Below are 57,671 nucleotides of genomic sequence, written 5' to 3' on the forward strand. Positions count from 1 at the left end.
AGAAAAATAACGTCTGTCCAGTCGTTTTGTAATGGACATAGTGAGCAACTCCGAACGTAAGTCCCGCAATAAAATTGACAATCCCTTTTAGTATATATCGAGCCGTTTGTGATACGACACTTCTATCGCTACCTAAAATTTCTTTGCAGTAATTATCTTTTGCCAAATTAAGGTTTGTTATTAAAGTTTTTTTACTATTTAAATCTTTTAAACTTGTATTATGAAATGTTTCTAAGGCAGTAAAGCATTGATGGAAATAGGATTTGGAATGTTTTATCGCATCTTCGTATTTATGAGGAGTATTTTTTAGCTGAGATAAAATGTCATTCACTGCTGTGTAAATTTTTTCCACGCTAGCACAAAATTTTTTATTTTCAATCATTAATTGTATTTGAGCTGGACTAAGTGGAGCGTCAGCCAAGTCTAATATTGCTAAAAGCGCATTACTTGATAACTGGTCATGATGATTAACTATTACCTTTCTAATCAAATCGTTGTTGGACAATAGAGTTAAATGTCTTGAAGTTAATTGTATATTTTTACTATATAAAAGCTTCGTTATTTCAAAAAATTCTTTAGCATTTTTAACCTCATAGGTATCAATAATTTTTTGACGAAAGCTAAAATAGGAGCTGGCAATGTTATTAGAATATTGTCTTCCTTTTAATGCCTCACATTGTTTCATTATGTGATTTAAAGTAAATAATAGTGGCAAATGATCTAATTCATTTAGGTTAGATAAGGAACTTAAGACATTATTTGCTAAGGCCGTGACGATAATCTGCTCCGATATTGAAAGTTTATCTGTATCCATAACATGAGTAACAAGCAATTTCAGAGCATTTTGGGGGTTAAAGTGATAGGCTAAATATATTTGTGCCGCCTGAACCAAACAATCCAAATTATCAGACGCATCCGGACTCAGTCTAATTTTGTCAATAATTTTTGCTAATGCTGAGCAAAAATGCCCAAAACTATCTCTGATTTAATAATGCCTCGTGAGGCACTTCCCAATTCTTTTTGTGTGGATGTAACAAAATAAAGCTCATTAAGGTTGGAAAGCATGTCCTCATGTTTTACAACCTCTCTAGAAGTAAGTGACGTTTGAATTAAAATATTCCTTAAAAGAGCACCGTTGTTAAAATGTTGTTCTTTAATTTCTTCTAAGGTGTCGCCACAGATTGAACTAATATAGGCACCCACGCGGAGATCCAGATGATTTGCATAATCTTCCTTTGAGTTTGATTGCATCCCATTGATTAGATTACTGTCAAATTGTTCTTTTGAACAAATGGCAAACATTCGTCCATATTGAGCTTGATCAGTATGAATCATCCCGAATTTTTGATGACTTTCATGAACAATAAGAGATAATTTCCCTTCATTAATCAATGTTCGTACTTCTGGATCGAGATGCATATTTTTATAAAGCGCTGTTGTAGCATCTACAATTAACGTGACCGGTTTTTGTCTTTGTTTAGCAATAATATTTCGTTTAATGAATTTATTAATATCGACACCAGGTGTTAAACCTTCTAGGTTAACTATTGGTCCAGCTGATAGCACAAAAATATCGGCATCAGAGTTATTTGTTGTTTTAGTAATGTAGTCAAATTCAAAATAACTCGGTTTAAATACTTTAACTAGGGGTGGTTTTCCTGAAGCTGTCTTCATTTGCAATGCCAGCTTCATAGCAAGCATGTACGCATTGGTACCAGACATTGAGGGACAGGCCATGAATGTAGCATTTTCCAGATTAGCGCTATCTAAAGCTAATGCTTTGTCAAGCGTGTGCTGGGACTCATTTAAAAATTTATTAAAGCCATGCTCTAAATCTTCTGTTTTCGTTTGCTCTAAAAGGGAAAGACTAATCTCGTGGATAGTTGCATATACGGAAAAAGCAAATTTGGGATAATCATATTCATAAAAGGTATTTGCCATGTCTACCATACAGGCAATACGTTGTATTGCTTTTGGCTTTATATGGTTAGGTAAATCTTTTAAAATTTTTTGTAAGCATATTGCTAATTTTTGTGTGGGGTGATGATTATTTTTAGCAATGGAAGATAACTTACGGTAGATGGTACTGTCAATTAATTCTTTGAATGTTCGAGGTAAGCTAGCATCCAGCTTGATTTCGCTGTCCACTACAACATTGTGTTTGTGTTTAATATTTATTGCTATCTCCCATGGAGATGCAATAAGACCTGCAGCCCTAAGTACACGAATTTGGCTATTATTAAAGTGGTTCTTTGGTAAAGCGACAAAACCGACTGAATGCTCTTTATCTTGAATGATTTTTACAGGGATGCCAGGGAAAAAAGTATGGTATATCTCCAGAATAGGTGTATTTTGTAACAGAGTGACCGGAATAAATGTAAACTTGTCTTTTTCTTCTGAGGAGATGTTAAATTCTTGTACCAATTGCTCGAGTAGGTCGCCGGCAAGATTATCATCACGATGATAAAATGCTTTTTTATGGATGTATGGATTATCTATTCGATGTTTAGAAGTTGGGTTAAGTTCTGCAACATGTCTGCCAAACATAACGTTTGAAAGTAGGCGTTGTTCATCACCAGGCTCAATTAGAGAAAGATAAGTAAAATAGGGATTTTTTACAAATGCTTCTTTTACTTTTCTTTTACGCCATACGCGTTGAATAATCGTTGCAGCACGTTCTTTTTCAGAGTCACCATGGTCTTTTCGTGATTTTTCACTGCTACCAGTATTAATTTGTCCGCTCTTTTTAGGCCGATTTAACTTGGCCACATATTCTTCCATGTAGCTATTTAAATCTTTTAAAGCATTATTGGCTTGAATTAACTTCATAGCTAATATAAAGCAGAGTGTTATAGATAGAGTTTAATCAATTAATATTAAGTGATTATTAAATGGGCAAATTGGGGATAATAATGCGAATTGCCTCAAATTATCTGTTGCCAAAGGAGAGGGACAGAATGGGGCAAGTGAACATGAATTTATATCTAAAATACAGCGTATACGGTACCAGCGAAATTATTATTTTAGATTGATGAATGTTCAGAATATAAACAAAGAAAGGCTCTGTAATGGCAGTGTTATTGGAGCTCTTAGGAATTAACAAGATAGTCTGTGGATATGATGGACGAGTCCTTCATGCCAGCCTGTGCCCTACGGAACGTGTGGGCAAAACCATGAATAACAAAAATGTTATTCTCAGTTATTGCCCACTCACAGGCTTCTCGCCCACATATCCACCAGGCTCAACAGCAATTATTTTTTAACTAAAGTAAATCCTCTAAAAGCAACACTTATTTTGAGACAACGACTCAGTTTATTTTTTACTCTTCGGCAACAGTTTCTATTGAGGCATCAGGGGAAGATCAACGTGCCCTTTAAAGAAGCATTGATTTAAATTATTTCACTTAATAGATACTGAAGCCTGCGAACCCACTGCCAAAATGACAAAAAAATCCCGGCAAACACCGGGACCCAAGTTGAGGAGAGGATTAATCGCGGCCTGAAAAAGCGCTTAATAAGTTAAGTAGACTAACGAATAAATTATAAATAGAGACGAATAAAGTCACGGTGGCTGAAATATAGTTAGTCTCACCTCCATGAATAATTTCACTGGTTTGGAATAAAATTAAGCCAGAAGAAATCAGCACAAAAGCTGCTGAAATAACCAGCTGCAGTGCCGGTATTTGAAAGAAAATACCTGCAATCATGGCCAGTAGAGCCACCATGACTCCGACAAAAAGGAAACCACCCAAATAACTAAAATCCTTTCTGGTGGTTAAAGCATATCCTGATAAACCAAAAAATATTATACCTGTTCCACCTAAGGCTGTACCAATGAGCTGGTGACCGTTTGAGAAATTGGCAATATAGAAATTAAGAATAGGACCTAAGGTATACCCAAGAAAACCAGTAAAGGCAAAAACGGCAACCAAACCTAATGCACTATTTCTTAACCCATGAGTCAAAAACATTAAGCCATAAACACCAACAATCATTAACAGGGGATTCATGGGCTTAGCATTAATGGCAAAGGCGGTATAAGCTGCCAAAGCGCTAAATAAAAAAGTCATTCCAAGTAATAGATAGGTATTGCGTAACACTTTATTCGTCGCAAGTACCGCTTCACTCCGTGGATTAAGTAAGGTAACGTCATTTCTGTTCATGCAAATAGCTCCAATGATTTATATTGCTAGTGTAGCATATATGCAGGCGAGTTGCTGCCTTTTCAAGTCTATAGTGATGTAAAGAAGCTGGCAAGATTTTCTATACAACTCAAGGTAAACGCACCTCTAAAAAACTCATCTATCGAGCTCATAAAAATTATCTATTATCTAGCCATTGAAACCTTATAACTTAATCACCGATAATGAGCTAACTTTTCTCTGGATTTGGAAATAAATATGCCAAAGGTTGCTGCTGTACAGATGACTTCATCGGCTTCAGTCGATAATAATTTAAAGCAAATAGAATCTTTTTTTATCAGATCGAGAGAAGAGCAGGTTGATTTATTGGTTTTACCTGAAAATTTTGCATTCATGGGACGAAACGAAACCGATAAACTGCAAAAGGCTGAAAGATATGGTTCGGGAGAGATTCAAGAGCGTATTAGTCATTGGGCTAGAGAATATAGTTTGTGGGTTATTGCAGGCACAGTACCGCTTAAAGGTATTAAAGACAGAGCCCGATCTAGCTGTTTAGTGTTTGATGACAAAGGCTTGTGTGCGGCTCGCTATGATAAAATTCATTTATTTGATGTTCGTGTCTCGGATCAAGAAGCACATCAAGAATCATCTACAATTGAAAGAGGAGATGAAGTTGTTGTTGTGGACACACCAGTGGGACGTGTGGGGTTGTCGGTTTGTTATGATTTGCGTTTTCCAGAATTATACCGACAATTAGTATTAAGGGGCGCTGAATTATTCAGTATTCCCTCGGCATTTACGGCAGTTACCGGAGCTGCCCATTGGGAAACGCTACTAAAGGCACGGGCTATCGAAAATTTATGTTATGTAATAGCCCCCAATCAGAGTGGTGAGCATGAAAATGGCCGTCATACCTACGGCCACAGTATGATTATTGAGCCTTGGGGAAAAACCTTGGCACAGAAGAAAACAGGTACAGGAATGATTACGGCAGAGATTGATTTACAACGACTACAACAGTTAAGACGCCAATTTCCCTGTAACGAGCATCATGTTCTTGGATGTTAATTGAACACATTTATGGTTTAATGAAAGGTAAATTATATGACTCAGGCATTAGCACTTGCTAAAGATTTATTATTAAAACCCGCATCTCTGGATGAATTCACACTGGAGAAACTGATTCACTCCATGATGAGCCATCACGTGGATGATGCCGATCTTTATTTTCAAAGTACCAGTTATGAATCATGGTACCTGGAGGATTCTGAAGTAAAAAGTGGCAGTTACTCCATTAATCGGGGTGTCGGTGTTCGTGCAGTGAGTGGAGATAAAACCGGATACGCTTATTGTGATGATATTTTGTTACCTGCAATGGAGCGAGCAGCTGATGCTGCCCGTTCTATTGCCTTCACCAGCTTAAAACCAACTCAGGCAGTTCATATAAGTGGTAAACCTGTTGCTCGCTATGCCCCACTTAACCCTATCGAAGGCATGTCAAAACAGGAAAAAATAGCCTTATTGGAAGCTATTGATAAGGAGGCAAGACAAATAGACCCACGAGTGATTCAGGTTAATGCCTCTTTAAGTGGTTGCTATGAAGTGGTTATGGTGGCTGGTCTTAATGGGCATATGACAGCTGATATACGACCTTTGGTAAGTATCCATGTGAGTGTAATTGTAGAAGATAAAAACGGCCGTAGAGAATCTGCGCGTTCTGGAGGGGGCGGACGTGTTGCTTACTCTTATTTTCTTGAAAAGGAGCGAGCTTTGGGATATGCCCGTGAAGCTGTCCGTGAAGCTTTAATTAATCTTGAAGCTGAAGAGGCTCCCGCTGGAACTATGCCGGTAGTATTAGGACCTGGTTGGCCTGGTGTTTTGTTGCATGAAGCCGTGGGACATGGATTGGAAGGTGATTTTAACCGCAAAGGTCTTTCAGCGTTTTCAGGACGTATAGGCCAACAAGTTGCTGCAAAGGGTGTCACGGTTGTTGATGATGGCACGTTAAAAGATAGGCGAGGCTCCCTTACCATTGATGATGAAGGAACTCCAGCGCAGTGTACCACACTGATAGAAGATGGTGTATTAATTAATTATATGCAAGATAAATTGAACGCCAAACTCATGAGAATGAAACCTACCGGTAATTGCCGTCGCGAATCTTACGCACATCTGCCCATGCCTAGAATGACAAATACTTATATGTTGGCGGGCAAGTACTCTCCTGAGGAAATTATACGCTCGGTAAAACGAGGGTTATATGCTGTCAATTTTGGCGGTGGGCAAGTAGATATTACTTCCGGGCAGTTTGTGTTCTCTGCTAGCGAAGCCTATTTAATCGAAGATGGCAAAGTCACCAAGCCTGTTAAAGGTGCAACGCTTATAGGAAATGGGCCTGAAGTGATGAAAAAAGTGAGCATGATAGGTAATGACTTGTCGTTAGATGCTGGTATTGGCGTGTGTGGTAAAGATGGCCAATCTGTACCCGTAGGTGTTGGTCAGCCTACATTGAAAATTGATGCACTCACTATTGGTGGAACCCGATAAAGCTAATTATTCAGGTTATTTCCATCGCTTTACTACATCGATATCTATATCGAACAAATCTAATGTGCGTCCAATGCTGTGAGTGACGATGTCCTCTATTGTCTGCGGGTGGTTATAAAAGGCAGGAACAGGTGGTGCTACAATAGCTCCCATTTCTGTTACTTTTTTCATGTTTTCGAGATGTCCTAAATGCAGAGGTGTTTCCCGTACTAATAGTACCAGTCGTCGACGCTCTTTTAGTACGACATCGGCTGCTCTAGTAAGTAGATTTGAGGTGGTACCACAAGCAATACTTGCCAAAGTGCGCATCGAACACGGAGCAATAATCATTCCCACAGTTTTAAAGGAACCGCTGGCAATGGGGGCGGCAATGTCATTAATGGAATAAGAGACATTGGCTAATGTGGATAATTGAGTGGCAGATAAAGCTGTTTCAAATGCACGGGTTTGTTGCGCTGCCTTGGAAACAACAAGATGAGTTTCGTAGTCCGTTTTTGCTAATAATTCTAATAGACGAACCCCATAAATTATACCGGATGCTCCTGAAATACCAATAATAATGCGTTTTTTATTCATGATGGAATGCCTTTTACTACGTTTATAGCTCTATCTGGCTATTATACGCGAGTCATTAAATAAATAGTTTAAACGAGTTAGAAAGTACGGTATACGCTAAAGCTATTTTCGTCTACTTGCCGTGTAGTATGTATGAGATCCGTGCGATTTAGCTATAGATAGAACTGGATTCACCTATAAGACCTGCAATGTAGACAGTTTGATTTTTAGAGGCAATAACTTATTAAAAAGCAAACTTGCTCGGGAATGTGCATAAGTCCCCCCTAGAGAGTGGCTATAATCAGCATAAAATAACGGCGCTATGATAGATAGAGATGAATGCATAAAGCGCAAGAGGAAGTATTTTTATTAGTGTTTTATTAAATTTCATGTTGATTGTCCTTCCTAGAGTGCTGTGATTTTCCTATTCATTCAAAAATTGTGCCTGTTTTTGAAAAAATGTAGGGCTGGGTCAGGGCAATATCATACCATTTTGAATTAATTTCATCCTATTGTCTTGTATAAATTACCGTCATCCTGAGCAAAGCGAAGGATCTTCTCCGATTTGCCCTGGGGCGGAGAATAATTTGCTCGAAATTAGGCATTTTGAATAAATTGGCATAACAAGTGCTAATAGAACTCTTAGAGTATTAACGTTTGGCAATACACATTCAGTTTTTTATTTAAGAAGTCGTTTGTTTAGTTATCATTAATCATTAATGAGGAATACTAGCTATGACCATGCAGCCAAAATCTCTCAATCAAACTCTGCTGGAGAATGAAAAACAATTCGCTGACAAAGTCTATTTAAAGCAGCCTCGCGATGGGAAATGGCATGAATTTACCTGGGAAATGGTGGTGCGCCAAGCAAAGCAAGTAGCGAAAATGCTCCAGGATCTTGGCCTTAAGAAAGGGGATCGTGTGGCAATTTTTTCAAAAAATTGTGCTGAGTGGTTTATTACTGATTTTGGTATTAGTTTAGCAGGTATGGTTAATGTGCCACTATTTGCCAATCAGCATGAGGATAGCATTCAATATGTACTTGAACATGCTGACATTAAATTAGTCTTTGTTGGTAAACTTGATGACCATCAGCGGGTTCGAAATTATATCCCTGATACGCTTTTGACAGTCAGTTTTGATTATCATGAAAACTTAGATTGTTCCTACCAGTGGAGTGATGTCTTAAAAAAACAGCCTGCAGAAGATCTTGTTACAGAGCCTTCACCGGAAGATTTCTATACAATTATTTATTCTTCAGGGACATCAGGACAACCAAAAGGTGCTGTTTATACCCACGGAATAATTGCTAATTATCTTGAATTATTCCCTCAGGATATTAAAAGAATTCGAGAAGTTGATCACTATCATCTAATGTCTTATTTACCCTTAGCCCATGTTTATGAGCGATCTGCAATTCAATTGGGTAGTGTAGTTATTCCTTGCGACGTTTCATTTGTAGAAAGTTTGGATAAATTCGTAGAAAATTTACAGGAAGCTAAGCCTACATTTTTTACCGCAGTACCACGCATTTGGGGTATTTTTCAGCAAAAAATAGAACAAAAACTTCCACCCAAAAAATTGAATCTGTTGCTTAAATTACCTTTGATTTCAAGCTTAATTAAAAAGAAAATTAGACATCATCTGGGATTAGAGCGCTGTACCAATTGTTTTTCAGGAGCTTCCCATTTACCTGTCTCCATTCTTGAGTTTTTTGATAAGCTTGAGATAAAAATTCAGGAAGGCTATGGACAAACGGAAAATTTGGCCTATGCGACTTTTTCTTTGCTCGGCAAACGACGTCCAGGTTATGTGGGAACGCCGAGACTTAAGGTTGATCTGAAACTTGGTGAGGAGAATGAGTTAATGATTAAGTCGCCTTGCTTGATGAAAGAATACTATAAAAATGAAGACGCAACGAATGCTGCATTAACTGATGATGGGTGGCTACACACTGGAGATATTGCTGAGCTGGATGAGGATAAAAATGTCAAAATAATAGGGCGTCTTTCCGAGAATTTTAAAAACCAAAAGGGAGAATTTATTGTACCAGGCCCTATTGAAAAACGATTTGCTGCAAATGCTGCAATTGACCAATTATGCTTGATTGGTCGAGAATTACCAAATAATGTTTTACTAGTTACCCTAAGTGAATCTGGCCGTAGTCAAACCAAAGAAAATATCAAACAAACGTTACAAGAAAATTTACGCAAGGTAAATAGCGAACTGGCAAGTTATGAAAAAATTAGTCACATAATAGTCGTAGACGATGCATGGACTCCTGAAAACGGCATTTTAACTCCTACATTAAAGGTTAAGCGACGTATTGTCGAAGCCAATTATCGGGATTTAATTAAAGAAGCTATTACACAATCCAATTCCGTTATTTGGGCATAAAAAAGACTGCGAGGTGGCAGTCTTTTTGGGGATAAAGAAGTATATTTATTGAACTTTATATTGTTCAGCGTATTTATTCGCCAAATCTCTAGCTTGTTGTAATTGTTCGGGAGTGAGCTTTTTTTCGAGTTCATCACGTGCTTTGCTTGAGTCTGTAAACCCATTAGTGACAGCCACGCTAAACCAGGCATAGGCTTCCACTGGGTTAGCGGTTACACCAATACCATCGCGGTAAAAAATTCCCATTTTATTCTGAGCACGTCCATAACCTTGCTCCGCGGATTTACGAATCCAGCTTACAGCCTGTTCCAAATTTTTGGTAACGCCATCGCCATATAAATACATATCACCTATATTAAATTGGGCATTGGCATTGCCCAGATCAGCACTCTTTTGATACCAATAGGCAGCTTTCTGTAAATCGGCGTTGCCTGCTTTACCAGTGTCGTAAAAATAACCTACTTCAAGCTGGGATTTTGCATGTCCTTTATCAGCTGCCTGTTGAAAATAATCAAAGGCCTTGGATTCATCTTTGGTAACACCTTCGCCATACTTGTGTAAAAGACCAAGATTATACAATGCGCCTGGATTACCCAGATCAGCAGCTTTTCTATACCATTTAATCGCTTCATCTAAATCTTTAGGCACTCCAGTTCCTGTGTCATACATAAAACCTATTGATAAGGCTGCTTCGGAATTTCCTTGCTCCGCTGCTTTTTTATACCAGGACATGGCTTTTTCATAATTTTGAGGTACGCCAGTAGCATGATCATACATATAACCTAAAGCATATTGTGCATCAGCATTGTTTTGAGCGGCAGCTTTTTCATACCATTGCAGGGCTTTGTTGTAGCCGTCTGGTGTTTCTTGATACCAATAAAAACCTGCTAATAATACTTGCGCATCAACATTGCCCTGGTTCGCAGCTGCTAGTAATAATTGCTCGGTCTTGTCAGGATTATAAGTGACTCCCTCACCATAATAATACATTCGACCAAGCAGGTATTGCGCTTTGGGATCCCCTTTTTCTGCTTCATCAGAGAGAAGAATAAACGCTTTTTCATAACGTTTTTCATTGTAGGCTGCTTCGCCTTCTTGAGTGCTGGCATAGACTGAGTTTAGTAGGAGGGTACTGATTGCAACGGATAAAATAGTTTTTTTCATGTCCATAGTAAAAACCTTATACTAATTGTCCTCGTTTATAGTATATATGCAACTTGCATTTGCGTGTGTGAAAGTGAGGCAGCATTTACCCACCTGAGCTAGAACCATTATAAATTCTTTTAATAAAATTATTCCCTATTTTTCATTAGGATAACAGAGTTTAATAAAATATTTCTAACTCCCTAGTATACGATTGGAAAAGAAACGTAAGGAATTCTTACAACATTGCCATCCTTCAGCGGCTATGCCGCTTCAGGATGAAACTCGTATTGCTATTAGTTGACTAGGGTTAGCGGCATTCTTGTCTATCTATACAATAAAAATTACCAATCGATTTCTTTATTGGCCAGGTTAATAAGCAAAGATTGAATTTCATGAACGCGTTCTGCAGCCACAATACTATCCAGAGTAAATTTTAATCGGGTAGGCCCATCCAGTTGATAGCGTTTTGCATGAACCTGTACAAGACTGATCAACACACCTGGATCAATTTGTGGCGTATCACCAAATTCAAGTTTTCCTTGTTGCTGAAAGGCATTGATCTTTTTGATTCCGAGTTTTGTTGCTAATAATTTAAGTTCGGTAACCAATAATAAATTTTTTGCAGGTGGTGGCAGTAAACCAAATCGGTCTATCATTTCTACCTGCAAATCACGTAATTGCTGTTTACTTTTAGCATTGGCAACCCGTTTATACATAATCAAACGCGTATGAATGTCGGCGATATACTCTTCAGGGAGAATGGCACTGATGCGTAAATCAATTTCAGGTCCTTGTTGCATGGGAGTTGCTAATTCCGGGGTTTTCCCCGCTTTTAAATCATTAACCGCCTTGTCAAGCATCTCCATAAACAAACTAAAACCTATCGCTTGCATGTTACCACTTTGATCTTCTCCCAATAACTCACCTGCACCTCGAATTTCCAGATCATGGGTCGCAAGAGTAAAGCCTGCGCCTAAATCCTCCAGAGAGACAATGGCCTCAAGACGCTTAACGGCATCAGAAGTTAATAATTTTTCATTAGGTGTTAGTAAATAAGCATAAGCTTGATGATGTGAACGTCCTACCCGACCTCGTAATTGATGAAGTTGAGCTAAACCAAATTTATCGGCCCTATCAATGATAATGGTGTTTGCTGTTGGTATATCAATCCCTGTTTCGATAATAGTTGTACAAACAAGCACATTAAATCGATGATGATAAAAATCAGACATAATACGTTCTAATTCGCGCTCACGCATTTGCCCGTGAGCACCACGGATTTTTGCTTCTGGCACCAACGCTTGTAATTCCTGGCAGATTCTTTCTAGTGTTTGTACATTGTTATGAAGAAAATAAACCTGACCACCCCGTAAAATTTCACGAAGTATCGCTTCACGCAGAATAGAATCATTCTTTTCCTGCCAGAAAGTTTTAATGGCCAGTCTTTTTGCCGGTGGTGTGGCAATTAAGGAAATATCACGAATACCCGCCATTGCCATGTTTAATGTTCTGGGAATCGGTGTGGCAGTCATTGACAGAATATCAATATGAGTACGCAAAGATTTAATATGTTCTTTCTGTTTCACACCGAACCGATGTTCTTCATCAATAATAAGCAAGCCTAAATTTTTAAAATCAATGGCGTGGGAAAATAACTTGTGAGTACCAATCACAATGTCAGTTTGGCCATTTTTTAATGATTCGATGACCTTATCGGTTTCTTTACCGCTGCGAAAGCGAGATAATAATTCGATATTTACCGGAAAATCAGCAAAGCGATCGCGAAAGGTTTCAAAATGTTGGGCTGCCAGTAGGGTGGTGGGTACTAGCACACAGACTTGTTTACCATTTTGCACGGCAATAAATGCGGCACGCATAGCCACTTCTGTTTTACCAAAGCCGACATCCCCACAGATAAGTCGGTCCATAGGGCGGGAAGATTCCATGTCTTTTACAATCTGCTCAATGGCATGTAATTGATCAGGTGTTTCTGTAAATGGAAACTCACTGGCAAATCGCTGATAATCGCTTTGAGGAAATTGATAAATATAACCTGGCTTCGCCTCACGTTTCGCATAGATTTCCAATAGCTGAATGGCAACGTCATGAATTTTTTCTGCAGCTTTCTTTTTCTCTTTTTGCCACTGATCGGTACCTAATCGATGTAAAGGTGCATGTTCACTATCCATGCCCGTATAGCGACTGATCAAATGCAAAGATGTCACGGGAACATAAATTTTATCATCACCCGCGTAGGTTAAAACCAAAAATTCATTCAGCGTGCCATTACTCTCCAGGGTTTGCAAACCTTTATAACGTCCAACGCCAAACTGCAAATGAACTACCGGTGCATCAACCCGAAGTTCCGCTAAATCACGGATAATTAAATCTGGGTCAACTGCTTTTTGAACGCTGCGTCGCTGCGGGACAGCCTGCTCGCCAAATAACTGTGCCTCTACAATAATGGCAATATGCTGATGGATTAATTCAGCCCCATCAATTAAAGGACCAGTCGTAATATTAATGGGAGAATTATCGCTAAGAAAGTCTTGCCATGACGATTGTATCTTGGGAAGAACTGAGCTTTGCTTCAAAAGATCCAGTAATACCTCTCGTCTTCCAGCACTCTCAACAACAATTAAAAATCGCTTGTCCTTGTCGGCTAAATACTCACACAATTTTGCAAGGGGTTTCTCTGCCTGACGTTCAATAGGTAACGAGGGTGCCTTGGCAATATTAAAATTGAATACCACGCCTTTTTTATCAACCGGTCGATGATAAAAACGAAGCTGTTGATATTGATTAGCGTGAGTTAGTAGTTCTGTTGGAGTAAGAAAGCAACGCTCTGGTTTAAGAATAGGGCGGGTGATATCGTAACTTCGTTGTTCATAACGTATTCTTATTTCATGCCAGAATTGCTCTGCGTATTCAGCAGTGTCTTCAATAAAACAGAGGCTTGCTTCTTTCGGTAAGTAGTCGAAAAAAACAGCGGTTTGTTCAAAAAACAAAGGTAGGTAATACTCAATTCCAGAAGGATACTGAGCATTACTAACCGCTTCATAAACAGGGCATTGACTAGGATTACCAGAAAATTGCTCTCTAAAGGCTCGACGAAATAAAGTAATACTTTGCTCATTGAGTGGAAATTCACGTGCTGGTAACAGGTGAATGTCGCTAATTTTAGTAATCGTTCGCTGTGTCTCTGTATCAAACTGGCGCAGACTATCAATCACGTCATCAAATAATTCAATGCGAAAAGGAAGTGTACTTCCCATGGGATAAACGTCAATAATTGCCCCACGAATAGCAAATTCGCCATGTTCCAATACTTTATTAACGCAGTGATAACCTGCTTCTTGTAGTTGATGACGAAAAAGTTCTAAATTCAGTGTCTGTCCTTCCTTCAATACCAGGGCATGATGATGCAAAAAATGTGGAGGACATAGCCGATGCATGAGTGTATTTACCGAGCTTATAACAATAGCATTAGACACCTGTTGTAAACGGCTTAAGCAGGCTAAACGTTCAGAAATAATATCCTGATGAGGTGAAAATTGATCATAAGGTAATGTTTCCCAATCAGGAAAAAAGAGTAACTCAGGAGAATTCTCTTTTTTTAGAAAAAAGGCTAATTCATCCAGCAACTGTCCCGCACTTAAATTATCAGGAGCAATTAAAAGTGTAATGCCTGTTCTTTGTTCACAAAATTCAGTAATAGCCAAGGGGAGACTGCAACCATACAATTGGCCCCAAGTCTGTTTTTTTTCAATTTTGGGAAAATCGAGTACAAAATTGACCATAGAAAATACACGTACCTCTAAACATCAGGGCAGTAGTATACTATAGAGTAGGTTATAAAACAGGGTCTATTAGCAATGAGCAGGGAGTATATACAATCGTAACAATATCTTAGAACTCCCGCGTATAAAACGCGGCATATAGAGGACATGTTTATCCCTGTATTAAATAAAGTTAACGCAGCGATTTAATTTATAGAGCTGTCTTAAAATCTTTGAAAATTGGTATAAGCTAATTATAGAAGTTTGAGGAGCATTGTATGGCGTTAACTTTATTAAGACTGGAAGATATTAAACGTTGCATTTCCATGAAAGAAGCGATAGACACGATGGAAATCGCTTTTAAGCAGTTAGTAACCCAGAAAGTTATTATGCCGCTTAGAACACCCATTCCAGTCCAAAAGCAAAATGCTTTAACATTGACTATGCCTGCGTATATACCTGGTCAAGAAGCATTAGGAGTAAAAGTTGTTTCTTTTTTTCCAAATAATGCAGCAAAAAACCTTCCCAGTATCTACGGAACTATCTTGCTTTTAGATGCGACCACCGGAGCAATAGAGGCTATTATGGAGGGTACCTATTTAACCGCTGTAAGGACAGGCGCTGTCTCTGGATTGGCAACAAAATACCTTGCGCGAGAGGATGCGAAACATTTGGCCATTATTGGTTCTGGTGTTCAAGCTGTAACTCAACTGGAGGCGATGGCAACAGTGCGGGAAATTGAAAGGGTCTCTATTTGTTCTCGCAATATGGAAAGAGCTAAACAGTTTGCAGATACAATCAGTGATCATTTTGAAGTAAGCGTTTTTAAAGATGTGAGGCAGGCGGTAAAAGAGGCAGATATAATCTGTTCGGCAACGAATAGTACGGAACCGTTCATACACCTGCAGGATATTAAACCGAATGTTCATATTAATGCTATTGGTTCCCATACCAAAGAAATGCGGGAAGTTGCCAACGATGTATTAGCAAAAGCGTTAGTGATTGTGGATCAAAAGGAAGCTGCACTTGCTGAGGCTGGTGAAATTATTCATGCCATTGCCAATAAAGCGCTCACAGAAACACGGCTCAAAGAATTGGGTCATATGCTCAAAAAAAATACCACTTACTACAAAAGGAGACTTACTGTTTTTAAATCAGTAGGACTTGCAATTCAAGATATCAGTATTGCACAGGTAGTTTTTCAAAATGCCAGCCTAAAACGTTTAGGTTCGAAATTTACTCTTTAAACTATTCCTGAATAATTTTTTAAAAGATAACTGGTAGCTAAGCCCGCCACTAGTCCAAATAAATGACCTTCCCAGGAAACACCTTTTTTGCTGGGAAAAATCCCTAAGAAAATTCCTGCAAAATAGTACAAACTGATTACACCAAGAATAATTGCTGTGACGGTACCTTGTTGTAAAATATCACTGACTAACAATCCCCAGTAACCGGTAATGAGCGAACTGGCCCCAATATGAATGCCAGGTTTAGCGAAACACCAGATTAACAAGCCACTTAAAAGTGTAATAATTAAAGTCACGTATAAAAAATACGGCAAGCCATTGATGAGAATAAAGTTACTCAATACTACCAGGGGGATTGAATTAAAGAATAAATGATTAAAATTCGCATGTAATAAAGGTGCAAATAGAATACCGGGAAGGCCGTAAATACGTCTGGGTATAATACCAAAATAAAGCAGACGGTTATTTAGAAAGAGATTAATAAAATAGACTAACCAGGGTATGCCTAGAATAATGAGCAGGAGATTTATATCAGCTTTTGTCTGCTGAATGATGACGTACAAGCTGCGGTTAATTTCATCAAGCATATCAGGTCTCAGAGATTATGAGTAACCAACGCAGTTTTTTGCATGGTCTTTAGGGCAGTTTTATTGGTTGTCGGCAAGGCTGTAATGACTCGCACTGGCACAAAAAGAAGAGGGTCTACCAAAGTCTGATTCATTATCATTGACCAATGTAAATGAGGGCCTGTGGCACGTCCAGTTTTTCCTACAGTTCCTACTTGCTGTCCTTGTTGTAAATGATCACCAACGTTTACCTTGATTGTTTTTAAATGAGCGTATAGAGAAAATAAACCCATGCCATGATCAACAATTACTGTGTTGCCTGTAAAAAAATAGTCTTTGGCACTCACCACATTTCCTGCTGCAATGACATGAACAGGAGTATCGGCAGGTGCGCCAATGTCTAGACCAGAATGAGGAGGTCGGGCCTGATTATTATAAAAGCGCTTTAATCCAAATAGACTGGTAATAGGACCATGCGCCGGAGCAGTGAATTTTGCAGAAAATGGATTGGCAGCGGTGTATTGTGCATATAAAGTTTCCATTTCTTTATTCTCTTTTTCAATCCTTGCTTGTTCTTCAGCTGAAGGATTAACCAATCGATCATCCTTGATCGTCAAATGCTGAGTTGCATAATACTTATCCGTAATATGGAAAGGGATTGACATCTGTGAAGGTTTTTTCATAATCAGCTCTTGAATGGGCTGTTTTTTATCCAAAGGTATACCGACAATCAGCAACCATTGATTAGCTTTGGTGCTTGGAACAACCGCAATTTTTTTATTATCGTAATACACCTCTGGTTTTTGCTTAATATCAATGGGAATAATAGTAATGCCTCCATTAACTGCATGATTTTCCGGCAATGCCGCAGCTGCAAGCAGATGATTAGCCAGGAAAAATAAAGTAAAACAAGCAAAACGAAACAACTTAAAGTAATCCCTCATCGTTTATCCTTTTATGTTGATTATTTCGCAATTTAAACTGCCGTGAGCCAAGCGTACATTGATTAAATCACCTTTATTTACTTGAGAACTGTTGTAGATGATTTTTTTACCTATTGTAGCAATCGCATATCCCCTATCCAGTGTAGCTAATGGGCTTACGGCATGCAATGTTGCAAGTTTTGCAGTAAAACATTGTTTTAATCCAGCTATCTTGGCCGCCATAAAAGTTATCAACTGTTGCTCAAGAGACAATAATTGACTCCGGCTTTGATTTAATAACAATTGAGGATTGTTGGCTTGTAATTTAGCGAACAATAAAGCTAGTCGACTTTTATTTTTTTGCAGTAAATTCTGCATTGCTTGATAGAGTTGACGCTCTAAAAAATCAACAGCTTGCCAATGTTTGGCGATTAGTTGTTGTGGAGATAAAATTTTGGCCACTTTACTGGACAGGAGAAGCTGTTTATGTTGTGTAAATCGACCCATGAGGGAAATTACCCGGCGTTCCAGTATCTGCAATGCGGTTATCAATTCCAGTTGATTTGGAGTGACCGCTTCAGCAGCAGCTGTGGGGGTGGCTGCTCTTAAATCTGCAACAAAATCAGCAATGGTAAAATCGGTCTCATGCCCAATACCTGTTACAACAGGAATTGTACTTTTGCTGATCGCCAACGCCAATTCTTCATTATTAAAAGCCCACAAGTCTTCGATACTACCACCACCCCTGGCTAAAATGAGCACGTCTGCCTGATTATCCTGGTTTGCTCTACTGATGGCTCTAATAAGCTGCTTTGCTGCTTCTTTGCCTTGCACCTCGCTTGCATAAATTTTTACTATAGCCAGGGGATAACGTCTTGCCAAAGTAGTAATAATATCTTGTAATGCAGCACCAGTTGACGAGGTAATGATGCCAATTACTGACGGGAAGCGGGGGATTTCTTTTTTTCTTTCAGCGTTAAATAAGCCTTGTGACTGGAGTTTGGCTTTTAATGCTTCAAATTGTCGGTAAAGTTCTCCCAAACCTGCATCACTTAAGGAGTGAACAATAAGTTGGTAATCCCCTCGAGCTTCATAAAGACTTAATTTTCCTTGGGCCAAAACCTGTTGTCCGTCTTTAAACTGCTTACTTTCTGGCGAATGATGATTGCGGAAATAAACACAGCGTAACTGTGCTGAGGCATCTTTTAAGGTAAAGTAAAAATGGCCGGAGCTTGGTTTGCTTAAATTCGATAATTCACCAAGAACCACTACCTCGCCAACTTCATTTTCTAACCAAAAGCGAATTTGTCGATTGAGTTGACTGACGGTAAGAGCTGGTAAATCTGGTTGCATGATAATCACTGAAAGAGGAAAACGTATGATTTTATCAATAAACTTGATAGGAAAAATAGTTTTCGCTACTTGCTGTCCTTTACGCGCTTAATGTAAAGCCTTGTCTGAAACAGGCATGCCATTTTTTAAAACGACGTGCTTGCCTGAAAAGGCGGGAATACGTTCACCGGGCAGGATAATTCCTATTAAATTGAGTGGGTCTACAGCAGAGATGCAGATGGCTTGTTCACCAGGCGATTTCTTTTTAATGCTTCGTAGAGAATCAACCGCATAAGGTAGAGCAAATTGTTCACCAAGAAAACCGCTAACAAAGCGACCACCTCTAATTTCTCCCTGTGCTTCCAAACGTCGGAATGCAATTAACAAATCTCGCCAGACAGGAATGATTCTTTCTCGCGCAAGCAATTCGCGGAAACAGATGCCATAGCGTTTTAGTAGAACCCAACAGATTGCCTCAAGCCGTTTATCCTTATCCAAAGTTTTGGTGGATTTTAGTAAAGACCATCTACCCGTTGATTGTCTGAATACATGACGGTTTCTCCTGCCCAGGCGTCGGTGAGGATCAATTAAGGCGCGCAAATTGTCAAAACCATCTGCAGTAATCAAGCCAGCTGAGACTAATTCCCACAGACCTCTTTCAATCTCAGCTTTTAAATGATGAACGTCTTGAACGATATCAATAAAAAAAGAAGCGCCATTTTCCTTTAAATAATAATAAATGGCTTGGGCAACAGTGCTTAAAACAGGTATTATCTCTTCTTCCAACTGTGGTCTGGCAGGTATCCAGGCTGCTTCTTCTCGAGCAAAAAATGTAATAGGTGCAACGCTGGTCGGTATGACACGTTTAGGTTTTAAAGCGTCTATATGTTCTAAGCGTTCTTGGGCTGATAAGGCAGGGTGGGGTGATAAACGCCCCCAACCCACGACCCCCATCAGACACAGTCGATCAAGCATATCTGAAGTATAATTTTTGATTCGTTTGGCAAAAATTTGTTTTTCCCACGCATTGGCAGGAATTTCATAGCCTTGCATTTGCTTGATAATTTCCAGTAAACCCTGTTCACCATTTAGCTGTGTTCCCGGCATAATATGTTGCCAAATAGTTAACCAGTTCATGAATTGAGCTGCACTGACTGGTTCTATTTCTTTGCGTAATTTCCCCAGAGTTAAGCTGTGAATCCTTGCCAGTAGGCGTCGATCACACCACTCCAGCACAGGTTGATTCACTCTAAAATGACCACGCAGAATAGAGCCTGTTGATTCAAGCGTAAGCAATGCCTGTTCTATCTCAGCTTGCTCAAGCCAAAGGATTGCAGTTAATTCAACCACGTTCATAGGACCTAAATGTTGCAGCCAACCTCTTATCATATGAACAATAGCCTCTTCACGCTCTACGGTTTTTTCTTCAATGGCTGCCAGTGATGTTGAAAAGGCTGCATTGGGATAAATCTTAAGAAAGGTGTATTTTTTTTCAGTGGCAACCCAGAATATTTTATCATGAACAGAGGCTTTGCCTGCGCGGCCTTGAGCCGTTAGTTGTTCAAAAAAAATGTTCCATTCACCAGTAATGCGTTGATGTTCATTCAAATGCATATCAGCAGGCAAGGCAATTAGGCTCTGCAGAGTATCATGTAATTCATCAACATTTCTAATATCAGGCCATGCTTGTTTTTGCACTTCAGTTATCGCTGTGGGCTCTAAAGCACCTACCTCTCGTAAAAGCGAATCAGGCAAGACACGACGCATCTCGACTGCTCGCGCTCTTCTCTCTTCCAGGGGAGCATCGTCAAGAAATGCATAGGGATTGGCACTCAGTATTTCATGTGAAAATACGGAAGGCACCGGTGTATCAACTGCTAAACATTGAATTTCTTCTTCGATGATACCTGAAAGAAGCCTGCCGAAGCCCTCCATATCCAATGCTTCTGTTAATATGTCTTTCATCGTTTCAATAATCAAAGGATGCTCTGGGAGGTTGATATCTTGTCCAGCGAGATTGTCCTGACAGGCAGCAGCATCGGGAAACACTGCGGCTAGCAGATCATCAGAAAGCATGCGTAAAATGTTAGGCGGCATCTTTCTCCCGTTGCGAAAGCGAACCAAAGCCAGTGCTCTCGTTGCAACCCATCGCCAGCGTGTGGTGAACAGCGGAGATTGTAAAACAGCTTGAGTGAGTACATCGACAATGGTATTAGGATGCAAAAAATTAAATATATCAATTAGTGGAAAACTATGTTGTTCTGCCAGTGAAATAATAATGCCATCATCTGTTGCAGCAGCTTGTAGTTCAAAATTAAAAGAGCGACAAAAGCGCTTCCTCAAGGCTAAGCCCCAGGCTTTATTAATTCTTGCGCCGAAGGGGGAATGAATAACAAGCTGCATTCCTCCCGACTCATCAAAAAAACGTTCCGCGATAACCATTTTCTGTGTTGGAACACTTCCTAAAACAGCACGTCCTTCCAGAATATATTCTATCAATTGTTCTGCGCCAGCATCACTTACACCGCATTGTTCTTTTAACCAGTGAACAGTCCGTAGAGCATCAGGCTGTTTTGAAATTTCTTCTACTGGAGATAGGGTTAGAGGAAGCATTTCATGGAGTGTCTGTCGTAAATCGGACACTTGAAAGGAAAGTTCGTCAGTTCTCGGTGGTGCTTCTCCCCGCCAGAAGGGAACACTCGGTGGCGCACCGTGGGCATCTTCAACCAGTACGCGACCTTTAGCGCTTTCTACACGCTTAATTTTCCATGACGTAGTGCCCAGCAAAATAATATCCCCTCGGTTACTTTCAACGGCAAAGTCTTCATCAAGTGTACCCACCATCACTTCATTGGGTTCGGCAACAACTGTAAATAAACCGTTTTCTGGAATAGCACCACCGCTTGTAATTGCCGTTAAGCGACTACCTCGTCGACCTTTAATTATCCCATTAACCCGATCACGAAAAAGATAAGCGCTATAGCGGCCACGTGAACCAGCAATACCCTCGGCTAACATCTCCAAGACCTCATCAAATTGCTCACGTGAGAGATTTTTATAAGGAAAACTTTTGGTTATTAATTCATAAAGCTTCCTTTCATCCCACTCATCCGCTGCACAAGCGGCAACAATTTGTTGAGCTAAAATATCCAAGGGCGCTTCAGGAATAGTAAGTTGATCTAATTCTTTTTCACGTATAGCTCGAACCAGAGCCGCACATTCTAAAAGTTCATTGCGTGTAGTGGCAAAAATTTTACCTCTTGAAATGGCGCCATGCCAATGGCCGGCACGACCAATGCGTTGCAAAGCAACTGAAATCGAGCGAGGAGAGCCTATTTGGCACACTAAATCAATGGTACCAATATCAATTCCCAATTCTAAAGAAGCGGTAGCTACAAGTGCTTTTAACTCGCCATTTTTTAGTCGTGTTTCAGCCGTTAATCGTAATTTGCGCGACAAACTCCCATGGTGAGCTGCTACCAAATCTTGCCCCAAGCGCTCAGCCAGATGATGGGCCACTCTTTCGGCCAAGCGTCTAGTATTAACAAAAATTAATGTTGAACGATTTTGTCGAGCTAGAATAGCCAGACGAGTATAAATTTCATCCCACAGTTCATTCGAGGCCACAGGCGCCAGCTCACTAGAGGGAACTTCAATATGCAGCTCAAGTTCACGCATATGTCCAATGTTAATCATTCTCGGTTGTGGACGGTTATTGCCGGTAAGAAAATTGGCAACAAGCGCTATCGGTTTTTGCGTGGCTGACAAACCAATCCGCACGGGAGATTTTAAGGTTAACGCTTCAAGGCGCTCCAACGATAACGATAAATGCGTTCCGCGCTTATTATTTGCAAGCGCATGAATTTCATCAACAATCACTGTTTTAACGTCTTTGAGAATGGCACGACTTTTCTCAGCAGTCAGCAGTAAGTAAAATGATTCCGGCGTTGTAACTAAAATATGAGGTGGTTTTTTTAACATTGCTTGTCTTTCACGAGAGAGAGTATCGCCAGTTCGCACAGCCACTTGAATCTCTTCCATAGGATAGCCTTGCTCTCTACCAAGCTTCATAATTTCATCCAAAGGACCTAAAAGATTTTTTTGCACATCATTGGTTAGCGCTTTTAAAGGTGAAATATACAAAACCTGCGTCTGATTCGTTAATTCTTTTGTGAGTGATTGCCGGATCAGCTGATCAATACAAACTAGGAAGGCAGCAAAAGTTTTTCCTGAACCTGTGGGTGCAGAAATTAAGGTGGTTTTGTCTGCTAAAATTTGCGGCCAACCTTGTTCTTGCGGTTCAGTGGGTAGCGTAAATTTTTTGACGAACCATTCTTGAATCAGGGGATGAGCCCATGCAAGACTGTCAGGATAAATAGAATTCATAGTTTACAGTATATGCAAAATTCATAAAGATAGATAAAGATAATGACTTAGCCTTTAATACAGGCTAAGGGTTTTAAAAAGGCTACGCGTCGCGCCAGATTAGCCAACTCCGTTGCCTCAACCACTTTATGAACGTCTTTATAAGCGCCAGGAGCTTCTTCTGCAATACCACGCATAGAATAACTGCGAATATAAATACCCTCATTTTTTAATTGATCAACCAGTGCTCTCCCTTGCCAATGTTTTAATGCTTGTCTACGACTCATTTGGCGACCAGCCCCATGACAGGCCGAAGCAAAGGCATGATTATCAGTGTTACCTGCCAGAATAAAAGAACCTGTTCCCATACTGCCACCGATACATACCGGTTGTCCTACTGTTTTATAGCGCTGAGGTAAAGAGGGATGTAATGGCCCGAAAGCACGGGTTGCTCCTTTACGATGAATATAAATTTCTGTCTCTTTACCCTGAACCACATGTTTTTCCTTTTTGCAAGTATTGTGGGATACGTCGAATAAAGTCTCGAGTTTAGCCTCAGGTATCACACTGGCAACCGCTTCACGTGTTAAATGCACAATAATTTGTCGGTTGGCTAAGGCACAATTAATACCTGCACACATCGCTCCAAGATATTGCTGACCCTCGTTGGACAGAATGGGAGCGCAAGCAAGTTCTCGATCAGGTAAATGAAGGTTTAATTTTTGTGCTACTTTGGCCAAAGTGACTAAATAATCTGAACCAATTTGATGACCTAATCCTCGTGAGCCACAATGAATAGCAATGAGAATTTGCTTTTCCCGAAGACCAAAAGCCTCGGCGGCTTTTTGATCATAAATTTGCTTAACGACCTGTATTTCCAAATAATGATTACCCGAGCCTAATGTCCCCATTTCTTGCAGTTGTCGTTTTTTGGCATGTTCAGAGACATGATGAGGTTGTGCTCCAGCCATGCAACCCTTTTCTTCCACATAGGGTAAATCGTCATCAATACCATAGCCACGATTAACGGCCCATTTGGCACCACCGTACATTACTTCATCCAACTCCTGCATCGATAAATGCAATTTACCGGTGGAGCCGACGCCAGAGGGAACCTGTTTAAATAATTGCTCAGCCAGTTCCTCAAGATGGGGTAAGATATCATTAAGAGAAAGGTTAGTGCGTAAGCAACGAATGCCACAGGAAATATCAAATCCTACGCCGCCAGCTGAAATAATCCCACCTTTATCCGCATCAAATGCAGCAACGCCACCTATAGGAAAGCCATAGCCCCAGTGAGCATCCGGCATTGTCATTGCCTTGCCAACAAGTCCTGGAAGATTGGCTACATTAACAATTTGTTGGCGTACTTTTTCATCCATTGCGGCAATAAGTTCGTAGGTGCCATACATCACTACAGCGTCAGGTTTTTCAACAGGAGCCCACCGGTAATCATCAATTTGTTTGATTCGGGTCATATCCATAACGATCATTCCTCCGTTGTTTTGTTAAACATCAACTACACATTGAGCTTCCCATTGTTCTTCTATTTGTTTAACGGATAACATTGTTAATGTAGCCCCTTTCACATCAATTCCTCGCTCAATGTCTTCATGCCATACCTCTCCTTGAGCGTGTGCACTCCAATGAACCCCGTTTCTTGTAACTTTAAACTTACAGAGGATTAAATGATTGGCCTGTGCATTTGCAATGAGTAAATTAAGCCAGGTTACCAAAGCCAATTCTGGGTCAGCCTCTTCAAATTGAAAGGCCAGGGATTTTTGGGCAGAGATCCGGGACAAATCGCCCATTAATGCAAACATTGCTTCTGCTGCTTGTTCAAAACTCTGCTCCAAAGTAGAGCCTCTGCCGATAATACCTATATCTGCATCGTGGTCAAAATAATTTTGATCAGTGATCATAATTTATCCTATTGAGATTTTTACAAGCAATAAGTGGTCTTACGTCCATTTAAGACCCTACAATAAACTATTATTGCGGTTAAGGAGATAGAGATAAAATTTTAATAATTATTGGGTAATGCAAAATGCCAATTCATTGCTTTGGACAATTCTTCCAACATAATTTCCCCGCGAATGCTATTTCCTTTAAGATTTACCCGCGGACTTAGAACAGCAATCCCTGCTTTTCCAGGTACCACCGCAATCGTATAACCAGATACACCACTCTTAGCGGGCATGCCTGTCTTCACCATATGTGTTCCTGTTTCATCGTATAAACCGCAAGTCGCCATAATAGCAAGTGTAATTTTGCACGTTTCCAGAGAGAGTACTTGCTCCCCTGTGACAGGGTCTTTACCTGCATTAGCGAGCAGCGTGGGCAAATAAAGCATTTGCTCGAGCATCGCCTCATAAGAGCAGAGTGTAAAATACAGATCCAGGGTTTCATTAATTCCTGCGCCTAAATTATTTCTGCTTTTTAATAAATAGGCGAGTGAACGATTGCGATCGCCTGTGCGTTTCTCAGAGGCGAAAACGAGTGGATTAATGCTAAGACGTTGATTAAAAAGTTTTAGTACCCAATGCTCTAGCCAGGCAAATTGCTGCTCTCCGATTCCTGGAATATGAGAACATAATGTGATTGCACCTGCGTTAAGCATAGGGTTTGAAGGCTTAGGCCCAAATTGCTCAAGTCGAGTAATTGAGGCAAAATCATCTCCGGAAGGTTCTACTTTAACCCACTCAAAAAGTTGATTGGCGCCAAATTCTTCGAGTAATCCAATAAGCGTAATCATTTTACCAGTACTTTGTAGAGTTACAGGCGCTAATGGTTGATTACTGAAAGATACTGTTTCACCGCCTAGGGGATGAACTGCTATAGCTGTAATATCTTTATTAACATTTGCCAACTCAGGAATATAGTTCGCTGTATCACCTTCCTGACTAAGTTCTGCTTTGCCTACTAGTTGTTCCAAGAGTTCAACAGTTATTTTGTTCTCGGTCATACTCTCTCAAAAAGAAAAAAAGGGGTTGCATTATGCTAAATTTAGCACAGTAATACAAATAAAAGGGCACATTAAACAGGCTAAACACATCATCTACATCGACGTTATACTAGCAAACTGCCACGTGCTTTATGCGCGAAATCCCAGCGTCGCCGCTTTCAAGAGGAGGTACTTGAGGTACCGCTGTTTACTAAAAATTCCCTTAATTTACTTCCAATATCAGGAGCTCTCATTAAACTTTCACCAATAAGAAAACAATGAATATGATGGTCTAACATTAATTGAATGTCTTCATGAGTATTAATGCCGCTTTCAGTAATCATTATTTTATTGGCGGGAAGATAGCGAATGAGTTCAATGCTGGTACGAATATCTGTGGTAAAGCTGTGTAAACTGCGATTGTTAACCCCTATTAAAGGCGTAGGAAGTTCAAGAGCACGCTGTAACTCCTCATGGGTATGACTTTCTACTAAAACCGCCATACCAAGTTCTTGTGCTAATTGACAGTAATCTTTGAGTTGATAATCGTCAAGCATGGCAACAATCAGTAAAATACAATCTGCGCCTAAAAAACGACTTTCATAAATTTGATAGGGGTCAATAATAAAATCTTTGCGTAGTACCGGTAAATGCGAATTTTTTTTAGCGACGGCAATATAGGAGGGATCGCCCTGGAAGAAATCAATGTCAGTAAGTACAGACAAACAACTGGCACCATTGTCCTCATAGATTTTTGTAATTTCTGCAACATCAAAGTCAGCACGAATTAGCCCCTTACTAGGTGAAGCTTTTTTAATTTCGGCGATTATAGCGGGTTTATGGTTTTTAAGGGGGGCAATGAAATCTCTAATGGAGGCTATTTCCTGACTTGTTAGTATACCTAAAGGCATCAGTTGTTTTGCCTTTGCAACTTCCAGCTTTTTATGTTCGCTAATTTTATTAAGGATGCTCATTTTTTGCCTTCTGAGTTAAATTTTTTAATTGCTCAAATCGACGACCAGCCTCACCGCTATCAATAGCTTGTTTTGCTTTCATAATAGCTTCATTAAAACTTAAGGGCACACTTCCACAATAAAGTGCCAGGGCTGCATTTAATAAAACAATGTCTCGAGCAGGTCCTTGTTGACCCTGCAATACTTCTTCAGCCAAGGCTAGACTTTGAGCTGGAGAGTCCACGATGATTTGATCCAGGGTAGGGTGATAACAGCCATACTCTTCTGGATTAATGCTCCAATGCTTGTATTGGCCATTGTGATATTCCATGACGTCAGTAACTGCTGAAATACTGACTTCATCCATACCATCGCGAGAATTAATAACAAGAACTCGTTGGCTGCCAAGATTAACTAATACTTTAGCCAAAGGTTCAAGCCATTGCTTTGCAAATACACCTACAACTTGTTTTTTTACACGAGCCGGGTTGACTAAGGGTCCTAGAAGATTAAATAAGGTGCGAATACCCAGTTGTTGTCTTGCATTGCGCGCATATTGCATGGCTTGATGAAAATGTGGAGCAAATAAAAAACTCACATGACATTGATGCATACACTCTTTAAGCTGCTCGTCGGTGAGTTGAAGCTCAAATCCTGCGTGTAATAATAAATCCGCGCTACCGCTGCGGCTGGAAACGGAGCGGTTACCATGTTTAGCAACGTTGATTCCGGCGGCGGCAACCACAAAACTGCTGATGGTTGATACATTAAAGGTATTTTTACCATCACCCCCTGTACCTACGATATCAATAAGATTGTCCCCAAGATCAATACAATGTGCCAACTCCATCATGACAGTAGCGGCAGCAGTTAATTCTTCGATTGTTTCACCTTTTGCACGCATTAATGCAAGAAAAGTTGCTATTTGGACATCGGATAATTCACCCTTCATGCAGGCGTACATAATACTTTGCATTTGCGAGGTTGATAAATTTTCACGAGCAATTAACTGTTCGAAAAGTTTATTTGTATTCATGTTGCTCTAAAAAATGGGTTAATAATTGCAAACCATATTCACTTAAAATGGCTTCGGGATGAAATTGTAGCCCATAAAGTGGGTATTGACGATGAGAAATCGCCATAATAGCGTCTTCAGCCCATGCATCGATAGAAAAGCAAGAGGGCAAGGTGGATGGCTCTACTGCCAGCGAATGATAGCGAGTTGCTTGAAAAGGACTGGGTAGATCACGGAAAAGTCCTTGGTTACAGTGAATAATTGCTGAGGTTTTTCCATGCATAATAGTCGGAGCACGTACAATTGATGCACCAAATGCATAGGCTAAACATTGGTGGCCAAGGCAGATTCCCAAGATAGAAATTTGTCGATGGAATCGTTCAATTGCCGATAATGAGATGCCAGCATCCTGTGGTCCTTTGGGACCCGGAGAAATAACGAGGTATTGCGGCTGGAGCGTTTCAATGTCACTTAATGTAATGCGGTCATTCGCATAAACTAAAACATGCTGGTTTAAGGATTGAAAATATTGAACCAAGTTATAAGTGAAGGAATCATAGTTATCAATAATGAGTAGCATAATTGCCTAATACCAATTTAAAAATAGTGAGAACGGGGCTGACGCATGAAACAATGTTTAATTTCCACGTTCCGCGGTTTAGCCGCGGGATCCAGTGATGCTGCAAGAGGGCTGGATCCCGCGAACGAGTCGCGGGACGTAGAAATAGGGAGCAGATTAATATCATCATTAACTTTAATTTTCATGCATAGACTTGATGGTGGGGAAAATCTTATAAGGAAAACTCTTCTCCCAAATAAACAGCCCTGACTTGCTGGTTTCCTAAAATGGTTTCAGGAGTCCCTTCGCAAAGAATGTTTCCCTGGCTTACAATATAAGCGCGCTCACAAATATCCAGCGTTTCACGCACATTATGGTCAGTAATCAATACACCAATGCCTTTATCACAGAGATGAAGAATAATTTTTTTTATGTCCAGAACAGAAATAGGATCAACGCCGGCAAAAGGTTCATCCAGCAAAATAAAATTGGGCTCAATGGCAAGAGCACGTGCAATTTCAACCCGGCGTCGCTCACCACCAGAAAGACTCATGCCAAGACTTTTTTGAATGTGGGAGATATGGAATTCCTGCATTAATTCCTGTAATTTAGCTTGACGACTTTGCTCATCCAAATCTTTGCGAAGCTGCAGAATGGATAAAATGTTGTCAGAAACAGACATCTTTCGAAATACAGAAGCTTCCTGTGGCAAATACCCTATCCCCAAGCGTGCACGTTGATGCATGGGTGCTTTAGTAATATCTTGAGCATTTAAAATAATTTGCCCTTCGTCACAAGACTGCAACCCAACAATCATGTAAAAACAGGTTGTTTTTCCTGCACCATTCGGGCCTAACAATCCTACGCACTCGCCACTGCGAATAGTAATGCTTACATCATTAACAACGGTTCGGGCCTTAAACGATTTTTTTAAATGTTTTGCTACTAACTCACTCATGCTTTTTTCTCGGGATGAATGACAATCGTGGTACGATTTTTACGATCACCTTTAGAAATAACATGTTGCTTTTCAGTGTCATAGCTAATTTTTGGACCTGAGAAAGAATTGTCGCCCTGAGTAACGCGAGCATTTCCTATTAATTCTACCAAATGACGCTCAGGATAGTAGCGAATCATATTGGCATAAGCATGTAACAAGGGTTTATCCTGCGCTGTCTGGGTCCAAAAATGAGCTTGTTCTTTGTCATCTCCAAAAGCAATCGCAAGTATTAATTTATTTTGCTGATCACCTTCAGTAATAGCTCTGGCTGCTCGTAAATGTGACGTGCCTTGATCAAACTCGACGTTTCCAATGTATTCACCGCGATGGGTTTGCTGATTTAAATCAGCGGAGTCAGCCGATAATTCAGCTATTTTTTCACGATCATCGGGCATAGCAAAACTTAATCTCATCACAAGAATCAGGATAAAAACAAAACATAGCTTGATCATCTTAACCGTGTTTGGGTTCATAAGTTGCATGTGCCCTACTTAGTTGTACGCGTTTGTCAGCTAGATAAGCCTTCATTCCTTGAGAATGTACAATACTCCCTGGTTGTTCAAAACTGACAGCCAAATCAGTGGTTGCCAGTTTTTCCCTGGAAAAGTAGATTAATTTTTCCGTTTTCATCGTACTTTCTTGCGAGTGCTCTCCTTTATTTTGGTGAACAACAACATGGTGCATAAAAGTAATTTGCTCACCGCCATGAATCGCTTTTGCATACTCAGAGCTAATTTGCCAGGCCGGTTGCTCTGGTTGGTTAATGGTTATTTGCGGCATTTTTAATAAATTGGTGTTTTCTGCTGGAATGTGTTGCATCTCTGGTGTGTGCAAGTAATTAATGAGTTTTCCTTTTTCATCAAAGCGGCGCACTGTTAAATTGGTTACTATGGTATCTGCCGATTGTGAAAGTATTGTCTCATCAAGTTTGGCAGTAGCTGTTGAGCCTGCAAAATACCATCCAGCGCAGGCAAGTGCTATTAGTGCACTGAATAACCAAGCGGCTTGTTTTGCTGCATTCATGAGATTAAGTACCTTGTCAGTGCTATTTCTTGTTTATTTTGCGCATTTAAAATTAATTCACAGACTTCCCTAACGGCACCACGGCCTCCAGTTTGCTCCGTTTGCCAGATTGCAAACTCTTTAACCTGGGGCACTGCATTGGCTACAGCCACTCCTAAACCAACTTGTTGTATAATAGGCAAGTCTGGTAAATCATCGCCCACATAGGCAAATTCAGTATAGTCAAAACCAAGGCGCTGCTTAAGTTGTGCGAAAGCATCTCGCTTATCCACCTGACCAGTATAATAATGAAGAATACCGAGTTGTTTCATGCGGTGGTCAATGACAGCATTCACTGAAGTGGTAATAATTGCTACCTCAATACCCGCTGCCATTAATAGCTTCAACCCCATCCCATCCTGTACATGAAAAGCTTTCAGTTCATTGCCAAAATTGTCAACATATAAAAGACCATCAGTCAGAACACCATCAACGTCGCAGATTAAACATTTAATTTTTTTTGCTTTTTCAATTAATTCATTCATTTCTGTGTTTACCTTAAACAAGCTGTTTAGTTGCCTTAGCTTAAAAAACACCTGCTCGCAGCAGATCATGTAAATGTACAACAGCTTTCGGTCGATTAGCATCATCAACTACCACCAGCGATGTAATACTGTATTTTTGCATTATCGCTAATGCTTCAGCAGCTAAAAGCCCCTTTTTAATAGTTTTGCAGTTTTTACTCATTACCATGGCTAATGGGGTCGTATTAATGTCAAAATTTTGCGTTAAGGTTCTTCTGACGTCTCCATCGGTATAAACACCAGCAAGATACCCATGAGCATCTGTTACACAAGTCATTCCTAATTTTTTTGCAGTGACTTCAATAAGCGCTTCACTAATGGTAGCTTGATCATTAATCAAGGGTAATTCATCCCCTTCATGCCATAGCTCATCAATGCGCAGTAATAACCGCCTACCTAAAGCTCCACCAGGATGTGCCAGGGCAAAATCTTCAGCACTAAATCCTCTTGCCTGTAATAAGGCGATAGCTAGAGCATCACCCATCACCAATGACACAGTAGTACTTGTTGTAGGCGCAAGGCCTAAGGGACAAGCCTCCTGGCCAACACTGATATCGAGATTAACATCTGCTGATTTGGCAATGGTTGATTCCGGATTTCCGGTTAAGGTAATAAGTGGAACCTCCAAACGTTTTAACAGCGGCAGCAGGGTCACGATTTCATTTGTAAAACCTGAATTGGAAATCGCAAGGACAGTGTCTTGACGTGTAATCATACCCAGGTCACCATGACTGGCTTCACCTGGGTGCATAAAAAAAGCTGGAGTACCAGTGCTTGCAAAAGTCGCAGCAATTTTGGTTCCAATATGCCCTGATTTGCCCATCCCGGTTACTACAACACGTCCTTTGCAGGCCAGTAAAAGTTCGCAAGCTGTCTCAAAACGTTGATCAATACGCTGAGTTAAATCAAATACTGCCTGTGCTTCGGTTTCAATGACTGCAAGACCTAATTTGCAAAAATTCATGTTCTTTGGTGTCATTTGAACAGGGGATAGAGTGTACCATAACTAGTAACAAAATGGGTATAATTGACTGCAGCTTATCCTGCGGTTATCGCGTTAATAATGCTTGAGATGAGCCATCGAAAGAATGCATTACGTGAAAAGTACTAACTGCCTTTTCCGTAATCCAATTGTATTTAAAAACAATTAAAAGTAAAATATATATCCACTGCTATTTATTTTGAATTTTAAATGTCTTTTATTTTTAATAATTTTCCCAACCCAAGTCTATTTTCTCAGCGACACTTTCGTATTTCTTATTCTCTTCTACCCGCAATTAGGGGCCTAATATCAAATTGTGTTCGTGACGATGCGTTAAACCTATTTAGTGTTGCCTGTGGTACTGCCCTGGAGGTCTCTACTCTTGAACTGTTGGCTCGTTCCGGGGAAAGAGAGTTTAATTATTTTGGCTGTGATATCAACAAGCGGGATTTAAGATTCAATACTCGTCTCTTGAAGAAAACAGCATCAAATGTTCATCAAACTTACATATATTCTGATATGGCTAGTGCTCCTCCAATACCATTGATTGCAGAGGCTGGTTGTATTCTTTGGCGTCACCCAGAATTTTTAAGTGACCATTCCGAAGTGCCTAAAAAATTGATTCTGGATATGTGTCAAATTCTGTGGAATATTCTAAAGAATAAAGAACAACAAGCTCCTGTCTTAATTACTTGCTATGATCCGCATGAGATGATGTTGGTTTTAGAACTTGTTCACCAATTCTGCGAAGATGATCTTAAATATAATTTAAATATTGATAAGCAAGATGGACGAGCATCTTGGCAAAACCCAATTATTGACTCTGAGGACTTAGATCCCTTATTTAATCTAAATCATCAAGATCAATGTCAATTGTTAATTACCCGGTGTCAGCCTAAAAATCTCAATGTTAATCAGACAATATTTATTACAGCATTAGCGAAGGCCTTTCAAAGTATCCTGCCAAAATTACAAAATCAACCCCCGCTTCTTTTGAAAAGTTTGAAAGAACCTACTCTCGATGTGTTGAGAGAGGGCGCTATCTATTTGAACAATCAAATTCGAGAATCGTTTAATCCTTTTGTTAAAAGAGAGGAGTTATGTTCGGTACTTATGAACTCCTATGAACAGTCAGAGCAGGCGCAGTTATTGAGTTATTAAGTAAGGGTCCCATACAGGTGCGGAAGGAATGTAGGCTTTAGTTTTAATTCGCAAAATAATACGTATCAAGTATAATTATCTTTTCCATTCATTTGCCGGTAAAAAATACATGCAAAATAATTTGGTGCAAATCACTAATCTTACCTTTTCTCGAGGTGAACGTTGTATTTTTAATGGCGTTAATATGACAATGGAGCAAGGAAAAATTACTGCTATTATGGGACCGAGTGGTAGTGGCAAAACAACGCTTCTGCGTTTAATAGGAGCTCAACTTTATCCGCAAGCAGGTACTATCTCTGTTGCTGGGAATAATATCCACGAGCTGTCTCGAAAAGAGTTGTATCTTGCACGTCGCAAAATGGGGTTGTTATTTCAAAGTAGCGCACTCTTTACCCATCTGTCAGTTTTTGATAATGTCGCCTTCCCATTGCGGGAGCACACTAATCTTAATGAAGCCATGCTTCGTGATGTCGTGTTAATGAAACTTGAGGCTGTTGGGCTGCGGGGAGCAGCGCAGTTGATGCCGGATGAGCTCTCAGGTGGGATGGCAAGACGCGTGGCTCTGGCCCGCACAATTGCACTGGATCCTGAACTAATGATGTATGATGAGCCTTTTACGGGCCAAGATCCCATTTCAATGGGAGTGCTTGTTCGTTTAATTAAGCGATTAAATCAGCTTTTACAAACAACCACGATTATTGTTTCTCATGATGTTGAAGAAACCTGTTCAATTGCTGACTACATTTATTTGATTGCCGGTGGTCTCGTCATTGGACATGGCACACCTCTTGAATTAAAAAACTCTAACCAACCTCAAGTCAGGCAATTTATGCATGGTGAAGCTGATGGTGTAGTGCCGTTTCATTATCCGGCGCGTCCTTATACAGAGGAGTTACTCGATGCTTGATAGGTTAGCTCGCGTAGGGCAGCGAGGCGTAATAAATTTGCAGACAATGGGACAGTCAGGGGTATTTTTGCTACGCATGTTTTTAAGAAACCCTGATGTTTCGAGGCTCTGGCCTGCGTTGAAAAGGCAGCTCTATTTTGTTGGTGTTTTGTCCTGCTTAATAATTGTTGTTTCAGCGTTGTTTGTTGGCATGGTTATTGGTTTACAAGGGTATCACACGCTACAAAAATTTGGCGCCAGTAGTCAGCTGGGTCAACTGTTGGCGCTAAGTATTGCCAGAGAGCTTGGTCCAGTTATAAGCGCTTTACTGTTTGCAGGGCGTGCAGGCTCAGCGTTAACGGCAGAAATTGGTTTAATGAAGGCAACTGAACAGCTGGCCAGTATGGATATGATGGGAGTAGATCCCCTAGGTAGAGTAATTTATCCTCGCTTTTTGGCAGGCTTAATTTCTTTGCCGCTTTTGGCATTAATTTTTACCGCTGTTGCCATTTATGGCGGTTATTTTGTTGGTGTGGATTGGTTAGGTATTGATGCCGGCAGTTTTTGGTCTAACATGCAAGCAGCTGTTGATTTTCGTTTAGATATTTTAAGCGGCATCATTAAAAGTGTGGTGTTTGCATTTGTAGTGGTATGGATAGCCGTATTTCAAGGGTTTAATTGTATTGCTACCGCGGAAGGTATTAGTCAGGCAACAACACGGACGGTTGTTTATTCTTCATTGGCAGTGCTGGGGCTTGACTTTATTTTGACCGCTATGATGATTGGAGGTTGGTAAATGAATAATAGGCAACGTTATATTGATATAAGCGTTGGAATTTTTATGTTGCTGGGTTTATTTGCCTTATTCGTTCTGGTAATGAAAGTGAGTGGTGTTACAACGTTAGTTTCCAATAAAGGTTATCATGTTACAGCTGAATTCACCGACATAGGTGGTTTAAAAGTGAGGGCTCCTGTTACCGTGGCTGGAGTAAAAATTGGAGAAGTAACCCACATCGAGCTGCAACCTGGGGAATTAAATGCCAGAGTAACAATGCGGTTACGCAATGATAAACCAATCCCTTATGAGGATACTTCAGCCCGTATTTTAACTGAAGGACTAATTGGTTCTAATTACATCAGCATCGTACCGGGATTTGAAGATGAGGGGCAGGAACATCCTTATTTACGTGAAGGAGATGTTATTGCTAAAACACAAGAAGCTGTTATTCTTGAAAACTTAATAGGACAACTTTTGTTCAATATCAATAAAAAATAGGGTGAATCATGAGAGCAATCAAATCATTAATAATTGTAGGCTTGTTGTCACTCAGTCAATGGTTGTGGGCTCAGTCTTCTCCTTTGCCAATGCTTGAAAATACAGCAAATCAAATTATAACGACGTTGAAAGATAACAGAGCTAATTTAAAGGGTAATCCACATATTATTCATCAAGCAGTGCAGCGCTATCTCTTGCCAAATGTAGATGTAAGTGGAATGTCACGTTCTGTATTGGGTAGACAAGCCTGGAATAAAGCGACTGCCAGCGAAAGACAGCAATTTGCACATGAGTTTACTCAGCTGGTGATTCGCACCTATGCAACTCCCCTGGCTGAATATACCGATGAAAAAGTTAAGTTTTTGCCTATCCGTGGCTCTCTGGACAATCGGTTTTTACGTGTGAACAGTGTAATTGTTCGCTCAAATGGTCAAAATATTCCTTTAAGCTACAGTTTAGTCTCCAAAAATGGAGTCTGGAAAATTTATGACTTAAGTGTGGAAGGAGTAAGTTTATTACAAAGTTTCCGTTCACAGTTTGCTGAAGCATTAAGAAATTCAAGTATGCAAGAAATTATTAGGCAACTGCGTGCTCAACCAGGAAAAAAGGCGGCTTAAGTGGAAATTAAAGCATTCAAACCGTCTTCGGAAATGATATTTTCAACCGTTCAGGCTGATCGTGAGCGATTAGTTAAATATTTTCGTGAGGCGAGAGGACAAATTATAAAATTTGATTTAAGTGAGGTAACGCATTGCGACAGTGCAGGTCTTGCTCTGTTGATTGAAGCTAAACGGCTGAGCACCCAAAAAAACAAAATTTGCCAGATTGAAGGTGTACCTAAAGCTGTTCATGCATTGGCAGAGTTTTGTGGTGTAGACGCCATACTCAATAACATGAATTAAACTCAATGTGAGAATAAGTTGTATGATTAGTAATGAGGTATTAGAAAAACGCCTTGCTGAAACAGGAGAGGTGGATTTTGCTCAAGTTGAAGGAGATGGTTACCACTATCAACTCACTATTGTTTCTGATGCATTTTTGGGGAAATCGAAGGTGGCAAGGCAGCAATGGGTTTATGGAAAACTTAAAGAGTATATTACATCCGGTAGTCTACATGCTGTAAGTATGAAGACTTTTACAAAGGAAGAGTGGGAGAACAATCGTGGATAAGTTAATTATCAATGGTGGTAAGGCTTTGCAAGGAGAAGTTACTATTTCCGGAGCAAAGAATGCAGCGTTACCTATCATGGCGGCCACACTTCTAGCGAGTGACAATGTAACCATTGCCAATGTGCCTCATCTTAAAGATGTTACCACGATGATGGAGCTCTTAGGGCAGTTGGGGGCTCAGTTGACCGTTGATGAAAAAATGAATGTACAAGTCGATGCTTCACAAGTCAATGAGTATGTAGCTCCTTATGAGTTAGTCAAAACAATGCGTGCCTCAATTTTGGTTTTGGGGCCTTTGCTAGCACGTTTCGGCCAGGCTGATGTCTCTCTGCCCGGAGGATGTGCTATTGGTACGCGACCAGTGGATTTACACCTTAAAGCATTGAAAGCAATGGGTGCTGATATCACAGTAAAAAATGGTTATATCAAAGCCCGTTGCAAAAAAGGGCGTTTGCAGGGGAAAACACTGGTATTTGATTCCGTTACGGTTACTGGCACAGAAAATGTATTAATGGCTGCTGTTCTTGCGGAAGGAAAAACTCTTATTAAAAATGCTGCGCGAGAACCAGAAGTAGTTGATTTGGCTAATTTTCTGAATCATATGGGTGCTAAAATTACTGGTGCTGGTAGTGGTACTATTGAAGTGGAAGGAGTTCCTGCTCTCTCTGGAGGCGCTTATTCAGTGATGCCAGATCGTATCGAAGCGGGTACTTATCTGACCGCAGGAGCTATAACTCGAGGTAAAGTGACTATACGCCGTGTTAAACCTGATAATTTACTGTCGATGTTGTGTAAATTTGAAGAGGCAGGAGCAGAATTATCAATTGGTGAAGATTGGGTTACTTTAAATATGCATGGACTTCGCCCGCAGGCTGTAAATATTGCAACAGCACCTTATCCAGCATTTCCCACAGACATGCAAGCGCAATTCATGGCATTAAATGCAATTGCTGATGGTACCTCCTCAGTCATTGAAAATATTTTTGAAAATCGTTTTATGCACGTACAAGAATTGCAGCGCATGGGAGCTCAAATTCAATTGAATGGGAATACTGCAATGATTAATGGGGTTGAGAAGTTAACAGGCGCCCCTGTAATGGCGACGGATTTACGTGCGTCTGCAAGCCTTATTTTGGCTGGGCTCGCCGCTGAAGGCGAAACATCGGTGGAGCGTGTTTACCATGTCGATAGAGGATATGAACGCATTGAAGAAAAACTATCCATGTTGGGTGCTGATATTAAGAGGGCCTCAGCTCGGTGATTTCACGTGATAAACTTGCCTGCTATCTGCACGAATTTTTAGGATGCAATAATTTTAATGATTATGCCCCGAATGGCGTGCAGATTGAAGGTAGGGAGTGCATTAAGCGTGTTTGTACTGCAGTCACTGCTTCTGCAGAAATAATAGAGCATGCAATTTCATTACATGCTGATGCTTTATTGGTTCATCATGGGTATTTTTGGCGAGGTGAGGAACCCATCATCACTGGCATGAAGCGACAGCGAATTGCCAAATTGCTTCGTGAAAATATTTCTCTTTTGGCCTATCACTTACCACTGGATTGTCATCCCGAAATTGGCAATAACGCTTGTTTAGCAAGGCTTTTCAATATTAAGTCCTGCAGAATGCATTTTGCTGGGAAAACGCCTAATCTTCTCTGGGCGGGTAAACTTGAGCAACCTACAACTACTGAGGAATTTTTACTGCAACTGCACGCCAAACTGGGTAGACTTCCTTTATTAATAAAAGGCTCAAGCAAGTCAATCCACTCTGTTGCCTGGTGTAGTGGTGCGGCACAGGATTTCATTGAGGAAGCTTGTAAGCTGGGAGTAGATGCTTATATTAGTGGTGAAATTTCAGAACGGACCTATTATCAAGCAAAGGAATTGGGAATTCACTACTTTGCCTGTGGTCATCATGCGACTGAACGCTATGGTATTCAGGAATTAGGGCATCACCTGGCTTCCCATTTCAAATTAGAACATCATTTTATTGATAGTGCTAATCCTGTTTAACCCCACTTTCGAGAAGGTGAATGCTCAGGGTTATATTCTTGAATTATTTGTGGATAGAAATCTTTAAAGCGTTGAACGATAGCAATTAATTTTTCATCATTAAACAAGCTCTGTAGTTCTTCACTATCAAAGTTAGTCTCTTCATTGAATACCTCACCGGCATCATTGATAGCGTTAAATAACTTCACTGCTATGTCACGACTTAGAAAAGAAGTATACTCATTATGAATATAGTTCAACACTTCCAATTTAAAGGAGCGCCTGTTCGCCACTAGATCAAAACTTAACTGATCGCAGCTGTCTACTCGCAAACTCTTATAGTGATGCATTTGTATGCTTATCGTGTAGTCTTTTCCAAGTTTATCAAGGAAAGTTTCTGCAGTTGGAAAATAGGCTTCTATTTCTGGTAGATCATTTTGACATAGATAAATTAAGATAAGGTTAAGAAGTATACAAATAGGATATATTTTGGATTATAGTAGGAGTAGAAATAAATTTGTTTGGTGCTGATGATTATTTCGCGTCCACTAGTTAGAATTTCAAATCAGCAGCTTCAATGGGTGCGATTGATTATGAGGAGAAATAATGCATTCAATAAGTGAATGGTGGATGTGGGTCGCTTTTTTTCTCTTTATCAGTTTAATGTTAGCCATTGATATATTTGTCTTTGGGGGTAAAAAGGCACATCGTGTTTCCACCAGAGAAGCGTTGACGTGGGTAATTGTCTGGGTAACTCTGGCGTTATTATTTAATCTTCTCTTGTGGCTTTATCTGTTAAATACTACGGATGCAGCTACCGCTCATCGACAAGCGTTAGAGTTTTTTACGGGCTATCTAATAGAAGAATCACTTTCAATAGACAATATGTTTATCTTTGTAATGATTTTTAAGTATTTTGCTGTACCCATGGAATATCAAAGACGCGTTTTACTGTTTGGAGTGATAGGTGCAATTGTCATGCGTCTCCTACTCATTTTATTAGGATTGTGGCTGGTTAATCAATTTCATTGGATACTGTATGTATTTGGAGCATTTTTGTTCTTTAGTGGTATTAAGCTTTTTTTTGTGGCTGAAAAAGAGCCTACGCTTGAAAAAAATTGGCTTTTATTTTGGATGCGGAAACACTTAAGAGTTACTGATAATTTTTATAAGGAGCATTTTTTTGTAAAGAAAGATAATTTACTTTATATTACGCCACTATTTTTAGTGTTAGTGCTTATTGAGGCAAGCGATTTAATTTTTGCTCTAGACAGTATTCCGGCAATTTTTGCGATTACGGATGATCCCTTTATTATATTTACTTCAAATATTTTTGCGATTTTGGGTTTACGGGCTATGTATTTTTTGCTTGCAAATATGGCAGATCGTTTTCATCTTCTGAAATATGGTATTGCACTTATTTTAACGTTTGTTGGTTTTAAAATGTTAATTGCTTATTGGATTAAATTACCTATTTTTATTTCCTTAGGATTTATCGTTGCTACTTTGATTATGAGTGTTTTGGGTAGTCTAGTAAGTAAAAAACATCGCAAAAAAATATAAGAGGTATTTTAGTGTCAGATTTTAAGCCGCAAGCATTTGCCTATGGTAAACCCAATAGTACCGGCAACATAAAATGTTCTCCTGAGGATTTTAGCGTTCATGAAATACTAGGATTTGATTTAACTGGAGAGGGTGAGCATTTATATTTGCAAATCGAAAAGAAGGGATTAAATACTGAAGAGGTGGTCAGGTCACTGGCTCGACGGTTAGTAAAATCGGAAAAAGCGATTTCCTATGCAGGCCTAAAAGATAAAGAGGCAGTAACAACCCAGTGGTTTTCAATTCATTGTCCGGGTGAAGTCATTAACGCAGAAACTTTGGAAGGCGAGGGATGGCGCGTGCTACAAGCGAAAAGGCATGCTAAAAAACTAAGAACAGGAGCTTTGGCTGCTAACCAATTTACTTTGGTTGTACGTGACCTTACTCACCTTGAAAAGGTTGAAGAGCGTCTGGAGCAAATTTCAGCCAATGGTGTGCCCAATTATTTCGGCCCTCAACGCTTTGGTTATGGTAATAATAATTTACTAAAAGCTGAACAGCTGCTGTTAGCTGGCATTCGAGTCAAAAATCGTTTTCTTCGTGGTATTTATTATTCAGCGGCTCGTGCTTTTTTATTTAATCAAATTTTGAGTGAACGCGTGCAAGCTAACACCTGGAATAAAGCAATGGCTGGAGATGTCATGCAGTTAACGGGATCCAACAGTATTTTTTCCATTGAAGAAAGTGATGCTGTTATTGAAAAAAGAGTTGCTGAGTTTGACATTTCTCCTGCGGCTCCATTATGGGGAAGAGGGGAAGAGCGACTTCAAATGCAGGCATTGGCATTGCAACAAAAAGCGTTATTGCCTTATAACTCTTGGTGTAAAGCATTGGAACAACATGGATTGGATCGTGCCTATCGCTCGTTAAGATTGGTTGTTGAGCAAATGAAATGGGACTGGCAGGGTGACAATTTACAGTTATCTTTTCAATTAACTGCAGGCAGTTATGCAACTGCTGTAATGAGAGAACTAATCGTAATGGATTAAAAATAGACTTCCTTCCATGCATGGGTTTCAATGTTAGTCAAAAATGACCCAACTTATTAGAGAGAAATTTTGTGACGATTCCTCAGATCCTGAAAGCCACATAGTTGTTTGAAGGCTCCTCAATAGCGGTTTCATTTCTAGATTCCGTGCTTTTGTGCGGTATCTAAACAGTAGCTGAGAATTTTCAGTCTCACTGGTACTGTGTGGACGCGGTTTAAATGGTTATTGAAGCGCTACTTTTATCGCAGTCTTCCACAATATTTTCTTTTTCACCCGTATAAGAAGCAAGCATAGCCAAACTGTCATCCCCATTAATCTGTATAAGTTTCCGTTCTTTCTCTGCCTGGATGGCAAATAAATTTTTCAATTCTTCCAGATAAAGCGGTTTCTTTTCTTCATCCAGTGGGACAACTGCAGTTTGCTCTCCATTAACCGTTACTTTTAGCGCACCTTCATGAATATCAAACTCAACAGGGCATAACTGATAGTTAGGAGGCATTTGAGCAGATAAAGTACTAGAATCGACAAACTTTAATTCAACGCCGTTAATAACACGATGCCCATTAGCTAATAAAATACCATTTAAATGTTCTGGATTGCTGCGACCTGAATAAAGTTGAGCAAGCAAAATTCCTGTTTTATACACTAATTTCCATCCCAGATCGGCAGATAAACCAGTGACTAATCCAAGTCCTTGTCCGGCAATATTACCCGCAGTACCTAATATCCAGGCTAAGCTTACGCCGCAGTAAGTATTTAAAATACGTCCGGCATAGGTTGGTACCAGTAATGAAACCCCTACCCCAGCGGATGGTCCCATCAGTAATACTAGTCCGCTGCCTAAAACTGCAGTCAATTTGTAGTGAACTGGCAGTAATTTAGAAGATTCGCCAACCATCTTTCCCAATAAGAAACCCATGGTATATCCTGTAAACTCTAAAGGCTTACCCATTAATGGCATCATCACTTTTGTTATCGGGAAATTTGTCAGGTATTTTTCATGTAAAGCATTACAGCTTTTCGTGACGAAATGTAAAAAATCATCCCATTGCTTTTCAGTAAATTTCTGTGAGAGCTGAGCATTAATTGCTTCGAAGCGTCCTCGCTCCAACAGGTAACGTTTTGTGGCTAATAGACAACAGGCCTTGGTTTCTTCATCCAGATAATTGGTTGAAGTAATCCCCATGGCTTCATACATCAGTTGCTCTAAAACAGCGTTTTCACCAGAACATACTGCATAAGTTTCATCAATCTGTGCTTTAACACTGAGACAAACTGTCACGAGGACACATAACGCAGTATGATATTTAGCGACAAGTTCCTTTACTGATGGCGACTCCTCAAGTGTTTTATTGATGGTATCTCCTGGTTCCATTTCATCTTTTGATAATTCGCTTTTGATAAAATGTTGTAATTTTTCCGGGGTAATTTTATCCGTTAAAAGGTCACCTTTTAATGCCTCAAGCCATTTTTCAATAAGACTAATTTGTTTGTTGCGAGCTTTAATATCTTTTGCACCAAAGAAACGACTGATGCGATAAGGTTGTTTGCTTTCATCAAGAGTAACATTAGCACGCTCCTGATAATTGATGCGTATAGTTTGTAATTTAGTGATGAATTCATCAGATAGTACGAAGAGCATGGTGCACCTCACGTCCTGTTAAAATATCGTCCTAATTTTTTATATTACGGATTCTCTGATTAAATGCAATCTTAAGTGGTTAAATTTTTACTTTACACCAGTCGTAATCGAGTTAATGCATTGCGGCACTGATATCTATTTACGTTATAAAATCGCGGAATGTGGGTGATAGTGTAAAAACAGATAGTTACGTAACAAAATATTATTGACTCTTCTAATTAACCAATTGAAAAACTGATGATATAGTGGCTTATATATTGGTAAAAAGTATTATTTTTCAGGGCTGGTATGACATCAATTAAGCATTTTATCAAGTTACTTAGACTCTCTCACTGGACTAAGGCAGCTTTTGTTTTACTTGGTGTTTTTTACGCAGGCTCCGTTGAATATCTTCCGGATGCTTTATTAGCTGCACTTGCTTTTTGTTTAATTGCAAGCGCGGTTTATATTTACAATGATTTTCAAGATCGCGAAGAAGATCGTCTGCATCCACAGAAATGTGATCGACCATTAGCATCAGGTGAAGTATCCGTAGATTTTGCCGTAGGCATGTTAGCTTTTCTTTTAATTGGAGGTTTATTATTAGGTTGGTCTATCTCAAGCAATCTGGCAGCATTACTGGGCATGTATTTATTAATAAATCTAGCCTACAATCATTTGCTAAAAAATGTACCTATTCTTGATGTATTATGTATCGCCAGTGGGTTTTTATTAAGAGTTTTAGCGGGAACTATTGGTATAGGATTACCTATTTCATGGTGGTTGGCTTTTACAGCCACTCTAATCAGTTTATTTATTGCATTATGTAAACGTCGCCTGGAAAAACAGTTGGGGCTGCATTATTCAACGCGTGCAGTTTTAAAAAAATACTCTTCTCATTTACTTGATCTTCTAATAGTGATCACTGCGATAGCAAGTTTTGCCGCCTATTTTTTTTATACCATTTACGCACGTGATGAATCATTTTATTTTCTGCTAACTCTTCCTTTCGCTGCGATAGGTATATGGCGTTTCGCTTGGCTGACTACGCGAAATCCAAAAAATGATGATCCGGTTTCACTCTTTTTTAATGATAATTTATCGCGTTTTAATTTATTTTGTTTTCTGATATTAACCTTTATTGCTCTAATTAATTAAATGATAAAAAAAGCAGGTTTATTTATCGCTTTATTTGTTGGTTTTGGCTATTTGTTGGTTTTACAAACCAAGGCAGTCTGGCCTTTCACAATTGATGATATGTATATCTCACTTCGCTATGCCAGACACTGGGTAGAAGGGCATGGTTTGCTATGGAATATTGCTGAAGAACCTGTGGAAGGTTATTCAAATTTTAGTTTTGTTGTCTTTGCAGCAATAGCCCTTCAATTAAATATTGAGCCAGTGATTGTCCTTAAAAGTTTAGGCGTGGCAGGACTTTTTTTAAGTACACTAAGCCTTTATTTTCTCTCCCGTTTTTGGTTTAAGCCATGGATTGCCTGCCTTCCCTGTGTGTGGTTATTACTTTACAAAGGAGAAATTCTTTGGAGTGTAAGTGGGTTGGAAACAACAGTGTATCAGGCACTTATCTGTTCCTCATTGTTTTTTTTATTTCGTGGGATGGGTTACCAACTATTTCCCAAGAGGCGAGGTCAGTCAAACTGGAGTTATTGGATTGTGGCCAGTATGCTATTAGCACTGGCAGGTCTCACCAGACCAGAAGCACCAGCATTAATGCTGACGTTTTATGGATTAGCTCTCTTTGATAAACCTGAAACCAATATCCGCAATTATTATTATGGGTTATTTCTGGGCGGTCTCACTCTTGCAGTGTTATTTTTATCTTATTTTTTTTGGCGATGGCAATATTATGGTCGTCTATTCCCTAATGCGGTTTATTGTAAAGGATTTAGGAGCTTCTCTTTTGTACTGAGTATGGAATACCTCAGCCTTATTTGGCCTTTTTTATTAATTGCATTGCCTGCTTTATTAAAAGCCAAAGACAAACGGTATTATTTTTTATGGTTACCTTCTCTTGTCTATTTAGTATTATTTTTCGGGGCAGATCCTGTAGTAGCTTTTGCAAATCGCTTATTTTTGCCTGTTTTTATTCTGCTTTTGCCACTTACACTGCAGGGGATGAAGTATTCTATCTCCTATTTTACTCCAGGGAACGACAACTTAGGATCCTTTTATTTAACAATGGCGGCCTTTCTTTTTGCTTTCTTGTTCATTCCGAAAATGACGCTAGCTCATTATCGATATTTCACTATAAATCCTCAGGCAGGAATTAAACTTCGGCAGGAAGTAGTTGCCTGGTTAGAGAAGTATGTTCAGCCGGATAGTCGCGTCGTTCTAGCGGATAGTGGTTTAATTCCCTATGTCAGCTCTTTAAATTTTATCGACTCCTACTGTTTAAATAATAAAAAAATGACCGCCTTATCAACGGAAAATAGGTATTTATGGCTATGTGATCAAGTGATGAAAAGTCAACCCGAAGTCATCATCTTAACCTCTTTAAAGATAGACGATAGAATCATTTATACCCCCGCCGATTTGTGTCTCAAACAAGCTTTAAAAGTAGATAAACGATATAAATTTAGAACGTATTTTAAATCCGATAGTCAAAAATCCTCCTATCGCTATGAAATCTATACCCTATTAAATTGAAGCTGTAGTAAGATAAGGCACTATTTATCTGGATTGAATCTTGCTCAGCTAAAGGATTTGTTTATATGCAGAGATTTGTTTATTTTTTTAAAAAGTTGTATAAAAAACTTCCTGTTATTGCTTTTGACATGCTGGCTATTCCACTAGCCTGGTATTTGGCATACTGGTTGCGTTATAACTTGCAGCCTTTTCCTCGCGATTTGACAAGCTCCTATTCGTTGATGTCATTGTTGATTTTGGCGTTAATCCAAACGGGATCTTATTACTATTTTAAAGTCTATCGCGGCTTGTGGTGCTTTTCTTCATTAAACGATGTGGCAAGAATTATTAAGGCCACTGCCTTTGCTACCGTTCTTTCTGTTTTGGTTCTTTATTTTACCTCTTTGCTGCAACATATTCCTCGTTCTGTATTTCCTTTATATGATTTAACGTTAATCACTTTTCTGTGTGGAGGAAGATTACTTCTGCGTTCCTATTGGGATTGGAAAGGAAAGGGGAAATCGTTAGAAAGCAAACGGGTTTTAATTATAGGTGCAGGTAGAGCTGGAGAGGGGCTGGTTCGTGACTTGAAACGTACTAAATCTTATCTTCCCATTGGTTTTATTGATGATAATTTAGGAAAAAGAGGTTTAGAGGTTCACGGCGTTCCTGTTTTAGGTACAACTCGGGATTTACTTAATTTAGTAGGTGAACATAGTATTGATCTTATTTTTATTGCTATACCTTCAGCTCGTTCAGCAGCGATGCGTCGCATAGTAAATCATTGTGAAGCGTGTAAAATTCCTTTTCGCACATTGCCTAGTCTTTCAGCATTAGCTGCAGGGCGGGTGGAAGTAGACGCATTACGAGAAGTGAATATCGAAGATCTCCTGGGAAGAGATCAGGTTCAGTTGGATTGGCAGAAAATAGCATCGAGCATTCAAGACAAACGTATTGTAGTAACAGGTGGTGGCGGTTCAATTGGTTCTGAATTGTGTCGCCAGATTATGCTGCTGCAACCTCAAAAGTTATTAATTATAGATAATTCGGAATTTAACCTCTATAAAATCGAGCTTGAGTTAAGTAAAAAATTCCCGGATATTGCGTTTGAGTTAGCATTAATTTCTGTCACCGATATAACTGCAGTGGACTTCTTGTTTCATCAATTTAAGCCTCAAATTGTTTTTCATGCGGCGGCTTATAAACATGTGCCGATGTTAGAAGAACAGGTTCGTGTTGCTGTGCAAAATAATGTAATTGGCACTCAGGTAGTTGCAGAAGCAAGTGTGGCTGTTGGTGTTGAAAAATTTATTTTAATTTCAACCGATAAAGCAGTTAATCCCACCAATGTAATGGGTACAACCAAGCGAGTGGCTGAAATTTACTGCCAAAATTTAAACGAGCGTGTCGATACACAATTTATTACTGTCCGTTTTGGTAATGTACTGGGCTCTGCAGGAAGCGTTGTTCCTTTATTCCAAAAACAAATACAAGCCGGCGGGCCCATAACAGTCACTCATCCGGATATTCAACGTTATTTTATGACTATTCCTGAAGCCTGCCAATTGATTCTGCAAGCAATGGTTAATGGCATAGGGGGTGAAATTTTCGTTCTTGATATGGGTGAACCTATTAAAATTAGCTATCTTGCTGATCAGATGATCCGTTTATCTGGCAAAGAACCCGGTAAAGATATCGCTATTGAATACACTGGATTAAGGCCAGGGGAAAAGCTCTTTGAAGAATTATTTCATGCCTCTGAACAATTGGTACAAACCTCCCACGAAAAATTGTTTAAAGCCAGATTTCGCCATTTGGAGTGGACGGAATTAACGCAAACAATTCGATTATTAAATAGGGCGTGTACAATGCATAATAATTCAGAGCTTTATATTCTATTGAAAAGTTTAGTACCTGAATTTAATTCGCAAACTGAAAGCCTCGCGATTGTGAATGCCTTGGAATAGATTACTTTCGTTTCTTGTCATAGAACAATATAAACAAGCAGGTAGCCAATGAATTTTCCCTATGCTCTTGTCGATTTAACGCATACACTGACAGCGTCAATTCCCTGTTGGGAGGGCACTTGTGGATTTCAACATCACAATGTACATGATTATGAAGCGGGTTTGGATATTTCATTTCGTGTGCAACGCCTTGATATGGATGCAGGTATAGGTACACATGTCGATGCTCCCGCTCATTGTATCAAGGGAGGTAAAACTATAGCAGACTTGGATTTAAATAAATTGCTATCTCCATGTATCGTTATTGATGTTACCGGTGTCGCGAACGCCAATTATATTGTGAGTCCTAAGGACATTTTAGCGTTTGAAGCTGCTTATAGTGAAATAACTGCGGGTTCTTTTGTTATTGTCAGAACCGGGTGGGACAAATATTGGGGTAATCCTCATAAATATCGCAATAATTATAATTTTCCCTGTATCGCGGCAGAGACTGCTGAGTTACTCTTGCAGCGTAAAATCACAGGATTGGGGATAGATACACTTTCTCCTGATAGACCCGATACAGGATACCCGGTTCATCGCATGCTTTTAGGGGCGGGAAAATACATCGTTGAAAATATAGCGAATGCAAAATCGCTCCCAGCAATAGGAAGTTATATTTTGGTTTTACCTATCAAAATAAAGGGGGGTACTGAAGCCCCTGTTCGTTTAATTGCTTTATTAAAAAAGAAATGAAAAAATTTAATGGCATATAGTCAGGGAATTCGATGAATTTTTGTCATCAGTCATTGTAAAGGAATGCTAAAATTCGTTGTTTTTGTAATTTTATAGATCAAATTGGTTTATTATTGATTAACTTGGGAAGGAGATTAATCAGGAGATAAATCATGTCCAATCCAGCCTTGTTAAAATTCATTACTACTCCACATCCCGCTTTAATCAGGCAATTAGAGCAGGCAGAACCTCATAATTTTGATGGTATTTTTATTAAGGCAGTCCCTTTGGCGGGGCAGGGCAACAAAGAGGGAGGTGGGTTTAGTGAAGGTGTTTATCTATATCAAAACGAGCAAGGGGAATATCGGGTTCTGAAAGTGCTGGCGAAGAAGCAAATGAATCTATATGGTGGTATCAACCGCAAGATAGAGTCATTTAATCAGATGTATCAGTCCATTTATAAGGGCGAATTTGCGGAATTAGCCACAGCAAAATTTTTTGGTGAGTCAGGTAGAATTATCGATATGCCGTACATTAATGGTGAAGATATTAAAATCGATACCGATTTTAATATTGTCGATGACGGCCCGCAAAAGAAATTGTATGAATTCTTTGATGAAAGTGGGTTTTTCATTACCGATTATCGAATTTCTGGCAATGTCGTTCAGGTTACAGATGATAAGGGTAAAAGCTATTTTTTAATTCGTGATGTGGATTTATTGGGACGTCGAAAAAGCTTCGAAGTGACTCCAGAATTGTTAGAAGAAGAGTTACATTCATCTTATAAAGAAGCTCACAATCATTTGGCGAAAGAAGAATATATCAAGCTAAAAACTATCCATAGCGGAGAGAGAATATTTCAAGAATCCAAAGCATTGTCGTCTACTAGAGGCCGCGTGGATTCGGATTTTTTAAAATTACAGGAAGCGCTGCTAACTGCCATGAAAGCCAATAAAATAACAGACAATGTGTATGAACGCATTGCTCAAGCAAAAGATTTCCCTGAACTTTGCGATGCTGCTTGCCAACATACAACGAAACCCTTTTTGTTCAGTGGAAGCAATTTTTTAAGTATGACCAAAACAATGGACTTGTTGCGGAAAGAGCTTAAAAAGAATGAGTATTATGGCTTAAAGTCAGATTATGATTTTAAGAATGAGAAAATGCTAAATGTTCAATTACGATCAATTGGTGCGACCTCAAAGAATATTTTAAAGAATGAGTTTGCCAAGAATCAAACACAACTAAAAACCGCCAGGGATTTTTTTAGGGAGTTGTATTACCCTGCGTTTGATGCCAAAAAACGCCAGGCAATTAAAAGCGACCTAGGAGATACACGCGCTATTTTTAATGAAAAGTCCTATATAAATGAGCTTAAGTTTAAATTGAATAATCTAAAGCAAAATGAGCAAACTCAAAACACTGAAGGGGGTGCTCAATATATTTCCAAGTTTAATAAGTAACAGGATACTCTGTAGCTACAAATGGGCAAAAGTATTAATTTTGCCCATTACCCTAGTAAATTAACAGCGTCGATGTAAGACGGGTGCATGCCTTTATGTCAGATTAAGTCAAAATTAATTCAAATTGTTGGAGTACTTAGGTTACTACTGCTTTCTGATGTGGATTTTTGATCTTTCTTATGAATGACTACAGAACCACATTCTTCTTGAATATCGTCTCGAATAACCATAGAACCATTATCTTCCTGTAGGGATGTGTTGTCCTCATTTTCCTTAGTTGTGTCAGAACTCGCCATTGCGGTAGTTCGTTTTTGATGGATACTATTATCAGAAGTTTTCTGTGAGATTTCCTTCGCAAACTTAACTTTTGGAGGTCCTTCCTGCAGTTTTTGTAGTTTTTGATACGAATCAGAAGAATTGTTATAAAAGGAGAGTAATGGTTTCAATAGCTCATGGCCATTAAATAATTGCTCCTTTGAACTGATTGAAAGGTGGTTTAAAAGAAGATTACTTACTGTAAAATCAGGATCAGTTATCCACTCTGTTAATGTGACCCTATTTGGGATAGGGCGAATATGCAGCCAAGCCAGGATTTTTTCAAAAAACCAAGCTCGTTTATGATTGTTGGAAGAAATGGTTTCTTCTAAATAATGAGAAATAATAGTCTTAAGTTCAGTAAAACTTGTTTTTAGTCGCTGTGGTTTTCTTTCAAAAGAGGAGGTCAAATATTGGTTTAAATAGTTTGCTGTGTTTTCCAACTCGCTTATATCTTCTTTTCTAAGCGTCCGCTCCTGCCATCTCTTGGCCAACTTTCGAATTCGAAGAGTTTCCAAATAAGGTTCATAATTTTTTTCGATTTGATGAATCCTTTTATTTAAGAGTATTGCAGCAATGGATTCTTCTCTTTGCTGAGCTAAAGGTTTTGCTTCTTCAATGGCTTGATAGAGCTTGGATATACGCTCTTCGTCCGTGGAGTCATCCTCTGTCAAAGATGCAAGAGTTCTAATTTTGGCAGCATATTCATAATAAGAAAGGGTATCCATTGTTTTGGTTTCAAACAGTTGCAATACAAGCTCTTCAACGTCATGGTCCAACAACTCCAGTTTTTCACCAAAAGGTTTAAGTAAATTATTGAGGGAAATTTGAGTAATAGTCTCTGACTTTATTAAATTTTCAATGGCTTGATTAATTGCGAAAGGATTACGACCGGCTCTTATTTCAAGGCTTTTTAAAAAGTCCTCAGTGGGTAGTCTTAAGATTTCAGGAATCAACATGTCTTTAAATATCGCCAAACTAATACGCTCAGTAGGTATACTTCTCGTTAATGCATCACCCAGGATAGCCAGGTTTTCAAAGATGGTGTCTTGTGTAAAATTAAATTTTGACATATTTACTTGAACAAGATGATCATGCGTGAGACCTCTTAATAAGAATGATTTTAAGGCTATTCCTACTTGAAATGACATAAAAGGCTCTGCATCCATCAGGATTCTGGATGCCCGATAGCTAATACCGGTTTGTCTGCTGTTAACAAATTTTACGAACTCTGGAGGTGAAAACCAGATGCTTGTTCGCAGGGAGCTTGCTTTGAATTTTGCATCCCTGGTGATGGCTTTGCGATCGCTTATAACAATGTGGTCGTTCTCAACTAAAAAGTTAGATAGTTTAATATCAGAATGATAAAAACCAAGTTGCATTAATTCTACGCAAAATTCGCTGATCTGAGAAAAATAACGTTGTGCTTTTTCGGCAATGACCTCCGGTTTTTCCTCTAGCTGTTTTGCAATTTGCTTTAAATTTCCTTGTTTGACAAATTGACTAATTGCCACAGGATGATAGACATAAATTCCTTCTTCATTGACTTGTTTTGTGAAAGTTGTGTAGTCATCGACAAAAAATCGTGCTATTGCATTTGATTGGAGCCATTGTTCATTAGCAGCATTATCACGAGCCTCATGACGGATGACTAATTGAAGGGGTAATTCTTCTGTTGCAGAAGAAGTGTTTCTTATAATCTCAGCAGGAGCTCTTTTAGCTTCAGCCAATGTTTGTCTCTTTTTGTTGGTCAAAAGCGTAAACAATATATTTTCATTATTGACTTGGCCTGGAAGGGATGCGAAATTATATTCTTCAAATTTGTTATTAATTTTTTCCTGCACTATATCAATAGCCGCATAAGATAACGCAAATAAATGCATTTGCTCCGTTATCCAAGGACCTAGAGTAGGCGATGTATTAATCATAATGAAAATTTGCGAGTGAAGATCTTGCAACTTTTCACTGAGATTGGCAAATTGAGCTTCACTCTTGTATTCATTTCTTAATAGTTGTTTTAAAAGCAAATAGCGTTGTTTTAAAAGTTCAAAGAGAGTCTTTCTTTCTTCACCAAAATTTTTTAGCGAATGCACCTCTTCTGTAAGATTGTGTTTAACTGCTTCAGGATGTAGCTGGCGTTGGTAAGCAGTTGCGTATTGGACAGTTTTAAGTAAAATAGAGGCATCTGCATGAACACCATAACTTTGAAGCACTTCTTTTAAATTTTTTTCTTCAGAGAGGGAGGTTCTGCCCTGATTACGCCAGGTATATATAGAGTCTGCCAAACCGCTGGCACGTGTTTTTGGTGGTTGTTGTAAAAATTCATGTTCAGAACCATCAATAACCGCTTTCGAATACATATCTATTTGTTGTAAGTACATAAGTTGGGTTAACTTATCTTCTGAACCATTAAAGCGATCAATTAAAGCTGATAATGTTAAATAATCAGCTCTTTTAGCAACAACTTCAGAAACGACAGGTTTTGAAAGCATAAAAATAATCTAACAAATAAACAATTTGTACATAATATCACTTTAGCTAAATTTGTACAATGCGTTGATAGAATGAACTTTATAAGGTTTTTGTATAAGGCTGGTTAAATTACAGGTGCTTATAGAAACATAAATTTTTTTTTGCGAAACTAACTAAAACTGGTTGCGCTTATCTTGGAGAATAAATATGAAAATAATAGTAATCGGAGCATCTGGAACAATAGGTCGAGCGGTTGTTAATGAACTACAGCTTCGCCACGAAATTATTACTGCAGGTTTTAGCACGGGCGAGATTAATGTGGATATTACTGATAAAAATTCAATCGAGATAATGTTTAAAAAAATTCAACATGTGGATGGTGTTGTCCTTGCTACAGGTAGTGTACACTTTGATGATTTTATGCAAATGCATGAAGAGGAATTTAACATAGGTCTAAAAAATAAATTAATGGGCCAAGTGAATACCGTGTTGATCGGTCGTCATTATTTGAATGATGGGGGTTCTTTTACTTTAACAAGTGGCATCTTAAGTTATGACCCTATTCGCTATGGGGTATCTGCGTCTTTGGTTAATGGTGCTTTGAATTCTTTTGTAATTGCAGCGGCGATAGAAATGCCTGGAAAACAGCGAATTAATTGTGTGAGTCCAACTGTCTTAACCGAATCAATGGACAAATATGCTCCTTATTTCCGAGGCTATGAATCGGTCAGCGCTGCACGGGTTGCTCTTGCTTACAGTAAGAGTGTAGAAGGGTTACAAACGGGACAAATATTTCACGTTCAATAAGATGATTACCCTCCAGGATAGAGAAAGCAGAAGGCAGTTTTGATTATGCTGCGCTTCCTCAAGACTCTCCTGTTACATCTATCAAGCCTGCGTTAAATTACCTTTTTTACGCTCGGGAAAAATATCTTTAAATTGTAAATGCTGACTTGCTTCCATGGCTGCGTTACGTCGTTTTGCAAATCCTCCTAATTTGTAAACCAAAATAGGACCCACAAAACTGATCAAACCCATAACAAACGCTATTTTATACGTAGGATCATTATTTAAAACTAGGAAAATTAAACAAGCTAACATTAAAATAATAGCGACAATCCCTGTATAGGGCGAGCCTGGAGTTTTATAACTTAGATCATCTACGGTATAGCCTGCTTTATATAATCGTCTGCGGAAGTTAATTTGTGCCCAGCACAGGGAAATCCAGGCAGTCGCACCGGTAAAACCTGATACAAGCAGTAAAGCGATATACAACATTGATTGTCCAAAAAAGTAACCAGCAGCAAGCAATGTCCAGATGGCAATTAGTGTAACAATACCTGCGTTTTGTGGAACGGCATTACGGTTAAGTTTACTAAGTTTATGCGGAGCCATCCCATTGCGTGCTAAGGCATTCAATGAACGAACAATTCCATATACCCCCGAATTGGAGCAGGAAAGAGTTGCTGTTAGAGTCACAAAACTAGTCGCTGCGCCAGCCCATTTCAAGCCATAATAATTGAGTGCATCGGCAAAGACGGAGTTAGCAAGACCTGCCTTTTGCCAGGGAAAAATGAGGACAAGACAAAAAACGGGAATAATGTAGATAAAAAGAATTCGGAAGGTTACTGTACGGATTGCGCGGGGTATCATACGGGCAGGATTAATGGATTCGCCGGCAGCAAGGCCAATAATCTCCGAACCCTGGTAATTTACCAGGAGTAAAACCATCGCAGTCAATAAAACCATACCGCCGTTGGGAAACAGGCCGCCTTGACCAAAGATATACTTTCCGCCAATAATACCACCGGGCTGTGGCCCGTGAATGAGGCCAAAGAAAATTAAAATGGAAAGAGCCACAAAGCCCATTAGGGCTAAAATTTTGATAATAGCTAACCAAAACTCAATCTCACCAAAAGTACCTACTTTTGCGATATTAATATAGGTAATAATCAAGCCAAATCCTACCGCCCATAGATAGCCATTAATGCCTGTAAAATGCTGCATGATAATTCCACCTGCAATGCATTCGGCTGGAATATAGGCAACCCAACTAATCCAATAAGACCATCCAACACCGCACGCGATTGTTGGAGAAATAAAATCAGCGGTGTAGGTTATAAAGGAACCCGAGATGGGAATGGCAACTGCTAACTCACCCATACAAAGCATGGTAAGATAAATAATTAAGCCACCTAAAATATAGGCAATAAAGACAGAAGGGCCTACCTGATTGACCACTTCGCCAGTCCCCAGAAAGTAACCGGAACCAATAATACCGCCAAGAGCAATTAATTGAACATGACGATCTTTTAGTCCGCGTCGGTAGCCGCCATCACTCACTGGAGCGGCATTATCTTTTTTTTGCTTAATCACTGACTGTTTGGTCTCTCAAAATGAAGCATTAATGGGTCAAAAATTGTATAATATTTTTGTATTTTGTCTATTAATTTCTATAGAAAATTAAAATAAAGTGAGATTTTTATAAGAAAAAGGATAAGAACGCAAGATTTATTTTTTGCAATAAAGAGGCGGTCATTCTGAGCTTGCAAATTATATAAATTAATAGAGATTATTTCGCTCTATTTTTAGATTATAGCTTGGGAATTGGTGGACAAGAGTATTAAAGCCCACGCTCTACACTTTAAAGACTGATTTTAGGAATAACTATGCAGATTATAGAAAGTGAACGTTTAATTATTCGAGAATGGTACGACAAGGATTATTCTTCTTTTATTGCGATGAACGCTGATATTCAAGTGATGGAGTATTTTCCTGCTCCTCTAGACGAAAAAGAAACACTTGCCATGATTGCCCGTATTCATGCTCATATTCAGCAACATGGATTTGGTTTGTGGGCCGCAGAATTAAAAGAAACTAAGGCGTTTATAGGGTTTATTGGTCTTAACACGCCTTCTTTTTCCAGTCATTTTACTCCTTGCGTTGAAATTGGTTGGCGTTTGGCGCTTCCTTTCTGGGGAAAAGGATTGGCAACAGAGGGAGCTAAGGCCTTGTTGGCTTATGGCTTTAAGCAATTAGGTTTAAAGGAAATTGTTTCCTTTACTACGTTAAAAAATGTGCGCTCTCAACGGGTCATGCAAAAAATAGGCATGAGCTGTGATGAAAGGGATAATTTCTGTCATCCAAACCTGCCTTTGGAGCATCCCTTGTCACTACATGTCCTCTACCGTATCACATCTAAGAATACTGATGGTTTTACAGAGAGCAGGAAATAATTGTAAAAGTTACTATTTTCCCATTTAGTGAATGGTATTCCAGAATATCCGATAACTACGAAGTAAACTGTTTTTCAGCTTCTTTAATAATGGATTCTACTATCTCATTTTTAAAATGGACGTGCTGAGGTAAACCAATTGCTACAATGGAAGGCGCTAAATCCATCAGCACACGTATCGCTTGATGCTTATCTTCAGGTGAAGCCTTGGCATTTTCAAGTAGTTCAATATTAGCTATAAATGCGGCTACTGTTGCCTTTCTTACTTGAACCCCTTTAAATTCAGCGTAGTCTGCACCATCGGCCAAAATATTCTCGGGAGAAACAGGTTGTTGAGTCATAATAATTTTAATTATACCTACGTGGTCATTGTTATACATTACATTTAAAAAATTAACAATAGCATGCTTTTTGACATTCCTAAGAAAATGATTAATTCTCTAGTTGACTATTTAATTAGCTATCGCTATTTTTCTTTTGCACATACTACGCCCCTGCATTCGGCGTCATAAGAAGTAGGATAAAGCATGGATGGAATGACTAGATGAAAATTTTAAAAATTAAAGAATACCTTGAAAGTTATGATGCTAAAAAAGGCTATGGACGAACAGTAAAAGATGAGCCTCATATTGCTGAGTTGCGCCAATTTTATCATGAACAAGTTAAAGAGATTAGGGAGGAATTAACTCCTGAAAAATTGCTTGAATTAGTTAAAATTTGTCTACGGAAAAAAACGTGGAATGGTTCAGAAAGCAGTAACACCTTCGAGGCGCTTCTTAAGGAGCTTGGTGGAAGAAATGCCCTGCAAAGATTGAAAGAAAATAAGCAACTATCAGCTACTAATGTTGTTCTGCTGGAAAAATATAAAGAATTTGCAGAAAATCTATCCTTATTAATTGAGATATTAAAAGGGTATCCACTGAATCCACCGCTTTCCGATTTTATTCATGAAATTCCTTTGTCTTTTCTTCATGAAAGATTAAAAGATATTGCCTCTCTTAAAGAGGCGAAAGTTTTGACAAAACAGACCTTATTATTGATTGCGAATAGTCCAGCACCTTGCGCCATGGCCAAAAGCATTATTTTATTAAAGGAAAGCGGTATTACTGATGAGGAGTTAAATTTCCTGGCCTTTTCACCTTTGTTGAGTTCCCTGCATAGTGTTTTATCCATATTAGCCTCTATCAACCCTAAATTAATACGAGGCAATCTCTCAGCAATTTGCAATCTTAGCCAAGATACCTTGGATTTTCTTGATATTCTAAAAGAGTTGGCTCATGCGAAAGAAGCATTGACCCAAAGTCATATTGAAATTTGTCTAAATTCCAAAATATTGAAAGCAAAAGATCGAGTAGTAAGTATACTACTTTCGTTTCGCGAAGCGGGTTGGAACAGCGAAATTAATTTATTAGAGCTGTTGGAAAGTGTTATTAAGAATGAGCATTTGAAAATAGGGCTTGCTGTTGAAGCACTTAAAAAGTGCAAATTACAACCAGAACATGCGCAACTGATTTTAAGTACGCTTTTTCAATCTCCTCAATTTTACAGTAGTTTGGTTGAAGCAGTGGCTATTCTTTCAGAGAATAAGCTTTTAAGTGATGAGAATTTAATGATTGTCATTCGCGAACCTCAATATGCCAATAGGGTGGCTGAAGGGATAAAAATTTTAAAAGCCATCTCCCTCGATAGTATCGAAAATAAAAATGCCATGAGTAGAGTGCCTGAACATGCGGCTTCAGTGGCACTTCTATTCAAACAACTTATAAAAGCCAAGCAATATTCTCCTATTACTCGAGAGCTTGCTCTCACACAACCTCATAATGCCGAAATTGCTGCGCGTATTTTAAGGTTTTTACGATTAGAAAATATGTATCAGGCAATCCATAGTGTCGATGACAAAAGTGAAGGAATTAATCTTTGCGAAGAATTGTTTAATAAAAATTTAATGACCGGTGAATTCTCTGATTTACTGGCCGATCTGGATCACGCTGATATCCTCAATCCCGCTAATCTTATAAAGTTAATTAAAAATTTTCAATTTATTCGCACCTTAACTTGTGCATGCTGCTATCTTGATAACAACAATCAGCTTAATCAGGACAACTTTGATTTACTTTTTGA

At 39.2% G+C, this 57,671-nt stretch carries 49 protein-coding genes (2 of these 49 running past the window's edge); 23 read left to right on the forward strand and 26 right to left on the reverse strand.

Annotation, left to right across the window (positions count from 1 at the left end; genetic code table 11):
* From clem_RS04590 to clem_RS04600, 3 genes are all read right to left on the reverse strand, one after another.
* A protein-coding gene (locus tag clem_RS04590; protein ID WP_232505564.1) for a hypothetical protein crosses the window boundary here: on the reverse strand, positions 1 to 901 show its 5' portion. The gene continues 113 nt to the left of window position 1, outside the view; only the first 901 of its 1,014 coding nucleotides appear in the window; its start codon is at positions 899 to 901; the stop codon falls past the left edge of the window.
* Between the two features lie 47 nt (positions 902 to 948).
* Positions 949 to 2,829 carry a hypothetical protein gene (locus clem_RS04595; protein ID WP_094090542.1) on the reverse strand — a complete coding sequence of 627 codons (1,881 nt, stop codon included), beginning with the start codon at positions 2,827 to 2,829 and terminating at the stop codon, positions 949 to 951.
* A gap of 659 nt (positions 2,830 to 3,488) precedes the next feature.
* Positions 3,489 to 4,163: a Bax inhibitor-1/YccA family protein gene (locus clem_RS04600; protein ID WP_094090543.1), complete on the reverse strand. Its 675-nt coding sequence runs from the start codon at positions 4,161 to 4,163 to the stop codon at positions 3,489 to 3,491.
* 237 nt (positions 4,164 to 4,400) lie between these two features.
* On the opposite strand from clem_RS04600, the gene clem_RS04605 reads away from it, so the two are divergent.
* Together clem_RS04605 and tldD are read left to right on the forward strand one after the other, a co-directional pair.
* A complete protein-coding gene (locus tag clem_RS04605; protein WP_094090544.1) occupies positions 4,401 to 5,210 on the forward strand; it encodes a carbon-nitrogen hydrolase family protein in 810 nt (269 codons plus the stop codon).
* Between the two features lie 36 nt (positions 5,211 to 5,246).
* Positions 5,247 to 6,689, forward strand: a complete 1,443-nt coding sequence (tldD, locus tag clem_RS04610) for a metalloprotease TldD (RefSeq protein ID WP_094090545.1) — start codon at positions 5,247 to 5,249, stop codon at positions 6,687 to 6,689.
* Between the two features lie 15 nt (positions 6,690 to 6,704).
* Here tldD and clem_RS04615 read toward each other — a convergent pair whose 3' ends face one another.
* Entirely contained in the window at positions 6,705 to 7,265 is a 561-nt protein-coding gene (locus tag clem_RS04615; RefSeq protein WP_094090546.1) for a UbiX family flavin prenyltransferase, read from the reverse strand.
* Positions 7,266 to 7,979: 714 nt separating this feature from the next.
* On the opposite strand from clem_RS04615, the gene clem_RS04620 reads away from it, so the two are divergent.
* Positions 7,980 to 9,641, forward strand: a complete 1,662-nt coding sequence (locus clem_RS04620; protein ID WP_094090547.1) for an AMP-binding protein — start codon at positions 7,980 to 7,982, stop codon at positions 9,639 to 9,641.
* Positions 9,642 to 9,686: 45 nt separating this feature from the next.
* Here clem_RS04620 and clem_RS04625 read toward each other — a convergent pair whose 3' ends face one another.
* Both clem_RS04625 and mfd read right to left on the reverse strand, forming a co-directional pair.
* Positions 9,687 to 10,811, reverse strand: a complete 1,125-nt coding sequence (locus tag clem_RS04625) for an SEL1-like repeat protein (RefSeq protein ID WP_094090548.1) — start codon at positions 10,809 to 10,811, stop codon at positions 9,687 to 9,689.
* Positions 10,812 to 11,128: 317 nt separating this feature from the next.
* Positions 11,129 to 14,587 (reverse strand): transcription-repair coupling factor, encoded by a 3,459-nt coding sequence (gene mfd, locus clem_RS04630; protein WP_094090549.1) that lies wholly within the window; start codon positions 14,585 to 14,587, stop codon positions 11,129 to 11,131.
* 257 nt (positions 14,588 to 14,844) lie between these two features.
* Between mfd and clem_RS04635 the strand changes: the two genes are divergently transcribed.
* A complete protein-coding gene (locus clem_RS04635) occupies positions 14,845 to 15,813 on the forward strand; it encodes an ornithine cyclodeaminase family protein (RefSeq protein ID WP_094090550.1) in 969 nt (322 codons plus the stop codon).
* Here the strand turns inward: clem_RS04635 and clem_RS04640 are convergent.
* The 15 genes from clem_RS04640 to clem_RS04710 all read right to left on the reverse strand — a co-directional run bounded on the left by clem_RS04640 (position 15,810) and on the right by clem_RS04710 (position 32,020).
* The gene (locus tag clem_RS04640) at positions 15,810 to 16,400 is read right to left on the reverse strand and encodes a rhomboid family intramembrane serine protease (RefSeq protein WP_094090551.1); all 591 of its coding nucleotides are present in this window, start codon (positions 16,398 to 16,400) and stop codon (positions 15,810 to 15,812) included. The genes clem_RS04635 and clem_RS04640 overlap by 4 nt on opposite strands.
* Before the next feature lie 8 nt (positions 16,401 to 16,408).
* A complete protein-coding gene (locus tag clem_RS04645) occupies positions 16,409 to 17,323 on the reverse strand; it encodes a peptidoglycan DD-metalloendopeptidase family protein (protein ID WP_094090552.1) in 915 nt (304 codons plus the stop codon).
* A gap of 3 nt (positions 17,324 to 17,326) precedes the next feature.
* Positions 17,327 to 18,655, reverse strand: coding sequence for an exodeoxyribonuclease VII large subunit (gene xseA, locus clem_RS04650; RefSeq protein ID WP_094090553.1), 1,329 nt, complete (start codon positions 18,653 to 18,655; stop codon positions 17,327 to 17,329).
* A gap of 87 nt (positions 18,656 to 18,742) precedes the next feature.
* Positions 18,743 to 23,020 (reverse strand): DEAD/DEAH box helicase, encoded by a 4,278-nt coding sequence (locus clem_RS04655; protein ID WP_094090554.1) that lies wholly within the window; start codon positions 23,018 to 23,020, stop codon positions 18,743 to 18,745.
* Positions 23,021 to 23,067: 47 nt separating this feature from the next.
* Positions 23,068 to 24,483, reverse strand: a complete 1,416-nt coding sequence (locus clem_RS04660; protein WP_094090555.1) for an RtcB family protein — start codon at positions 24,481 to 24,483, stop codon at positions 23,068 to 23,070.
* Between the two features lie 24 nt (positions 24,484 to 24,507).
* Positions 24,508 to 24,921 carry an archease gene (locus clem_RS04665; protein ID WP_094090556.1) on the reverse strand — a complete coding sequence of 138 codons (414 nt, stop codon included), beginning with the start codon at positions 24,919 to 24,921 and terminating at the stop codon, positions 24,508 to 24,510.
* Between the two features lie 101 nt (positions 24,922 to 25,022).
* Positions 25,023 to 25,964, reverse strand: coding sequence for a glutaminase A (gene glsA / locus clem_RS04670; RefSeq protein ID WP_094090557.1), 942 nt, complete (start codon positions 25,962 to 25,964; stop codon positions 25,023 to 25,025).
* A gap of 158 nt (positions 25,965 to 26,122) precedes the next feature.
* Positions 26,123 to 26,917, reverse strand: a complete 795-nt coding sequence (gene trpC / locus clem_RS04675; protein WP_094090558.1) for an indole-3-glycerol phosphate synthase TrpC — start codon at positions 26,915 to 26,917, stop codon at positions 26,123 to 26,125.
* Positions 26,904 to 27,932: an anthranilate phosphoribosyltransferase gene (trpD, locus tag clem_RS04680; protein ID WP_094090559.1), complete on the reverse strand. Its 1,029-nt coding sequence runs from the start codon at positions 27,930 to 27,932 to the stop codon at positions 26,904 to 26,906. Before trpD ends, trpC begins: the two co-directional genes overlap by 14 nt.
* Positions 27,919 to 28,491 carry an anthranilate synthase component II gene (locus clem_RS04685; RefSeq protein WP_094090560.1) on the reverse strand — a complete coding sequence of 191 codons (573 nt, stop codon included), beginning with the start codon at positions 28,489 to 28,491 and terminating at the stop codon, positions 27,919 to 27,921. The genes trpD and clem_RS04685 overlap by 14 nt, the downstream gene beginning before the upstream one ends.
* A 211-nt stretch (positions 28,492 to 28,702) precedes the next feature.
* On the reverse strand, positions 28,703 to 29,428 hold the full coding sequence (gene lptB / locus clem_RS04690) for an LPS export ABC transporter ATP-binding protein (protein ID WP_094090561.1): 726 nt from the start codon (positions 29,426 to 29,428) through the stop codon (positions 28,703 to 28,705).
* Positions 29,425 to 29,883: a lipopolysaccharide transport periplasmic protein LptA gene (gene lptA / locus clem_RS04695; protein WP_232505565.1), complete on the reverse strand. Its 459-nt coding sequence runs from the start codon at positions 29,881 to 29,883 to the stop codon at positions 29,425 to 29,427. Before lptA ends, lptB begins: the two co-directional genes overlap by 4 nt.
* Before the next feature lie 40 nt (positions 29,884 to 29,923).
* Complete coding sequence (gene lptC / locus clem_RS04700; protein WP_094090563.1) at positions 29,924 to 30,493, reverse strand: LPS export ABC transporter periplasmic protein LptC; 570 nt, start codon at positions 30,491 to 30,493, stop codon at positions 29,924 to 29,926.
* On the reverse strand, positions 30,490 to 31,017 hold the full coding sequence (locus clem_RS04705; protein ID WP_094090564.1) for a KdsC family phosphatase: 528 nt from the start codon (positions 31,015 to 31,017) through the stop codon (positions 30,490 to 30,492). Before clem_RS04705 ends, lptC begins: the two co-directional genes overlap by 4 nt.
* 40 nt (positions 31,018 to 31,057) lie before the next feature.
* Positions 31,058 to 32,020, reverse strand: coding sequence for a KpsF/GutQ family sugar-phosphate isomerase (locus clem_RS04710; protein WP_094090565.1), 963 nt, complete (start codon positions 32,018 to 32,020; stop codon positions 31,058 to 31,060).
* Positions 32,021 to 32,248: 228 nt separating this feature from the next.
* On the opposite strand from clem_RS04710, the gene clem_RS04715 reads away from it, so the two are divergent.
* The 9 genes from clem_RS04715 (at position 32,249) to clem_RS04755 (ending at position 38,547) form a co-directional block, all read left to right on the forward strand.
* Positions 32,249 to 33,199 (forward strand): hypothetical protein, encoded by a 951-nt coding sequence (locus tag clem_RS04715; RefSeq protein ID WP_094090566.1) that lies wholly within the window; start codon positions 32,249 to 32,251, stop codon positions 33,197 to 33,199.
* Between the two features lie 109 nt (positions 33,200 to 33,308).
* On the forward strand, positions 33,309 to 34,106 hold the full coding sequence (locus clem_RS04720) for an ATP-binding cassette domain-containing protein (RefSeq protein ID WP_094090567.1): 798 nt from the start codon (positions 33,309 to 33,311) through the stop codon (positions 34,104 to 34,106).
* Positions 34,099 to 34,881, forward strand: coding sequence for a lipid asymmetry maintenance ABC transporter permease subunit MlaE (gene mlaE / locus clem_RS04725; protein WP_094090568.1), 783 nt, complete (start codon positions 34,099 to 34,101; stop codon positions 34,879 to 34,881). The genes clem_RS04720 and mlaE overlap by 8 nt, the downstream gene beginning before the upstream one ends.
* Positions 34,882 to 35,361 (forward strand): outer membrane lipid asymmetry maintenance protein MlaD, encoded by a 480-nt coding sequence (mlaD, locus tag clem_RS04730; RefSeq protein WP_094090569.1) that lies wholly within the window; start codon positions 34,882 to 34,884, stop codon positions 35,359 to 35,361.
* 8 nt (positions 35,362 to 35,369) lie between these two features.
* Positions 35,370 to 35,978: an MlaC/ttg2D family ABC transporter substrate-binding protein gene (locus tag clem_RS04735; RefSeq protein ID WP_094090570.1), complete on the forward strand. Its 609-nt coding sequence runs from the start codon at positions 35,370 to 35,372 to the stop codon at positions 35,976 to 35,978.
* The gene (locus clem_RS04740; RefSeq protein ID WP_094090571.1) at positions 35,979 to 36,263 is read left to right on the forward strand and encodes an STAS domain-containing protein; all 285 of its coding nucleotides are present in this window, start codon (positions 35,979 to 35,981) and stop codon (positions 36,261 to 36,263) included.
* Positions 36,264 to 36,285: 22 nt separating this feature from the next.
* Positions 36,286 to 36,531, forward strand: coding sequence for a BolA family protein (locus clem_RS04745; RefSeq protein WP_094090572.1), 246 nt, complete (start codon positions 36,286 to 36,288; stop codon positions 36,529 to 36,531).
* On the forward strand, positions 36,524 to 37,792 hold the full coding sequence (murA, locus tag clem_RS04750) for a UDP-N-acetylglucosamine 1-carboxyvinyltransferase (protein WP_094090573.1): 1,269 nt from the start codon (positions 36,524 to 36,526) through the stop codon (positions 37,790 to 37,792). Before clem_RS04745 ends, murA begins: the two co-directional genes overlap by 8 nt.
* Positions 37,789 to 38,547, forward strand: a complete 759-nt coding sequence (locus tag clem_RS04755) for a Nif3-like dinuclear metal center hexameric protein (protein ID WP_094090574.1) — start codon at positions 37,789 to 37,791, stop codon at positions 38,545 to 38,547. Before murA ends, clem_RS04755 begins: the two co-directional genes overlap by 4 nt.
* On the opposite strand, the gene clem_RS04760 is transcribed toward clem_RS04755, so the two are convergent.
* Positions 38,544 to 38,876 (reverse strand): hypothetical protein, encoded by a 333-nt coding sequence (locus clem_RS04760; protein ID WP_094090575.1) that lies wholly within the window; start codon positions 38,874 to 38,876, stop codon positions 38,544 to 38,546. The two genes, clem_RS04755 and clem_RS04760, sit on opposite strands and share 4 nt — an antisense overlap.
* A gap of 256 nt (positions 38,877 to 39,132) precedes the next feature.
* Between clem_RS04760 and clem_RS04765 the strand changes: the two genes are divergently transcribed.
* Together clem_RS04765 and truD are read left to right on the forward strand one after the other, a co-directional pair.
* On the forward strand, positions 39,133 to 40,089 hold the full coding sequence (locus clem_RS04765; RefSeq protein WP_094090576.1) for a TerC family protein: 957 nt from the start codon (positions 39,133 to 39,135) through the stop codon (positions 40,087 to 40,089).
* Positions 40,090 to 40,100: 11 nt separating this feature from the next.
* Positions 40,101 to 41,117: a tRNA pseudouridine(13) synthase TruD gene (gene truD, locus clem_RS04770; RefSeq protein ID WP_094090577.1), complete on the forward strand. Its 1,017-nt coding sequence runs from the start codon at positions 40,101 to 40,103 to the stop codon at positions 41,115 to 41,117.
* A gap of 214 nt (positions 41,118 to 41,331) precedes the next feature.
* On the opposite strand, the gene clem_RS04775 is transcribed toward truD, so the two are convergent.
* Positions 41,332 to 42,759 (reverse strand): hypothetical protein, encoded by a 1,428-nt coding sequence (locus tag clem_RS04775; RefSeq protein WP_094090578.1) that lies wholly within the window; start codon positions 42,757 to 42,759, stop codon positions 41,332 to 41,334.
* 288 nt (positions 42,760 to 43,047) lie between these two features.
* On the opposite strand from clem_RS04775, the gene clem_RS04780 reads away from it, so the two are divergent.
* From clem_RS04780 to clem_RS04800, 5 genes are all read left to right on the forward strand, one after another.
* On the forward strand, positions 43,048 to 43,896 hold the full coding sequence (locus clem_RS04780) for a decaprenyl-phosphate phosphoribosyltransferase (RefSeq protein ID WP_094090579.1): 849 nt from the start codon (positions 43,048 to 43,050) through the stop codon (positions 43,894 to 43,896).
* Complete coding sequence (locus clem_RS04785) at positions 43,897 to 45,405, forward strand: protein LphB (protein ID WP_094090580.1); 1,509 nt, start codon at positions 43,897 to 43,899, stop codon at positions 45,403 to 45,405.
* Positions 45,406 to 45,470: 65 nt separating this feature from the next.
* A complete protein-coding gene (locus clem_RS04790) occupies positions 45,471 to 47,351 on the forward strand; it encodes a polysaccharide biosynthesis protein (protein ID WP_094090581.1) in 1,881 nt (626 codons plus the stop codon).
* A 48-nt stretch (positions 47,352 to 47,399) separates the two neighbouring features.
* The gene (locus clem_RS04795) at positions 47,400 to 48,086 is read left to right on the forward strand and encodes a cyclase family protein (protein WP_094090582.1); all 687 of its coding nucleotides are present in this window, start codon (positions 47,400 to 47,402) and stop codon (positions 48,084 to 48,086) included.
* Positions 48,087 to 48,238: 152 nt separating this feature from the next.
* Positions 48,239 to 49,528, forward strand: a complete 1,290-nt coding sequence (locus clem_RS04800; RefSeq protein WP_094090583.1) for a hypothetical protein — start codon at positions 48,239 to 48,241, stop codon at positions 49,526 to 49,528.
* A 119-nt stretch (positions 49,529 to 49,647) separates the two neighbouring features.
* Here the strand turns inward: clem_RS04800 and clem_RS04805 are convergent, their stop codons facing one another.
* Positions 49,648 to 52,335 carry a hypothetical protein gene (locus clem_RS04805; RefSeq protein WP_094090584.1) on the reverse strand — a complete coding sequence of 896 codons (2,688 nt, stop codon included), beginning with the start codon at positions 52,333 to 52,335 and terminating at the stop codon, positions 49,648 to 49,650.
* Positions 52,336 to 52,522: 187 nt separating this feature from the next.
* On the opposite strand from clem_RS04805, the gene clem_RS04810 reads away from it, so the two are divergent.
* Positions 52,523 to 53,122 (forward strand): short chain dehydrogenase, encoded by a 600-nt coding sequence (locus clem_RS04810; protein WP_094090585.1) that lies wholly within the window; start codon positions 52,523 to 52,525, stop codon positions 53,120 to 53,122.
* Between the two features lie 81 nt (positions 53,123 to 53,203).
* On the opposite strand, the gene clem_RS04815 is transcribed toward clem_RS04810, so the two are convergent.
* Positions 53,204 to 54,691, reverse strand: a complete 1,488-nt coding sequence (locus tag clem_RS04815; RefSeq protein ID WP_094090586.1) for an amino acid permease — start codon at positions 54,689 to 54,691, stop codon at positions 53,204 to 53,206.
* A 293-nt stretch (positions 54,692 to 54,984) separates the two neighbouring features.
* On the opposite strand from clem_RS04815, the gene clem_RS04820 reads away from it, so the two are divergent.
* Entirely contained in the window at positions 54,985 to 55,551 is a 567-nt protein-coding gene (locus clem_RS04820; protein WP_094090587.1) for a GNAT family N-acetyltransferase, read from the forward strand.
* 55 nt (positions 55,552 to 55,606) lie between these two features.
* On the opposite strand, the gene clem_RS04825 is transcribed toward clem_RS04820, so the two are convergent.
* A complete protein-coding gene (locus clem_RS04825) occupies positions 55,607 to 55,891 on the reverse strand; it encodes a hypothetical protein (protein ID WP_157698181.1) in 285 nt (94 codons plus the stop codon).
* 203 nt (positions 55,892 to 56,094) lie between these two features.
* On the opposite strand from clem_RS04825, the gene clem_RS04830 reads away from it, so the two are divergent.
* Positions 56,095 to 57,671, forward strand: partial view of a hypothetical protein gene (locus clem_RS04830; protein ID WP_094090589.1) — the 5' portion only. The gene runs 361 nt beyond the window's last position; 1,577 of the gene's 1,938 nt are visible here — the first part of the coding sequence; its start codon is at positions 56,095 to 56,097; its stop codon lies beyond the right edge, outside the window.

It is taken from the genome of Legionella clemsonensis (assembly GCF_002240035.1).
Classification (GTDB): Bacteria; Pseudomonadota; Gammaproteobacteria; order Legionellales; family Legionellaceae; genus Tatlockia; species Tatlockia clemsonensis.

Excerpts from the sequence above, each read along its gene's own strand:
- clem_RS04620 (WP_094090547.1), top strand. The coding sequence starts at position 7,980 with ATGACCATGCAGCCAAAATCTCTCAATCAAACTCTGCTGGAGAATGAA.
- clem_RS04735 (WP_094090570.1), top strand. The coding sequence starts at position 35,370 with ATGAGAGCAATCAAATCATTAATAATTGTAGGCTTGTTGTCACTCAGT.
- glsA (WP_094090557.1), bottom strand. The coding sequence starts at position 25,964 with ATGACCGAGAACAAAATAACTGTTGAACTCTTGGAACAACTAGTAGGC.
- clem_RS04665 (WP_094090556.1), bottom strand. The coding sequence starts at position 24,921 with ATGATCACTGATCAAAATTATTTTGACCACGATGCAGATATAGGTATT.
- trpC (WP_094090558.1), bottom strand. The coding sequence starts at position 26,917 with ATGAGCATCCTTAATAAAATTAGCGAACATAAAAAGCTGGAAGTTGCA.
- clem_RS04715 (WP_094090566.1), top strand. The coding sequence starts at position 32,249 with ATGTCTTTTATTTTTAATAATTTTCCCAACCCAAGTCTATTTTCTCAG.
- clem_RS04655 (WP_094090554.1), bottom strand. The coding sequence starts at position 23,020 with ATGAATTCTATTTATCCTGACAGTCTTGCATGGGCTCATCCCCTGATT.
- clem_RS04800 (WP_094090583.1), top strand. The coding sequence starts at position 48,239 with ATGTCCAATCCAGCCTTGTTAAAATTCATTACTACTCCACATCCCGCT.
- mfd (WP_094090549.1), bottom strand. The coding sequence starts at position 14,587 with ATGGTCAATTTTGTACTCGATTTTCCCAAAATTGAAAAAAAACAGACT.
- clem_RS04765 (WP_094090576.1), top strand. The coding sequence starts at position 39,133 with ATGCATTCAATAAGTGAATGGTGGATGTGGGTCGCTTTTTTTCTCTTT.
- clem_RS04720 (WP_094090567.1), top strand. The coding sequence starts at position 33,309 with ATGCAAAATAATTTGGTGCAAATCACTAATCTTACCTTTTCTCGAGGT.
- clem_RS04600 (WP_094090543.1), bottom strand. The coding sequence starts at position 4,163 with ATGAACAGAAATGACGTTACCTTACTTAATCCACGGAGTGAAGCGGTA.
- clem_RS04760 (WP_094090575.1), bottom strand. The coding sequence starts at position 38,876 with ATGCATCACTATAAGAGTTTGCGAGTAGACAGCTGCGATCAGTTAAGT.
- lptB (WP_094090561.1), bottom strand. The coding sequence starts at position 29,428 with ATGAGTGAGTTAGTAGCAAAACATTTAAAAAAATCGTTTAAGGCCCGA.
- clem_RS04645 (WP_094090552.1), bottom strand. The coding sequence starts at position 17,323 with ATGAGGGATTACTTTAAGTTGTTTCGTTTTGCTTGTTTTACTTTATTT.
- clem_RS04810 (WP_094090585.1), top strand. The coding sequence starts at position 52,523 with ATGAAAATAATAGTAATCGGAGCATCTGGAACAATAGGTCGAGCGGTT.
- clem_RS04820 (WP_094090587.1), top strand. The coding sequence starts at position 54,985 with ATGCAGATTATAGAAAGTGAACGTTTAATTATTCGAGAATGGTACGAC.
- clem_RS04660 (WP_094090555.1), bottom strand. The coding sequence starts at position 24,483 with ATGGATATGACCCGAATCAAACAAATTGATGATTACCGGTGGGCTCCT.
- clem_RS04780 (WP_094090579.1), top strand. The coding sequence starts at position 43,048 with ATGACATCAATTAAGCATTTTATCAAGTTACTTAGACTCTCTCACTGG.
- clem_RS04710 (WP_094090565.1), bottom strand. The coding sequence starts at position 32,020 with ATGAATTTTTGCAAATTAGGTCTTGCAGTCATTGAAACCGAAGCACAG.
- clem_RS04635 (WP_094090550.1), top strand. The coding sequence starts at position 14,845 with ATGGCGTTAACTTTATTAAGACTGGAAGATATTAAACGTTGCATTTCC.
- mlaE (WP_094090568.1), top strand. The coding sequence starts at position 34,099 with ATGCTTGATAGGTTAGCTCGCGTAGGGCAGCGAGGCGTAATAAATTTG.
- clem_RS04790 (WP_094090581.1), top strand. The coding sequence starts at position 45,471 with ATGCAGAGATTTGTTTATTTTTTTAAAAAGTTGTATAAAAAACTTCCT.
- clem_RS04685 (WP_094090560.1), bottom strand. The coding sequence starts at position 28,491 with ATGCTACTCATTATTGATAACTATGATTCCTTCACTTATAACTTGGTT.
- clem_RS04615 (WP_094090546.1), bottom strand. The coding sequence starts at position 7,265 with ATGAATAAAAAACGCATTATTATTGGTATTTCAGGAGCATCCGGTATA.
- clem_RS04785 (WP_094090580.1), top strand. The coding sequence starts at position 43,897 with ATGATAAAAAAAGCAGGTTTATTTATCGCTTTATTTGTTGGTTTTGGC.
- clem_RS04825 (WP_157698181.1), bottom strand. The coding sequence starts at position 55,891 with ATGACTCAACAACCTGTTTCTCCCGAGAATATTTTGGCCGATGGTGCA.
- clem_RS04625 (WP_094090548.1), bottom strand. The coding sequence starts at position 10,811 with ATGGACATGAAAAAAACTATTTTATCCGTTGCAATCAGTACCCTCCTA.
- clem_RS04605 (WP_094090544.1), top strand. The coding sequence starts at position 4,401 with ATGCCAAAGGTTGCTGCTGTACAGATGACTTCATCGGCTTCAGTCGAT.
- clem_RS04805 (WP_094090584.1), bottom strand. The coding sequence starts at position 52,335 with ATGCTTTCAAAACCTGTCGTTTCTGAAGTTGTTGCTAAAAGAGCTGAT.
- trpD (WP_094090559.1), bottom strand. The coding sequence starts at position 27,932 with ATGAATACAAATAAACTTTTCGAACAGTTAATTGCTCGTGAAAATTTA.
- clem_RS04775 (WP_094090578.1), bottom strand. The coding sequence starts at position 42,759 with ATGCTCTTCGTACTATCTGATGAATTCATCACTAAATTACAAACTATA.
- clem_RS04705 (WP_094090564.1), bottom strand. The coding sequence starts at position 31,017 with ATGAATGAATTAATTGAAAAAGCAAAAAAAATTAAATGTTTAATCTGC.
- xseA (WP_094090553.1), bottom strand. The coding sequence starts at position 18,655 with ATGCAACCAGATTTACCAGCTCTTACCGTCAGTCAACTCAATCGACAA.
- mlaD (WP_094090569.1), top strand. The coding sequence starts at position 34,882 with ATGAATAATAGGCAACGTTATATTGATATAAGCGTTGGAATTTTTATG.
- clem_RS04640 (WP_094090551.1), bottom strand. The coding sequence starts at position 16,400 with ATGCTTGATGAAATTAACCGCAGCTTGTACGTCATCATTCAGCAGACA.
- clem_RS04795 (WP_094090582.1), top strand. The coding sequence starts at position 47,400 with ATGAATTTTCCCTATGCTCTTGTCGATTTAACGCATACACTGACAGCG.
- lptA (WP_232505565.1), bottom strand. The coding sequence starts at position 29,883 with ATGAGATTAAGTTTTGCTATGCCCGATGATCGTGAAAAAATAGCTGAA.
- clem_RS04595 (WP_094090542.1), bottom strand. The coding sequence starts at position 2,829 with ATGAAGTTAATTCAAGCCAATAATGCTTTAAAAGATTTAAATAGCTAC.
- tldD (WP_094090545.1), top strand. The coding sequence starts at position 5,247 with ATGACTCAGGCATTAGCACTTGCTAAAGATTTATTATTAAAACCCGCA.
- clem_RS04745 (WP_094090572.1), top strand. The coding sequence starts at position 36,286 with ATGATTAGTAATGAGGTATTAGAAAAACGCCTTGCTGAAACAGGAGAG.
- lptC (WP_094090563.1), bottom strand. The coding sequence starts at position 30,493 with ATGAATGCAGCAAAACAAGCCGCTTGGTTATTCAGTGCACTAATAGCA.